Consider the following 57,671-nt stretch of genomic DNA (forward strand, 5'->3'; position numbering starts at 1 on the left):
CGCATATTTCATGACTTTATTCTTAAGTGGCCCGCTTTTCTGCGCCAATCCTAATATACCTTTGCGCATTAAACGCACCGGGGCAAGGTCAGTCTTACTTACTTTATAAAACACGTCCATTGCGCTTTGCATTAATAAATTAGCCGGTTTACGTTGCCACTGATAACGTTTCAACAAGGTTGGCATTGGCAAATCAGAACTGTGCTGTAATAAATTAACTAAACACTCAACATCTTTAAAACCCAGATTGACGCCCTGGCCCGCCAGAGGATTAATAGTATGAGCGGCATCACCCAGTAAAACGCATGAGCCTTTAAAATAAGATTGCGCATGCCGGCGGGTAAGCGGAAAAGCCCCTTTATCAACGACCTCAAAGTCAAAATCCAGAGGCGGGAATTCGTTTTTAATCACCTCTTTTAACTGCGCATTGGAGAGTGATTTTAAATGGCCAATTTTTTGCGGGTTGTGGTACCAAACTAAACTGGCATTGTTTTTGGCAAGCGGCAAAAAAGCACAGGGGCCGGTTTCACGAAACTCCTGCCAGGTAATGTTTTGCTGCGGGCAATCGGTTTTGATCGTTATCAACATACACTCCTGGCGATAATCCCAAGCAGTAATACCAATATCCAGCAGCTGACGGACAGCTGAATTAGCCCCATCACAGGCGATCAATAACTCAGCTTCAATCTGCTGCTCATTATCTAAACTGATCACCACGCTGTTATCCAAATTATCAATGTGCTTAACTTCTCTGTTTTCGTAACAGCTGACGTTCGGAAGTTTTTTTAAGGCTTCCCATAAGACCGCCTGCACCCAGTTGTTTTCTGCAATATAACCCAATGCATTTATACCAATCTCCTGACTGTCAAATTTCAGCTTTTGACTGCCCTTTTCCCAGGTTTGTAATCCCTGATAAGCACACAAACGGTTTTGCGGAAGGTGCTGCCACACCCCGGCAAGTTCAAGCAAACGTTTACTCTGTGCACTAAAAGCTGACACGCGTAAATCAAAGGGTGCGTTAGCCGCGGGTGTCATGCAGGGGCTTTTCTCCACTATATGGATAAAAACGCCCTGATTAGCGAGCAATAACGCACTTAAGGCCCCCACCATCCCCCCACCGATGACAATCATTTCTCTCTGCTGCATTCTTATTCTCTCCGTTGTATCTCTTTAAAGCGCTATCTTAATTGTACTTAAACTATCCCTAAAATCATAAAATTCGAGATATTATTAATATTAGTAATGGCAAAAAAAAGGAAAAAAACAAAGAGTAGCATGATCGACCTGATGTGCGTAAAATACGACCTCTTTTTTAGATCCATAGTCTGAGCCAATATATTATGAGCATGAAATTACACGTCAAAACTTGGGGTTGTCAAATGAATGAGTATGACTCATCAAAAATGGCCGACCTTCTAAATTCAACAAACGGTTATATCTCAGTTGAGCATGCAGAAGATGCGGACGTGGTGTTATTAAATACTTGTTCTATCCGTGAAAAGGCCCAGGAAAAGGTTTTCCACCAGCTGGGTCGCTGGAAAAAATTAAAGGTTAACAAACCCAATCTGGTGATTGGTGTCGGCGGTTGTGTTGCATCTCAGGAAGGCAAAGCGATTCGCCAGCGCGCGCCTTTTGTGGATATTGTTTTTGGTCCGCAAACCTTACACCGTTTACCCGAAATGATAAAAGAAGTACAAGAAAACAAAGGCACTGTGGTTGATGTCAGCTTCCCTGAAATTGAAAAATTTGACTCTTTACCTGAGCCGAAAGCCGATGGTGCAACCGCCTTTGTCTCTATTATGGAAGGCTGTTCAAAATATTGTTCTTTCTGCGTTGTGCCTTACACCCGTGGTGAAGAAGTCAGCCGTCCGCTCGATGATGTACTATTAGAAGTTGCGCAGTTAGCTGAGCAGGGTGTGCGTGAAATAACCCTGTTAGGTCAAAATGTAAATTCCTATCTTGGTGCAACCTATGATGGTGATACCTGCAGTTTTGCTGAACTGTTACGTTTTGTCGCATCTATTGATGGTATTGATCGCCTGCGCTACGTCACCAGTAATCCCATTGATTTTAGCGATGAAATTATCGCTGTCTATGAAGATACACCTGAACTGGTCAATTTCTTACATTTACCGGTGCAGGCAGGTTCAGATCGTATACTAGCGGCAATGAAACGTGGTCATACCGTGGCGCAGTACAAAGATCAAATCGCGCGTTTATTACAAGTTCGTCCGGAACTCACCGTCAGTTCTGATTTTATTATCGGCTTCCCGAATGAAACCGATGACGATTTTGAGCAAACCATGGATCTTATTAAATATATCAATTTTGATACCAGCTACAGCTTTATTTATAGCCAGCGTCCGGGTACGCCCGCGGCCGATATGCCCGATGATGTTACTCTTGCAACTAAAAAGCAGCGCCTGGCGATTCTACAGGACAGAATTCAGCAGCAATCACAGGGCATTGGCCGGAAAATGGTCGGTAGCGTGCAGCGTATTTTAGTTGAAGGACCTTCACGTAAAAATATTATGGAGTTATGCGGTCGTACCGAAAACAACCGTATTGTTAACTTTGAAGGTGACCATCGTACCATTGGCGGATTTGTTGATGTCGAAATAACGGAAGTTCATACTAACTCAATCCGTGGGAAATTCATCCGTGGAGAAGCAGAAATGAATCTCCGTGAATCAATTCGCCCGAGTGATATTGTTAACAAACATGAAAACAAATCAGTTGTTGATACCTATATTCCCGCCTAATTGGCTTAATCAATAAAACTAACCCTATTAATAGGTTAGTTTTATTGATATAAAGTTGATCAAGATTGATACTTTCAACAGCTCCCTAGGGGACTCTGAAAAACAGGCGGAAGCTTTAGGCTTTTCCTGCAAAAAATTATTTAACTGCTTAATTTAAGGTTTAACCAATTTGACTACAAAACTGACTACCGTCTATCTTGATTTAGTACCTGCCGACATAAAACGCTTAGCGATATTATGTGGCGCATTTGATGACAATATCAAACAGATAGAACGTCGCTTAGGGCTTGAAATAATTTATAAAAACGAAAATATTCGAATTATTGGCGAACATCGTTATGCCCAAGCCTGCACAGAACTTTTACAGGAATTATATCTGGAGACGCTGCCTGTCAAAGGTAAAATACCTTCTTTATCGGCAGATGACGTGCATCTCGCCCTGCAAAACCTTATCTCGACTCACCGTTTATTAGAAGTAAAATCCACGGAGCAGACATCCACTGAAAGTCTGACCATTAAAACCAAACGCGGCATTATTAAACCGCGCAGTGAAAATCAAACTAACTATGTGAGCAATATATTAAAGAGTGATATTAGTTTTGGCGTAGGTCCTGCCGGAACGGGTAAAACCTATTTAGCCGTCGCCTGTGCGATTGAAGCTTTAGAACGCCAGGAAGTACGACGCATTCTTTTGACCCGTCCCGCGGTTGAAGCGGGTGAAAAATTAGGTTTTTTACCCGGGGATTTATCACAAAAAGTGGATCCCTATTTGCGCCCTCTTTATGATGCACTGTTCGAAATGCTTGGTTTTGAAAAAGTAGAAAAACTCATTGAAAAAAAGGTTATTGAAATAGCCCCTCTGGCGTATATGCGCGGCCGTACTCTCAATGATGCCTTTATTATTTTGGATGAGAGCCAAAATACCACTATTGAACAGATGAAAATGTTTTTAACCCGAATCGGCTTTAACTCGACAGCGGTTATTACCGGTGATATCACCCAAATTGATTTACCACGCCATCAAAAATCGGGTTTACGCCATGCGATTGAGGTATTGGCGAATGTTGAGGAAGTCAGTTTTAATTTCTTCCTGGCTGATGACATAGTGCGCCATCCGGTTGTTGCTCGAATAGTTAAAGCCTATGAAGCCTTTGAGCACAGCGCAGAAATAAAAGACGCTAAAGTGGAAAAAAAATAATGCAATTATATGTCGATTTACAAATTGCCTGCTCTGATCCTAATGACCTCCCAATACTGTCATCCTTTGAAAAATGGATTAAAGCGGCTATCTTAGGGGGTTCGAACAGTCATCAGGAAGAAGCAGAATTAACTGTGCGCATTGTTGATCCCGATGAAATCATGCAGCTAAATCACCAATATCGAAATATGAATAAACCAACCAATGTACTCGCTTTTCCCTTTCAAAATCCCCCCGGGCTGACCTTGCCATTACTGGGTGATCTGATAATCTGTAAAGAGGTGGTGGAAAATGAGGCCAAGCTGCAAGGCAAAACGTTAACTGCGCATTGGGCTCATATGTCTATTCATAGTACGCTGCATCTGCTCGGTTATGATCATATTGATCAAGCAGAAGCCGTTGAAATGGAAAGTTTAGAAACAAAACTGTTAACCGAACTTGGTTTTACAGATCCTTACTTAAGTGAAAAAGAGTAAATAAAATTAATGCCCGACGATAAAGCACAAACATCATCAGATAAAATAGGACTATTCGATAAAATTAGTAATCTTTTCCAGGGCGAGCCACAAACTCAGCAAGAATTACTGGATGTGATTCAAGGTGCTAAATCGCGCCAGATCATTGACCAACAAACTAGGGAGATGATTAAAGGCGTTTTAGATGTCTCAAAATTACGGGTGCGTGACATTATGATCCCGCGTTCACAAATGACCACCTTAGGTCTGCATCAAAGCGTTGATCAATTTCTGCCGAAAATCATCGACTCCGCACATTCACGCTTCCCGGTGATAACTGAAGATAAAGACCATATAGTGGGTCTTCTGCTGGCCAAGGATCTGATTCGATTTGGTTTTAGCAGTGAAAAAAATGAGTTTAAAATTGAAGATATACTCCGGGAAGCCGTCGTTGTTCCTGAAAGTAAACGCTTAGGAACTTTATTAAAAGAGTTTCGCAGCCAACGTTATCACATGGCGATTGTCGTTGATGAGTATGGTGGTGTGTCAGGGCTGGTGACCATTGAAGATATTTTAGAAGTGATAGTGGGTGAAATTGAAGATGAATTTGACGATGAGGAAGAGGATGATATCCGTCAGATTGGCAAAAGAACTTATGTGGTTAATGCCATGACATCCATTGATAAATTTAATAATTTTTTTTCCACCTCATTTGATATTGAAGGACAAGATACCGTTGCCGGTTTTATTATCCATGAATTAGGCCACCTTCCCCGCCGCGGTGAAAGAATCACTATTGATGAGCATCAATTCAAAGTCACTATTAGTGAAAAACGCCGCTTAATACAACTACAGGTACTGATTCCGAAAGAATTAAGCAATATTGAGTGATCCTGTTTTGATCAAAAAACTGAATAATTTAACTAAGCATCTTTACGGACAACTTTTTGTTGCCTTTATTTTAGGTGCTCTTCAGGTTTTTGCTTTTGCCCCTTTTGAGCAATGGTGGGTGATTTACCCCACCTTTGTTGGTTTCTTTCTTTTACAGAAACAATTACAAAAAAGCACCCGACGTCATTTTTTAGTCAGCTTTATTTTTAGCATATCAAGCTTAATTGCAACCCTGTGTTGGATCTATGTCAGCATGGATCTCTATGGCGGCATGCCAAAAATTGTCAGTGCGCTTTTAATTGTATTGTTATGTGCCTATCTGGCAATTTATCCGAGCCTTGCCCTATGGGCGAGCAGCCGCTTATTAGGGGTGTCTGATACTCAGCGTTATCTTTTACTGATCCCCGTTTTCTGGCTAATTTCAGACTGGCTTCGAGGTTATGTCCTAACCGGTTTCCCCTGGGGATATTTGGGCTACAGTCATGCAGATACTCCTTTAGTCGGCTTCGCACCCGTATTAGGCGTACAAGGTATCACCCTTGCTATCATGGTTATCTGCGGCGCACTGACTTTACTTATTCAGAAACAAAAAATCGGCTTAAGCCTATCGGTAATCAGTGCTCTGTTGATAAGTGGTTTTATTTTACAACAACAGCAATACACAACAGCACAACCCGAATTAAATGTCTCACTGGTGCAGGGTAATATTGATCAGCACCAAAAATGGAAAAAAGAATATTTATCCCCCTCCCTGCAGAAGTATTTGACACTCAGTGAAACCGGACTGGACGACCAAGCCGAGCTGATAATTTGGCCGGAATCCGCTATCGCCGCATTAGATGTTAATGTGCAGGAATTTCTGCAGCCTTTATCGGCTGACTTAGCGGCAAAAAATAAAACCCTAATGACGGGAATCATTGGTTATGAATCAAAAACCGACAGTTATTACAACAGTATTATTACCCTGGGAAAACTACCTAGGCAGCAATTACCTAATCAACAACTATCTAAGCAACCATTAAGCGAGCAACCAGGTTATTCACTACAAAGTGGAAATCGCTATCAAAAGCACCACCTGCTGCCGATTGGAGAATTTGTTCCTTTCGAGCACTTATTACGTCCACTTGCCCCCTATTTCAACTTACCTATGTCAAGTTTCCAGCGAGGTGCGCAACTACAAAATAACTTACAAACTGAACAGGTTTCTATCGCCGCCGCGATCTGTTATGAAATAGCCTTTCCTGAACTGTTACGTAAAAATATCGGCGAAAAAACCGGGGTCCTTTTAACCGTCAGTAATGATGCCTGGTTTGGTAATTCGATTGGACCGGATCAGCATTTACAGATAGCAAGAATGCGCGCTATAGAGTTTGCCCGCCCGCTTTTACGCTCGACCAATAATGGCGTAACCGCCATTTTCGATGGCTCGGGCAATGAACTGGGCAGATTACCGGCTAATGTGGCCGCTGTTTTGAGTAAAAAAATTCAGCCAGCTTTTGGGCAAACCCCCTATCAATACGCCGGCTCCTACCCCCTTTATTTATACTCTTTATTGGTGCTTTTGGGATTATTTTTATCTTCCAGGTATAAAAAACAAAAAACAAAATCTTAGGCCAGCTTTTAGCAGATAAGCAATAAAGGGACCATGGCGATAGAGCAGTGTCATAATCGTTCTATCAGCCGAATATCAATTAATCCCCCTGCGCGCAGGGGCATTAACTACAAACGTCGCACCTGTAGAACATCTTTTAATTGTTTAATTTTATTTTGTATCTTGGCAATGTTATCACTGGTATGTATTTCTAAATCAAGATCAATAATGGCAGTCTGAGTTTTAACATTGGTCATACTGTTAACCCCCAATACATTTACTTTTTCATTAGATAATAACGTCGAGACATCTTTTAACAAACCACTGCGATCTAAGGCTTCCAGACGAAGTGTTAATGAATAACCTGACGAGTTAGCATCCCCCCAGGACGCTTCAACCAACCTTTCCGGATTAGCCTCCCGCAAGTCGGCCAATTGCTCACAGGCTTTACGATGCACTGAAATTCCTCGCCCTTGGGTGATATAGCCCTCAATAGGCTCTCCGGGAATTGGCTGGCAACAACGGGCAATACTGTGCAATAAATTACTTTCACCCTGAATCGTAATATTATCCCCAACGGGTTTAGCAACAAAGGAATTACTGCGTTTCGCTAAGGCTTCTAACGCCGCCTGATCCTGTTCTGCTAATGTTTGCTGGTGATGGTAATCATCCAAAAAGTTTAGCAGCTGATTAATACGTAAATCACCATTGCCAACACCGGCAAAAATATCCTCGACACAGCTCAGATTAAAACGTGCGATTGCAGGGGGGAGATCACTTAATTTCAGTTTCAGTTTAGCCAGTTCAGTTTCTAATAACTCACGTCCCGCCTGGACATTTTTTTCACGATCTTGTTTTCTAAACCAGGATGAGACCTTATTTCTGGCGCGCGGGGCATTAATATAACCTAAATTAGGATTGAGCCAATCCCGACTTGGATTAGGTTCTTTTTGAGTGAGAATTTCAACCTGATCACCGGTTTTTAAGTGATAAGTGAAAGGCACAATATGGTTAGCGACTTTAGCACCAATACAGCGGTGTCCGACCTGACTGTGTATGTAATAGGCAAAATCAAGGGGTGTCGCGCCCGCGGGCAGATCAATCACTTCCCCTTTAGGGGTAAAAACATAAACCCGATCATCAAAAACCTGACTGCGAATTTCATCAACTAAATCATCACTGTCGGCAATATCTTCCTGCCAGGCGAGTATTTTACGCAGCCAGGCTATTTTCTCTTCATATCCGCTGGAGGCCTTTCCACCGGCACTGCCCTCTTTATATTTCCAGTGAGCAGCAACCCCCAATTCGGAATCTTCATGCATTTTTTGAGTCCGTATCTGCACCTCAACCGCTTTGCCTTCCGGACCTAATACGACGGTGTGAAGAGATTGGTAGCCATTCGCTTTAGGATTGGCAATATAATCATCAAATTCACTGGGGATATGGCGCCACTTAGTGTGGATTGCACCTAAAGCCGCATAACAATCCTGCAGTTTTTCAACCACCACCCGTACCGCACGTACGTCATAAAGATCTTCAAACTGTAAATTCTTTTTCTGCATTTTGCGGTAAATACTGTAAATATGTTTGGGACGCCCGTAGGCTGTCCCTTCAACATCCATCTCCTGCAAAGATTCCTTTACGGTATTAACAAAATTTTCGATATAATGTTCACGATCAATGCGCTTTTCAGCAAGCTGTTTGGCTATTTTCTTATAAATTTCAGGCTCTAAATAACGAAAGGATAAGTCTTCCAATTCCCATTTTAGCTGCCCGATACCTAAACGATTTGCCAGCGGGGCATAAATCGAGGATATTTCACTGGCAACTAACAGCCTTTTATTTTTATCGGCCGATTTTATCTGCCGTAAATAACAAATCCGTTCAGCCAGTTTAATAACAACGGCACGGACATCCTCGACCATCGCCAGTAACATATTACGCAAGTTATCCACTTGTGCAGCATTGTTACTCTGCCCTCCCTGATTTTGCAGTGCGCGAATACCTTCCATATCCGTGGCCCCCTTAACCAGTTTGGCAACACGTTTAGGCCACCACTCATTAACTTGTTCCTGAGTGATAATTTGATGGTCAAGCAGGGGGAAGATCAGGGCGGCATTTAAGGTATCCATGTCCATGTTTAAAGTGACCAGGATTTCAACCATCTCCGTCCCTAACTCCAACAGGGTATGCTGCTCACTGTTCAGGCACAAAGCGATAATTTTTTCGTAATTTTCTAATAATTTGCTTTGATCTGAGCTACTTAACCCTAACGTAGTGACCCATTTTTTAGGGTTTTTTTGCGCGGTTTGATAAAAATGTGTATCTCTGACTGAAACCATTAAACGAAACTCCAAAAAAATTAAAAAAATCTAACCGGTAAAAAGTGCCATCGATTCCATATGAGCGGTTTGCGGGAACATGTCTAACAGACCTAATTTATCCAGCTTATAACCTTTATCAAGCAACACTTGACTATCCCGGGCCAGGGTCAGCGGATCACAGGATACATAGAGGATATGCGATGGTTTTTTTTGTGCTATAAAAGCTAAACAATCTAAGGCGCCGGCGCGTGCCGGATCCAATAAAACCTTATTAAAGCTTTGTTTGGCCCATTCCTGCTCGATAATATTTTCGCCGCTTAAGTCGGCTTGATAAAAGGAGGCATTCTGTAAATTATTTAACTGTGCATTGGCCGTTGCACGATCCACCATGTTTTGAACCCCTTCAATCCCCACAACCGATTCAACCTGGCGCGCGATCGGTAAAGTAAAATTACCTAAACCACAGAAAAGATCTAAGACGCTGTCGGTATTTTCTAAAGCGAGCCACTGCAGCGCCTGACTGACCATTTTTTTATTAATATCACTGTTTACCTGTAAAAAATCGTTAGGCGTAAAACTGAGCGAGCAATCCCACTCCGGCAAGCGGTAACTTAATTGCGCCTCACCGGCCAAACAAACAGACTGGTTAGAGGAAGCCTGTCCAAAAAAGTTCACTTTTTGTCGCGCTGAAAAAGCCGTTATTAGTTGCAGATCCGGGCTGCTTAAGCTTTTCATATGGCGTAATAAAACCACCGCACCTTGATCTGCGTAAAGCAGCTCAACATGCCCTAAATGGGCTTTGCATTGTAGGCTGTTTAATAATATTTTAAGCGGCGCAATTAAACATTCTAATTCCGGTAATAATACCGGGCAAACTTTTTGGTTGATAAGGTCATTACTTTGGGCGCGCCTAAAGCCCATTTCTACCTGTTTATTTTTTTTATTAAATTGTAAACCAAAACGCGCAGTACGGCGATATGCCCATGCCTTATCAATGATTGGTTTTTCAAGTTGTTGCGGAACTTGCTTAGCAAAACGTTGAAATAAGGATAATAGTCCATTCGATTTCATCTCGATCTGTGCCGCTTGGCTTAGATGCTGTAAATTACAGCCGCCGCATTCCTGATAATGGGGACAAGCAGCAGTCATTCTTAACTCACTGGCCTTGAGGACTTTTTGAATCCTGCCTTTGCTATAGCGTTTTTTACTTTCTACAATTTGCACCTCAAGTAATTCACCTGCAAGCGCCCCATCAATAAAAAGAGGTTTATTCTGAAAATAGGCTAAACCACGTCCCCGGTGGTCTAACTTTTCAACTTTTATGTTTTTTAAAATGTGATTTTTGATACTATTTGTGGGTGATGCTTTAAAGAACTGGGCCATAAGTAATTCACAGGTTAAGTAAGCTATGCGATCATAGACTGATATTTATCGATAAAGCTATTGTCACACAATGAAAAATAAAAGCATTCATTTATAGAAAATTGATTAATGCGCTGATTGTGTTTTGTGGCTCAATATTTGATGGCTTTGCTATTACCACTCATTTTAGAAATGTAACCTATGACAAAATACGGACTTCGAGCACAAGTAATTGCCTTTACTATTCTACCGACTATTTTAATCGGTGGCATATTAGCGAGTTACTTTTCTTTCCATCGTTATCAACAAGCGAATGATTTTTTAATCGATCGCGCCATTAACATCAGCGAGCCACTGGCGATCGCCAGCGAATACGGCATACAGGATGAAACCAGAACTATTCTAAGGCGTCTGATTGGTTCAACGCACCGTAAAAACAGCCCTATGATTAAAAGTATTGCTATTTTTGATACCAAAAACCAACTTTTTGTGACCAGTAATTACCACCGCAATTTTGATCTGTTACGACTCAAAAAGGGTCAAGAAATCCCACTCTTAACCGACGTTCAACACCATAAAGACAGCATAATAATTCGCAGCCCAATCGTTGATGAAAGTCATTTTTTAGAATACCCGTCAACCTTTGAGCAAACCCCAAGAACAATGGGTTATATCGCACTGGAAGTGAATACTGATGAAATTGTCCTACTGCTTTACCGTGATACCGCCCTGTCATTTGGGGTGGTTTTATTAGGTATTTTAGGCAGTATACTGCTGGCGTTCGGACAAGCAAAACGAATTATCGGCCCCATTTCTGCAATGGTATCAGTGGTTGAGAAGATTAGTTTAGGGCGCTTAAATTCGCGGGTAGAAGGTGATTATTCTGGCGAGATTGCCTCATTACAACTAGGTATTAATGAGATGGCTGTGGCGATGTCCAAACATCATGAAGAGATGCAGGACAGCATTGATTTGGCGACCAGTGAATTAAGGGAAACACTGGATCAGATGGAAATACAAAATATTGAGCTTGATATAACCAAAAAAAAGGCACAACAAGCGGCACTGGTTAAATCTGAGTTTTTAGCTAATATGAGTCATGAATTACGCACGCCGCTTAATGGTGTGATTGGATTTGCCAGACAACTCCTAAAAACACAACTCACCACCAATCAAATTGATTATCTGCAGACCATCGAACGCTCAGCCGGAAATCTGCTTAATATCATCAATGATATTCTTGATTTTTCTAAATTGGAGGCGGGTAAATTAACGCTGGAGCACATCCCCTTTGATTTACGAGACTGCATCGATGAAACGATCCATCTGCTTGCACCCAGCGTCCATGAGAAAAATATTGAACTCAGTCTGATCGTTGACCCCGAAGTACCCCATCAAGTATTTGGGGATGCGATGCGTTTGCAGCAAATTTTGACCAATTTAATTGGTAATGCGATTAAATTTACCGAACAAGGTAATATTAAAATACAAATTCAATGCATTGAAAATAAGACCGATATTGATGACAAAATAACACTTAAAATGATGATTTCAGATTCTGGCATTGGCATTTCAAAAAAACAGCAAGCACAGTTATTTAAAGCCTTTAGTCAGGCAGATACCAGTATTACACGTCAATATGGCGGTACTGGATTAGGTTTAGTGATCACTCAAAAACTGGTCAAAGAGATGCAGGGTCGGATCGAATTAATATCCATTCCTGAGCAAGGTTCGACTTTCGGCTTTACTATTGTCCTCGAAAAAAGTGCCAGGGCAGCATTCAGTAATATAGCGCTTAATCGTTTGGAAAAACAAAAGGTATTAGTTTTTGAGAGCAACGAATATGCCGCACGAGCCTGTACACAACTGCTCAGTGAATGGAAAACCCAATCTTTATTGGCAAAAACAGAGCAACAATGGCAGCAGTTATTAAATAAACATTACGACAGCATTGTTATCGGATACAGCCACGTTAAGAACTTACACCCCCTTTTTAAGCATATTAAACAAGCTAAATTATTTAGCGAGAATATTATCATACTGGTCAATTCTAGCGATCCGAGCATTTATGAGACATTGATGGCGACGGGAGTCTCGCACTGTTTAAGTAAGCCGATAAATCACAAAAATTTCGCTAATGCTCTTATTTCCGATAAAAAAGCGCTTAACAAAATCATCCGTCATAAGGCCTTACCGATATTTATTAGTAAGGATATCAATGTCATGGTAGTGGATGATAACTCTGCTAATTTGAAATTGATGGCCGTCATGCTGGCGGATCGCGCGAACCATGTTACAACCTGTATTAATGGCCAGCAAGCCGTTGAACAATCTAAACGTCATCACTTTGATCTTATTTTTATGGATATCCAAATGCCGGTGTTAGACGGTATTAGTGCCTGCCTGCAAATAAAAGCCGGAGAAATCAATTACAAAACCCCTGTTATTGCGGTGACAGCGCATGCATTGCCAGGCGAAAAAGACCAGTTTTTGCAGCTCGGTATGGATGATTGCCTGCCTAAACCCATTGACGAAATTGCCCTGCAGCAGATGATTAATAAATGGACTCCCGATGCTAAAATGATGGACAGCAAATCCTTACTGCCCAGATTAACACCCAGGGTTAAATTTACGCAGAAAAACCTCTCTATCGACTGGCCCCTTGCGCTGCAACAGTCCGCCGGTAAAGAGACACTTGCCAAGGAATTGCTGGGCATGTTAATTACTGAGTTTAGCCAGATAAAAATTGAGGTTAATAAAGCGCTGCACGGAGATATTGACACACTGCACTTTGCCCAAATCATTCACAAGTTTCATGGCGGCTGCAGTTATAGCGGGGTGCCTAAACTTAAAAAGATTACCTGTCTTATTGAGAATGAGTTAAAACAAGGTATCACACTCGAGTTATTAGAGCCGGAGTTACTTGAGCTGTTAGATGAGTTAGAATGTGTTGCACAACAGGCAAAAAAATATTTAGCTTAGCAAGCCCGGGACAATGATAACTTATGTCGGTTGCCACTGGTCTTTTCTCCGCGCTACGCGGAGCACCTCGGTGGTAGACCCTTTAACTTTGTTACAAAAAATCACCACGCACACTTCATCATGACAATAAATGTTCGTATTTAAGTCTGAAAGCCCTAAATAATAAACAGCAAAAAGCCCCACTTCGGAAAAACCAAAGTGGGGCTTTAAATTTCAAACCGAGATGGGAACTTACTCTTTTGTGTAAATAACTTCCATCATCTCATCATCTTCACTCCAATCGTCGTCATCTTCATCGGCATCTTCTATTGCCGTCTGATGATAATCATCCCACTGGAATTCGACCTGTTGACGCTCTTCTTCTGGCGTAAATTCAGCCGGTAACTCTTCTAAATATTCAACAACATCGCGACAAACGGTATTTGTCCCCGTTTTTGAAATGGCAGCCACTTTATAAACAGGGCCATCCCATTCAAGTGCTTCCTTAACACGCTCCATCACGAGTTCAGCTTCATCTTCTAACAGAAGATCGGTTTTGTTAAACACTAACCAACGCGGTTTAGAGGCAAGTTTAGGACTGTGTTTTCTAAGCTCCTGAATAATAACCAGTGCATTTTCTGCCGGATCACTGCCATCTGCAGGCAATAAATCGATCATATGCAATAATACACGGCAACGCTCTAAATGACGTAGGAAACGTGCACCAAGGCCCGCACCATCAGATGCTCCTTCGATTAACCCGGGAATATCTGCAATCACAAAACTGCGTCCATAGCCCATACTGACCACACCAAGATTTGGCACTAAGGTCGTAAACGGGTAATCCGCCACTTTTGGTTTTGCCGCTGAAACACTGCGGATAAAGGTTGATTTGCCGGCATTAGGCAGACCAAGCATACCAACATCGGCAAGCAACAATAACTCTAGAAGCAGGTTACGCACTTCGCCCGGCGTGCCGTCGGTCTTTTGACGAGGGGCACGGTTAGTACTACTTTTAAAACGTGCATTTCCTAAACCGTGGAAGCCGCCTTTGGCAACCATTAGCTTTTGTCCATCACGCGTTAAATCGCCAAGAACTTCTCCGGTATCAGCATCACGGCTGCGTGTTCCGACGGGTACTTTAATAATTTTATCTTGGCCTCGAGATCCGGTACAGTCTCGTGTTTGACCATTTTCGCCACGCTCAGCATCGTAAAAGCGCACAAAACGAAAATCGACCAGGGTATTTAAATTTTCATCTGCCTGCAGGTAAACGTCACCGCCATCACCGCCATCGCCGCCATTTGGGCCGCCACGCGGGATATATTTTTCTGTACGGAAGCCGATACAGCCGTTGCCACCATCTCCGGCATCAACCTTTATTTTTGCTTCGTCAACAAACTTCATTCCAACCTCCAAGACACCAACACCATCGTTGGATTGTATAAACTATAATTATACTCATTTCTATTGAACATAGATCACATTTTTATATGTAAATAGAGATAAGTACAGTCTAAAATATTATTTAAGGTAAAAAAAAAGCCCCGCATCAGCGAGGCTTTTAAAACTCTTTCGTCAAGACTGAAATTATTCAGCTACGATAGTAATGAAGCTACGCATCTTTGGACCTTTCTTTTCAAACTTAACTACACCTGTAGCTTTAGCAAAAAGAGTATGGTCTTTACCGATACCAACATTAATACCAGCGTGGAATTTAGTACCACGTTGACGAACAAGAATATTACCCGCTAGAACTGATTCGCCACCGAAACGCTTAACACCAAGGCGTTTGCTTTCCGAATCGCGACCGTTATTAGTACTACCACCAGCTTTTTTATGTGCCATTTTTAATAACTCCTAATTAAGCGTTGATTGCAGTAATTTTAACTTCAGTAAACCACTGACGATGACCCGCTGTTGTACGCGAATGCTTACGACGACGGAATTTAACGATTTTAATTTTATTGCCACGACCGTGAGCTACTACTTCAGCAGTAACTTTACTTCCTTCAACGTATGGAATACCAACTTTAACGTCTTCTGCATTTGCTACTAAAAGAACTTTATCAAATTCTACAGTCTCGCCAGCTTCAACATCTAGTTTTTCCAAACGAAGAGTTTGTTCAACAGCTACACGGTGTTGCTTGCCACCACTCTGGATAACAGCGTACATGTTTCTTACTCCGTTCAGGCATCTCGTGCTATTTCATTCGAAATGTTGCATCGAGAGCACACTTATATTAATTTCAATGGTGTCGGATTCTACGGGAAATAACTATTTTTGGCAACGATCTTCACTAAAATATTTCAATTTAATTAAGGCATAAATTAACCCGCTAAAATACAAAAGTATCGAAAAAAAACAAAACCGCCTGAGCCGATATTTAAGCTGCCATGGGATCAGTTTTTTCGAATAACAGGCAATTCCCGTAACGGAAAAAACGGCTAATTTATAAATCATTATGTGCAATAGTGCTCGAGATTATGAGAAGCAGGATAATTTTTAGTTTAAGCAGTTGAGATATATCTAATAAACGGCAATAATAGCACTCTTTTTAAGAATGGCTATTTGGACTTTTAGGACCATGGATATAAACACAATTCAGCGTATTTCTGCAACTGAAATGAATCAGGTTAATAAACTGATCACGGAACAATTAAGCTCGGATGTCGCCTTAATTAATCAATTGGGTTTTTATATTATTAATAGCGGTGGTAAACGTATCCGCCCCTTAATTACCATATTAGCAGCAAAAGCCCTGGGTATTCATGATCAAAAGGCAACCAAACTTGCCGCAATTATTGAATTTATTCATACGGCAACCTTACTGCACGATGATGTCGTCGATGACTCAGATCTGCGCCGCGGCAAAAAAACAGCAAATGCGGTATTTGGTTCAGCAGCAAGCGTATTAGTCGGCGATTTTTTATATACCCGCTCTTTTCAGATGATGACCGAGCTGCGTAATTTAAAAGTGATGGATATTTTATCTTCGGCAACCAATATTATTGCTGAGGGTGAAGTTTTACAGTTAATGAATTGTAATGATCCAGACACCACTGAAAAAAAATATATGGATATTATCTACTTCAAAACCGCCAAACTCTTTGAAGCGGCAACACAACTTGTCGCCGTATTAGGAGAGCAGTCTGCGGAAGTTGAAACGGCGTTACTCAATTACGGGAAATACCTTGGGACGGCATTCCAGTTAACCGACGATGTCATGGATTATAACTCCGATGCGACCGAGATGGGTAAAAATACCGGAGATGACCTGGCAGAAGGAAAACCGACCTTACCGCTTTTATATGCGATTCAACAGGGCAATAAAAAACAGGTGACCCTTATCAAAGAGGCCATTAAAACAGGCAATGGTATGCAGAATTTTGATGAGATAATGCAGGCACTGCATGATACAAATGCATTAGAGTACACAAAAAAACGTGCACTTGAGGAAGCAGATAAAGCCATTAAAGCCATTAGTCTCATTCCGGACAATGAATATAAACAAGCACTGATAAGCTTGGCTCACCTTGCTGCCAATAGAAAATCTTAAAAAAACCTTTAACAGCATCTTAAAAAGACCTTTAACAGCGTACGGCTAAAGGTCTTTACCTTACTCCCTGTAAAACCTTAAATTAATGATGGTTAATCAGCAATACTCGGCATTCATAGGGTTTTAATCTTACAGTTCGGGTTGGCTGAAGGGTTAATAATCCAGGATAATTTCCGATAATATATTGTCCTTTATGAAGTTCCAGATGCATTGGCAATTCATATTCAAGCGACTCCCCGTAATAGTTATTGATACAGATAAGCGTTTGCTCGTCGCTGCACCGTTGATAACAAAACAGTTGTGAATGTTCGGGCATCAGGTCGGTATAATCCCCGGTTGTTATCACCTTCACTTCTTTTCGCAGTGCGATTAAGCGCTGGTAATAATAAAAAACCGAATTTGGATCACTAAGCGCCTGCTCGACATTAATCTGCTTGTAATTTTTTGCCACATCCAGCCAGGGTACTCCTTTTGTAAAACCCGCATGCGGTTCACTGTTCCACTGAATGGGCGTGCGCGAATTATCGCGCGATTTCTGAGCAAGAATAGCCAGCACCTGCTGCTCACTTTTCCCCTGCTGATTAAGCATAATATTGTACATATTAAGACTTTCAAGATCGCGGTATTGTTCAACTGACGTATAACCCGGGTTGGTCATTGCAATCTCTTCACCCTGATAAATATAAGGTGTGCCCTGCATCATATGCAGTGAGGTTGCCAGCATTTTGGCGGATTCAATACGATACTGCTGATCATTACCTAAACGGCTAACGATCCGCGGCTGATCATGGTTACACCAAAATAGTGCAGACCACCCTTTGCCGAACATGCCCTGCTGCCAATGATTAAAAATAGTTTTCAGTTGTATAAAATCAAAAGGTGCCTGCGTCCATTTCTCACCGTTGACATAATCGACTTTTAAATGGTGAAAATTGAACACCATAGATAACTCTTTGCCATCAAGGGCTGAATATTGCTGGCACTGTTCGAGTGAAGTAGAAGACATCTCGCCGACCGTGACTGAGCCATATTGATTAAACACAGCATCACTTAATTCGCGAAGGTATTGATGCACGCGCGGTCCATCGGTGTAGAAACGGCGTCCGTCGCCCTGATAATCGTTCTGATAATCCTGCTGTTTAGAGATTAAGTTAATCACATCAAGACGAAAACCATCAACCCCTTTTGCAGCCCAAAAATCGATTATATTTTTAACTTGATCGCGAACTTTGGGATTTTCCCAGTTTAAATCAGCCTGCTCTTTGGCAAAAAGGTGCAGGTAGTATTGGTTAGTTTTTTCATCTAACTGCCAGGCATTACCGCCAAATTTTGAAACCCAATTGTTCGGCGCCTGACCCTTAACTGGATCTCTCCAGATATAATAATCCCGATATTCGCTTTCCTTATCACCCAAAGCCGATTGGAACCATTGATGCTCCGTTGAAGTATGGTTAACCACAATATCTAAAATAATGCGGATGCCTCGCTGATGAGCGCTTTCCAGCAACTGCTCAAAATCCGCCATACAACCAAAATCAGGATTAATAGTGTAATAATCAGATATATCATAACCATTATCAATCATCGGAGATGCATAAATAGGGGTAAGCCAAATGGCATCAATACCCAAATTTTCAAGATAATCCAATTTAGAGATTATCCCTTTAATATCCCCCGTCCCTTTATTACCACTGTCACAAAAACTTTTAGGATAAATCTGATAAATCGTCGCAGTACGCCACCATTCTCTTTCTATATTATTCATATCTATTAACTCTTAAACCTCTTTAATTGAGAAAACCGTTGAGTAAACTCAACGGTTAATATTTTTTTTTAGCAGTCTGTTAATGAGTGGCTAATGCAGGTTCAGGCTGATCTTCGTCAAGATCCCCTTTTTTCTCTGCACGTTTGTAAAGTATCAGTGTTAAAGCAATAGGTACCACTATTGCAGCAAGCATAGCCAGTGCATAAACACCCCAATACTGCGGCTGAATGGATAGAATACCCGGCAATCCACCGACACCAATTCCGTTTGCCATTACACCTGCAATACCACAAATACCGGCAGCAACAGCAGAGCCGATCATCGCGCATAACATTGGGAATTTATATTTCAGGTTAATCCCGTACATAGCGGGTTCAGTCACCCCTAAAAATGCCGAGATGGCAGCGGGTATAGAAATCTCACGTTCATTATGTTTTTTACTGATCCAGATAATACCCACCACAGCTGACGCTTGTGCAATATTAGATAAGGCAATCAGCGGCCAGATGGGTGTTCCGCCAATATCCTGCATTAACTGTAAATCAACCGCATTGGTGGTGTGATGAATACCGGTAATCACTAAAGGTGCGTAAAAGAAACCAAAAACCATCGAACCGAGCACCGCAAAATCACCGGTCATGGCAACCTTAGCGGCATAACCGACAGCATTACCAATTTCACGTCCGATGGGACCTATGATCGAATGCGCCAAAACAACAGCCACCAGAAGTGAAACAAAGGGCACAATAACCAGGTATAAATAGGCAGGAATAATACGTTTCAAATTTGTTTCAATCATCGCTAAAGCAAGACCGGCTAAAATAGCGGGAATAACTTGCGCCTGATAGCCAACTTTTTCCATCACAAAGAAACCAAAGTCCCAAACCTCCGGCGTACCCGAACCAATGCCGTAAGCATTCATTAATTGTGGTGAAACCAGCGTGATACCCAAGACAATACCTAGAATAGGCGTGCCGCCTAATTTTTTTACCGTAGCCCAACAGACACCAACGGGCAGGAAGTGGAAGATAGCCTCGCCAAGTAACCACAGGAAGGAGTGAACCCCTGCCCAAAACTGACTCGTTTCAACCAGGGTTTTACCTTCGAACATCGGAATATCACCGATCACATTTCGGAATCCGAGAATCAAACCACCGGTAATAATAGCCGGGAGCAACGGAACAAAAATTTCCGCCATATGCGAGATACCACGCTCCAGAAAATTCATATTCTGCCTTGCAGCTACCTTAGTCGCTTCTTTATCGGCCCCGCCGCCACCTGTTATTTTGGTTAATATTTTATAGACGTCATCAACTTCAGTGCCAATCACTATCTGAAACTGCCCCGCAGTAGTAAACGCCCCTTTTACCATGGGAATCTTTTCAATCTCTTTCACGTTTGCCAATTCAGGATCGCTTAAGGCAAAACGTAAACGTGTTAAGCAATGGCTAACACTGGCTATGTTGCCCTTCCCCCCGACAAGTTCAACTAAACGTTCAACTTGTTTCTGATCAATTTTACTCATTTCATTATCCCTTCGGTTATAAATACTTTATGGGATCGCTCCCAATTGCGAGTATAATAACGCAAACAAAAGAAAATTAAATGCAAAGCGTTCTATTACGAGAAGGTGGTCACAAAATGGGAATGCTCCCAAAAACAGTATTCCTTATTCCCGTGCACAGTAAATTCTTGTTAGCGCAGCGTGACGACAGGATTTGTTAGGCTGATATTATAGCGCCTATTAATTAGTCTAAGGAGACCGTAATAACTAAATTAATCGACACAATTAATTCAGGCAATTAATCTAGGCTAAGAGCGTAAGTTGTAATATCTGTGGCAATAAAATGTCTATTACAAAGACAGCCTTGGCTGAATAAAATCAATAAATGCCGATATACGCCGAGTGACAGAAGAAGATTTATAAAATACAGCATTAATCTGCTCGCGACCTGTATTGGTCAATTTTTGTTGCTCTAATAGCGGAATGAGTCTCCCGGCCGCAATATCTTCATTGACCATAAAGCCGGATAAGCAGGCAATGCCATTTCCAGCAAGTGTCAGTTGACGCACGGTTTCACCGTTGCTGGCGGTCAAATTCGGTTCAATATAATCAATCCCGGCTAATGGCCAGCGGTTTAATACTTTTGCCCCCGTAAAACCAATCAGATTATGGCCGAATAAGTCGCCCGGTTGTTTTGGCAGACCTCTTTTCGCCAAATACTCAGGAGACGCCAGCATATACAGCAAACTTTTTCCTAACGGGCGGGCATGTAAAGTGGAATCACTTAATTTACCAATGCGAATTGCCAGATCGGTTCTTTTCTCCAATAGATCCACAAAACCTTCATTAGAGGTAAGTTCCAGCTGAATATCAGGGAAGGCTTTTTTAAAAGGCTGAATAAGTGGTACAAGTTGATGAAATACAAAGGGGCTTGCCGCATCAATGCGCAATCTGCCCGCGGGTAATTCTCCACGGGAAATAAGCTGCTCTTCGGCCTTGTTAATATGCAGCAAACCCGCTCGAACGGACTCCACAAACTGCCGCCCTTCATCCGTAAGCCCGATCCGTCTTGTGGTGCGGTTTAAAATAGTGACACCCAGCTGTTTTTCAACCTTGCTTACGGCGCGAGACACTCTGGCCACTTGAATATCCAAGCTATCAGCCGCAGCAGAAAATCCCCCACTGTCGATAACGCTAAGCAGGATTTCTAAATCATCGGAACGAGTCAGCATTCAATTATCCTTTCAACCTCAATAATTATTTTTGCAATATTAACAAAAGTGATTTGTTAATAACACGGTTTTTCACAACTTAAGAATCAACAATAATGCGCGCAGCAAACGAAAACACAGATTGTGTTCCACTATAAAAACAGAAAAACAAGGAAAAATAATGCCCTTAGCATTACTTGCATTGACGCTCAGCGCCTTTGCCATCGGAACGACCGAATTTGTCATTGTCGGATTAATTCCCACTATGGCGCAAGATTTAAGCGTCTCACTGCCTTCAGCCGGGCTGTTAGTCAGTTTGTATGCAGTGGGTGTTGCCATTGGTGCACCTGTTTTAACCGCACTAACGGGAAGCTGGAACCGCAAGCATGTATTGCTTGGTGTGATGGCGCTTTTTGTCGCGGGTAACATACTCGCGTGGCAAGCGCCCGGATATGAAACGCTGATCACAGCCCGTATCCTGACGGGTTTAGCCCATGGGGTGTTCTTTTCAATAGGCACCACTATTGCCACGGGTTTAGTCTCCAAAGATAAGGCGGCCAGTGCGATTGCTATTATGTTTACGGGATTAACCGTCGCACTGGTAACGGGCGTTCCGCTGGGAACCTATATCGGCCAAACATTCGGCTGGCAGGCAACCTTCTTAGCAGTGGCGTTACTCGGCTTAATTGCATTTATCGGCAGCGCGCTATTAGTACCGAATAACTTAAAGCAGGCACCAGCGACCAAGATTTCAGCGCAATTTAAGGTACTCTCGAAGCCGCGTTTATTATTGGTATACGCAATTACAGCGATTGGTTACGGCGGATCCTTTATTGCATTTACCTATTTGGCCCCTATTCTGGAACAAATTTCTGGCTTTGATTCAAGCGCTATCGGGCTGATTATGCTGGTTTATGGGGTATCCGTTGCGGTAGGTAATATCTGGGGCGGGAAAATGGCTGATAAAATGGGGCCGATTAAAGCGCTAACCATTATTTTCACCGGCCTTGCCGCGGTGCTGCTGGTGTTCAGCTTTACCGCGGTTAACCCCATTGCGGCGGTAGCCACTATTCTAGTTTGGGGCGCATTTGCCTTCGGTAATGTGCCCGGTCTGCAGGTTTATGTCGTAAAGCTTGCAGAAATACACACACCTGATGCGGTTGATGTTGCCTCCGGCCTTAATATCGCTGCCTTTAATATAGGTATTGCACTGGGCGCCTGGGGAGGCGGCTTAATAGTTGCACAAGCAGGACTTATGAATACACCCTGGATTGGCGCGCTGGTGGTGCTATTTGCGCTGCTGTTAACCCGCTTTAGCGGCGCATTAGACAAGAAAGCTGAAGTTCAAGCCCTTAAGATAAAAGCGGCTTAATCAAACAGAAAGGCGATATTCAAAAAATATCGCCAATATGTTTTAGGGCACAAAAATACAGTTAAAACAGCAAATCAGTTAAACAAACGATCTCTGTTATGGGGCGCTGACCAGTCCTGCCGGTGCCCTAAAGGTACAATGCCGTAGGGATTAATCGCCACATGACTGGCATAATAATGACGTTTAATATGCGCCATATTGACCGTTTCAGCTATCTTAGGCATTTGATACAGCTCCAACATATATCCGTATAAGTGGGTAAACTCTTTGATCAAATTTAAGTTACATTTAAAGTGGGTATGATAAACCGCGTCAAAACGCACTAATGTCGGCCACAAGCGCCAATCGGCTTCGGTAAGTTCATTCCCAGTTAAATAACGTTGTGTGGCGAGCTTGTTATCAAGTTGCTGTAACGCTGAAAATAAGTCTTTGGCATTATTGTCATAGGCTTGCTGATTAGTGGCAAAACCGGTTTTATAAACACCATTATTAATATTGTGATAAACCAGCTCATTGACCTGGTCAATTTGATCTTGCAAATGCTCAGGGTAAAAATCTAACTCATTCGCGGTAATTTGGTTAAAAGCCGAATTGAACATGCGAATAATTTCCGAGGACTCATTATTTACAATCACTTTTTGTTGTTTGTCCCATAATAAAGGCACACTGATAACACCCGTATAGTCGGGCGCTTGTGCAAAATATTTTTCAGACAAATATTCACCGCCATATAAATCGTCACCGGTTGTGCCATATAATGCTTGTGATGCTTTATCATGTTTAAAAGACCAGCCGTTTTCAAACATCTCAGGATGAACCACACTGACGGTGATAATCTTTTCAAGCCCCTTAAGCTGTCTAAAAATCAAGGCACGATGAGCCCAGGGACAAGCCAGAGAGACGTACAAATGATAACGCCCCGCTTCAGCTGCAAATCCGCCACAACCCGTTATACCGGCACTGCCGTCGGGGGTGATCCAATTTCTAAATTGTGAATCTTTGCGGCGATATTCACCCTTATCGATACTGCTATTCCAAGTGGATTTTACTGATTTCATTTTAAGTACCTCTTTGGTCTTGTCTTGAGTAAATATTAAAGCGTTGTTAAACGATACTGGCAGCTTGATCAAATGTAAGCCGTGGTCCGCGTGAATGATTACCGGTGCTATCACCATAACCAAGGTTAATTAAAAAGTTAGATTTATAGCGCCCCTCGGGGAAAAATTCCGTATCGACAGCATCATTATCAAAACCACTCATTGGACCGCAATCTAAACCTAACATTCGCGCCGCAATAATGAAGTAAGCGCCTTGCATGCTGCTGTTTCTATTTGCTGTTGCCTGACTAAAAGCGGCATTGCTCGCAAACATCTCTTTGGCATTTGGCATTGCTGGGAACTGCGCCGGCAGGTTATTAAAAAACTGAGTATCTGCGGCAATAATAACAGTGACCGGGGCCGCCAATGTTTTTTCCTGATTACCCGCCATAAGCGTTGCATTTAAACGTTGCTTAGCCTTCGAGCTTTTAACAAAAACAAAATGTCCCGGCTGGCAGTTCATTGATGTTGGTCCCCATTTCATCAAATCGTATAGCTGCACAAGTATCTCATCGGTAATGGCTTCCGGAGTGAATTTATTAAAAGTACGGGCGTTGAAAAAGATTTGCTCTAGCGCGGTACTGGTTAATGATTTAGACATTATAATTTCCTGTAAAGTGAAAAATTGATCGACGATTTTTTGATGTTAGGCATTTTTTTCATTTCAATGACTTACCATTGCTATCACTTTTCATTTCAATGATGATGAAATGCGCATAAGATCCCTGCAGCGAAAAATTAATTTTTCCGGCAGCACTTAGTTCCAGAGAGTCCCGTTCACTAAGTGACGGGTAACCTTCAATACGCAGGCTGCCTTCAATACAATTAATATATACCCATGTTACTTCAAGATGCTTTATCAGGCGCAAGCTCTTCGATCAGAGCAAGACGCAACATGAGGTAATGGTTATTCCCTTTTCGATTGGTGCAACGCAGCGCTGGTTTTCGAGCTAGCGCCCCGTAGGGCAAGGAAAATTGTACCAATCTGCGTTGTTATAAAATCTCTATGTAGAATAACTAACCTTCAATTTTATGCCTAGCATCTCGGCACAATTTTCCTTGCTGACTTTGCATCTTGAAGTATCATGGGTATAAGCCTGCCTGTCCGGTTTTAATTCAAATTCGACAATAGCGCGTGAATCGCTTAGTTCAGATACATACAAATTAACATCTGAATTGATATATAAAGGAGAGCTATCTTTATTTTTTGGATTGCCGACAATATGTAATAACTTGTTTTCTCTGTCTTTTAACTCAAATTGTTGGTGATTATAACGAACGGGCCCTCCCGTTTTCGGTGGCATGATCCAAATTTGTAAAAATCGACACCAGTCATCCTGCTTATTAAGCTCCGAATGCCATATACCCGAACCCGCTGAAATAGCCTGAACATGGCCACGGCCAATAGTCTCATCGCTCTTAGTGACACTGTCCCAATGGGTTAATTTACCTTTAACGATGTAACTGACAATCTCCATATCACGGTGCGGATGACGGCCGAATCCACTGTGCGGGGTAACATCATCGTCGTTTAAAACACGCAGTGCGCCAAAGCTCATTCTTGTCGGGTCGTAGTAATTAGCAAATGAAAAATGAAAACGTGTGTTGGCCGGATGCATCGCGCTGCTCGGTAAATAGTATAATTCCGATGCACTGATTTTTTGATGGCTTGCTGTCATATTGCCCCCTCTAAGGTAAACTTGATTGTTCATTCTCTACGGGCTAAAACCGGCTTAGGCCAATTAACTGCAGCGTTGTCTTAATAAGTTATCTACAGACAATTTGCCTGCACCACTGAGCATTAAGGATGCAGATGCCGCCAACAGAGCAAGCGCAAATTCATAGCCGTTGTTACTCATAAATAATCCATTGCTGAAATGCACGCTAAAGATGGCCACCAGCATAGTAATACTAAGCATCAAAGCCGCGGGGCGTACCAATAAACCAAGCAGCAATGCGATACCGCCAAAAAACTCTGCACTGCCTGCCATTAGCGCCATTTGGTAGCCGGGTTCAATGCCAATCGATGCCATCCACTGACCCGTACCCTCCAGGCCATATCCGCCAAACCAGGCAAATAATTTTTGGCCGCCATGTGCCATAAAAGTAATGCCGATGGGTATCCTCAGCGCTAATGTTGACCAGCTCGGATTAGAGGCGGTTAATTTTTTAAGTAATGATTTAAACATTTTATTCTCCAGCTTTTATTTGTAAGGTTCATTGTTTTTGAAGGTTGAAGCTATTATATTTAATGCCACTAACGATTAATAACGGTAATAATTGAACTATCAGTTCAAAAGGATTGAAGTAATGAATTCACCGATCACGCTCGATGCATTAAAGGTACTTGATGCGATTGAACGCAAGAATAGTTTTGCCGGCGCAGCCGATGAATTGTTTCGAGTTCCTTCTGCTATCTCCTATACCGTCAGTAAGCTTGAAGAAGATTTGAATATTGCGCTCTTTGATCGCAGCAAACGTAAGGCGGAGTTAACCGCCGTGGGCAAATTCATTGTTGAACAAGGTCGCCTTATTTTACAGGCAACCGATGAACTCACCCATATGGCAAAACAGTCTGCTAGCGGCTGGGAATTGGAGCTGCGCATTGGTATCGACAGTATTTTACGCTTTCAACCTGTCTATGCGCTTATTGCACAATTTCAAGCGCTGCACCCGTGGATTAATATTAAAGTGTCTGAAGAAGTCTTTGGCGGCACCTGGGATGCCCTTGGTGCCGGGCGCTGCGACCTTATTATTGGTGCAACGGGCGCTGTGCGTGACAACCGTTTTAATACTTATGGGATAGGGGATATTGAGTTTGTTTTTGCCGTGGCGAAAAACCACCCGCTTTGTCAGGAGACACAACCTTTAAACAGTAAAATAATTAAACAACACCCTGCCGTGGTGGTCGCGGACAGTTCAAGAGATCTCGCAGCACGTTCAGCGGGTTTACTCGATGGTCAGGCACGTATTACCGTCCCCAGTGTTGATAAAAAAATAGAGGTGCAGTTACTTGGCTTAGGGGTGGGTTATTTACCTGTTCATCGCATCCAGCAAGAATTACAGATGGGTCAGCTGGTGGCATTAACCGTGGAAAAACCTGAAAATAGAAACCATGATTTGTGTATTGCATGGCGTAAAGATAATAAAGGCAATGCACTGGCGTGGTTTGTGGAAAAAATACAGGCATTAAAAAGCAATGTGTTTTTAAGTCATTAATTATAAAACCAGTCGAGTGACTACCGGGCTGGTTGTCTTTTGACTTCAGATAAATAATGCGCTGATTATTTGAATATATACCCATGTTACTTCAAGATGCAAAGTCAGCAAGCAAAATTGTGCTGAGATACTAGGCATAAAATTGAAGTATCGTTATTCTACATAGCGATTTTATAACAATGCAGATTGGCACAATTTGCATTGCCCTACCGGGTGCAAGCATTTTGAAGTAATATGGGTATCAACCTGAAAAAATCGCATTTTATTTCCCGCAGCCTTAACCTAAAACGGAAAACGGATATTATGGCCGGCATTTTTTGCCTTAGCTCTTAAATAGGATTCGTTATCGCTCTTAAGAAATGTCGAAGTACTGATCACCTGCTCAACCGTCATTCCGTAATTCCGTAACGCTTTAACTTTTAGCGGGTTATTGGTTAATAGCTGTAGTTTTTTTATATTTAGCGCCTCGAGCATTTGTCCCGCTTCAGTAAAATCTCGAAGGTCATTATCAAAACCTAACTGGTTATTAGCTTGATAGGTGTCCATACCTTCAGACTGAAGTTTATAAGCATCAATTTTGTTATATAATCCGATTCCCCGTCCTTCCTGACGCAGATAAATAATAATTCCGCCTTCTTTTTCCATCAGCTCGATGGCTTCATTCAATTGTTCACCGCAATCACAACGTGATGAATGAAAAACATCGCCCGTTAAACATTCGGAATGAATACGCACCAGCGGCGATGTTGAGCACTCATCTGCTTTTCCAAAAATAATAGCGATATGCTCTTTATCGGACATTAAGTGGTTAAACGATGCTATCTGAGCTGGAATTCGGCTATTAGCGCCTATTTTCAGCGAAATTTTGGTTCTTACTTTAGTCATAATATTTAACCTTTATGTCTTCTACTATTATTTTAGTTACGCAGGATGAGTCCAACTAAGCCGCTTGATCGGCCAGTATCAAGACGCATTGGTGAAGTTTGAAATAAGCTTTGCAGCCAGTCCTCTAAGTACTTAAAGCACTTGATCTTGGTTATAACCGGCGTTAATCAAATCGGTTATTTTTAGCCTCTGTCAGCGAGCAGCGCCGCGGTGAAATAATACCAGGCTTACAGTTGCACTTGACGCTTCCATAACATTATCCATATTTTTCTGATTTTATCATCCACCTATGGTCAGCGACCAATTGTTTTTTACGTTCGCGGCCATAGACACGTTTTTCTGCTGAGGCACTGTCAATATTTTTTCTGTCATAAAAGACTTAAACCTTCGAAGCCTCAGCCAATATTTTATTGTTCAACGCGTTAGATTATTCTGCAGCCTGAGCCGGCTGAACTTAAGTCCGGTCTTTGTTCATGATATTGCCCCCTATAGGCTGGTTATTATTCCATACCAAACCCTTTACCAATGTCTATCATTCAGGTATCACAAAGGCGTTGTTTGCAATATCAACAACCTGAATAGTGCCCTAGCAGTAATCTCAAAAAGCCCAGGCTCAGCAAAAGGATGATCAATTTATTGCATCTGACATATACAGCCCGAGTGATTTCATCTGCGAAACCCTAGGCTAATGGAAAATTAACCGACAGCTCTTTCAGATGACTTTCTCGCTGTGCCTCGCTATCGCCAGAAACGACAATCAGATCAATACCTGTGGCCGGCAATTGATCTTTAAAATCGTTGCTGAACATCGGGCAGTGACTGCCAAACAATTGTCAGTCTGCACTATTGTCAGGTGTTTTTAGCCAGAAAATAAATTACCCGATAAATCTGTTAAGCATCTAGATGTTTTTATATTTTTGGTATACATATAACACTCTGCAAAATTTCTATTAAAAAAACTGTCATGAACCGCTGAATTTTGCCGCGCAGTAATTAAGGATGAGTTGTAGACTTAAGGGAAGTAGATTAGCATTTAATTGACAGGCTCAAGACCCCTGATTATGACTAACACTTAACTATTTTCATGTGCTAGAATCTTTTATACAATACAAAAAATCTATTTTATGACATTAAATATAGCGCTTTAGAACCAATCGCTTAAAAGCCTTAGATTACGAGGATTTAACATTGTTTAGCAGAATATTGTCATCACTGTGTAAGCACTTTACATATATTCACCCCAGTCACTCGCCATCATTCAGTAAGGCAATTTTCTTTACGGGCTTAATGGCGGCAGGGCTTGTCACGGCTATTTTTCTGCAACCTTTGATTCAAAATGGAGGCTGGCAAGACTACCTGCCATTACACACAGCACTTGAAACTATTTCCATTATCGTCGCAGCATTAATATTTGCAGTTGGCTGGTCAGGCAGAAAGCGCAACTTACCCGGCAACATAATATTGCTTGCTGCTGTATTTTTGGGCGTCGGCATACTCGATTTCTCTCATATACTCTCCTATACTGGCATGCCTTATTATGTGACGCCAAGCGGCCCTGATAAAACCATAGGATTTTGGCTTGCGGCGAGAATACTCTCGACTGTCGGGTTATTTTTATTCGTCACATTACCAATCCGTTCATTGTCTTTTAGGTTTCCCCGCTATCTGATTTTATCCATCATACTGGTAGCAACGGGAATGGTACACTGGCTGATTCTAATGAATCCTGACCTTCTTTCAGGTCTATTCTTTACCCCGGAAGCGGGACTCTCCGCCCTTAAAATAAATACTGAATATATTATTATCGGTTTCACCTTGATAACGGTATTGCTGCTGCTGTATAAAATGCGCCAGCCCCAGACCTATCACGCATCATCCCTGCTTGCAGGCCTGTGTATTATAGCGATGAGTGAGTTCTTTTTCACCCTATACGCCGATTTAACGGATATTTACAATATATCGGGTCATCTCTATAAGGTTATTGCCTATATATTTATTTACCGGGCCATTTTTATTACGGTCATTGCAAGACCCTACCACAATCTAGAGCTGGCAAAGACTGAACTTAGCGAGAAAAACCGCTTACTCGACAATATAATAGAGAATATTCCGATTGCTGTTTTTATGAAAGACGCCAAAGAATTACGCTTTACACGTATCAATAAATTCACTGAAAAATTATTCGGGCACAGTCGTGAAACGCTTTTAGGGAAAAGTGATTATGATTTTTTTTCAAAAGAACAAGCCGATTTTTTCACCGCTAAAGATCGCGAGACGATAAAGCAAAGAACGCTGCTTGAAATCCCCGAGGAAACCATAGATACCCCCCTTGGAACCCGTACTCTGTACACAAAAAAAATAACCATCACCGATCAGCATAACAATCCCAAATTCCTGCTTGGCATTTCAGAAGATATTACTGAACGCAACACTGCCAAAAAGGCAATTGAAGAAAGTGAACGCTCTCTTAGGGAATCACAGCGAATTGCACGTTTGGGAAGCTACCTTTTCGATTTGCGCAATAACAAATGGTCCAGTTCTGAAATATTAGATAATTTGCTTGGTATCGATGCCGATTACCAACGTACCATGGAAGGCTGGCAGCAGTTAATCCATCCGGATGATCGCAGTCGAATGGATCATTATTTCAAAGAAGATGTCCTTAATCAGAAAAAACCCTTTGATCAAGAGTATCGAATTCAATGCCCCAACAGTCAAGCTGAGCGTTGGTTACATTGCTTAGGCGAGCTTGAGTTCAATGTTCAAGGCTCCCCTGTTTTGATGAAAGGGACTATTCAGGATATTACTGAAGGAAAACTTGCTGAAGCTCACCTCCAGTCTCTGGCAAACTTTGATCAACTTACGGGGTTGCCGAATCGTTTTATGCTCAAGAATCAAATAACCTACCTTTTTACGCTTGCAAAGCGTAAAAAAGAATCCTTAACTATGATGTTTTTAGACCTTGACCATTTTAAAAATGTCAATGATACCTTAGGACATACGATCGGTGATCAGCTGCTTATCAAAATAGCAAAGCGACTAAAATCTGCCATCCGCGAGGTCGACCTTGTATCACGGGTTGGCAGCGATGAATTTATTTTAATTTTCCCTAATACCGATGCAGAAAGAGCAATGACTATTGCTACAAAACTGATTGAAACCGTTTCAAAGCCCGCTGTTTTTGAACACCACGAACTGTTTATCACGCCCACTATAGGTATTGCCATCTATCCGAATGATGGCGAAGAGTTTGAAATCTTGATCAAAAATGCCGATACCGCCATGTCTCAGGCAAAAAAATACAGTCGTAACACTTTCCACTTTTTCACCGACGAGATGCAGGTTCATTTACAACGTAAGTTAAAAATAGTCAATGCAATGAGACATGCTCTGCAGCGTAATGAAATGCAAGTACACTACCAACCACAGGTTTCAGCAGTGAATGGTCATATTATAGGTGCCGAAGCACTACTGCGTTGGAACCATCCGGAGCTGGGAGCAATATCTCCCGGTGAATTCATTCCCATTGCTGAAAGCAGCGGGCAGATTGTAGCGATTGGAGAGTGGGTATTACGTACCGCCATTAATCAAATGAAGGTCTGGCAAGGTGAAGGACTCGCGCCAATGGTTGTCGCTGTCAATCTGTCTGCCCTGCAATTTAAACAAGTCAATCTTATCAAAATGATTATTGGTATGCTCGATGAAGCACAACTCGCACATCAATATCTGGAACTGGAACTCACCGAAGCTATTACCATGGAGGATCCACAACAGGCAGTTAACATTATGAATCAATTTAACGCACAGGGTATTCGCATGTCGATTGATGACTTTGGTACGGGTTACTCTTCCCTGAGCTACCTCAAGCAGTTTAAGGTTTATAAACTTAAAATCGACCAGTCGTTTATTTGTAACCTTGCCAAGGATTCCGATGACAGAGCGATGGTACACGCAATTATTGATATGGCTAAAAATCTCGGCATGCAGACTATTGCGGAAGGGGTTGAAACAGCCGAACAGCTGGAATTTCTCCGCCTGCACGACTGTAATGAAATACAGGGTTATTATTTTAGTAAAGCTATTCCGGCAGACGAATTTGCCCGCTTTGTCAAACAGGGCCCGCACCACTAAGACAATCAGGGTTTAAACTGACCAGATCTGGTTAGTTTAAACCCTGATTGGAATCATCTTGTGATTATTACCGCTCAAGAAAATAGACGTTTAGCTTTTAATAACGCGCCTAAAACGACGGAACTAAAGGCATCGGCAACGGTGATATTGACCTGTGGATAACGCGCTTTAATCGCTTGCTGCACCAGTGGAGATAACCCCATACCACCGGTTAAATAGATAATTTCCGGTTGCAGCTGTGCCTCATCAACTGCGCCGTCAATCATGACAAACATCTTTTCTAACCATTTTGTCATGGTCTGTGCAACCTGATCACGTTTGATTGTCACATCCAATGATTTGTCTATAAAAGCTAACGGTAAATCTGTTTGTTGCTGGTCACTTAAATCGATCTTTGCAAGCTCAATGGCATGCATCAATTGATGAGTAAGCCTTTGCTTTTGCACCTGCTGTAAACGCATCAGTGGAGCAGGATCTTCACTGTCAAAAATATATTCAGAGATCGATTTAGCACGAGCAGGGGAATAAAAATCACTCATCTCGGGAATATTATCGATCGCATAAACGCCAAAATACAACATATTTGGAATTGAACGGCCACCTGCTGTGCGCCCTCCCCGACCAAACAAAGGCGATACTATGCTGCTTGCTAAATATTTATCACTCACAATGCCGCCCTGGCGGATCCCTTTAGTGGCATAAATATCAGCATCCCGTTCAAGGTTATCCGCTTTATCTTCACTTAATAAACAAAAAGTAACATCGGAGGTACCCCCTCCTAAATCGACTACCATCGCCTTAGTCGGTTTCTTAATTTGTTGTTCAAAGTGATAAGCTGCAGCAAGGGGCTCATGAATAAAGTCAACCTGTGCAAAACCCGCTTTGGTTGCTGCGCGTAACATTAGCGCTTCAGCTTGTTGGTTTCCAAGCTCACCCATAGTGGAGTGGTAGTTGACCGGACGGGCTATAACCGCTTTATTAATAGTGGTATTTAGCTGTTTTTCAGCACACTGCTTAAGATAAGATAGAAAGCGAATGACCAATAGTTCAAAGTTATCTAATAAACGTTTTGGAATTTTAGCGCCAAGAAAATTCTTTGGGCTATTAACATATCTTCCTTCATCGGGGGTCAATAAAAAGGTTTTAAAACCTTGTTCACCAAACAAGATATCGCCAGAATTTAACATCTCATTTAAGGTCTGCTCATTGGTTTTTGCATTATTACTCACCGCCCCCGATTTATTATGGGTCAAATAGATTGCAGAGCGGATCTTAAACGGGTTCTCACTCTCTTTATCGACAACAATCAGTGTCGGTTTGTTATTAAGCCAAGCTGCTACGGCACAATTACTTGTACCAAAATCAATACCAATAAAATCAGCGGTCATTATGTTTCCTGACAAAGAAAAGGCAGGACATCCATACCTTTTAATCATTAAATTAAAGGCAAGATCATACATTGAACAGCTAAACATTAATATTGAACAGGACAAAAAAGACTTAGCAGGGGCATTTGTAGAGTCTGCTAATTTGCCATTTGCTGTACTATAATGGACATATCAACACCACAGTATCCAGTTCCTGCGCAAGCTCACGGGGTCTGACGTCGTTCAGCTGTTGATCATAGGCCCGACCTGACAGGAGAAGTTATGTTTGGATTTACGCTTATTCTAACCTGATTGCGACCCTGATGCATGGTTACCTCACCTGGCGCATTGCTTCACTCAACTACTTTAAGTCCGTTCACCTCCGTCGCAGGCTGGGGGCGCTGTTTATTGCCACCACTATCCAGCTTATACTTGAACTGCTGAGCGGTTTCGGTCTCTGGGCAAAACCCTATATTAATCAGCTTCGCAGCAGTGCCCTTCTGCTCTCGGTGCTGATTATTACCCTATCACTAGTGCAGGGCATGGGTGCGCCGGTCGTTAGCCGCTACGAAGTGACCCTGCCCACACTGTCCGCGCCGCTCGACGCTACCCGTATTGTGGTGCTATCTGATCTGCATTTCGGTAGTCAGTTAGGGGCACAGTGGTTCAATGCGCGCGTCGCTCAGGTTGCAGGACTCAAGCCGGATCTAATCGTTCTGTTGGGTGATCTTTTTGAGGGACATGGCAGAGTGGATTCTGACCTGCGATCTGTCTTTGCGCGCCTGAAAGCGCCTATGGGAGTCTACGCCGTCACCGGTAATCACGAATTCCACGGTGACAGTAGCGCAGTTCTCGCAATCAGCGAAGAGGCCGGGGTCGAGTGGCTGCGCAACCGCGGGCAGGAGGTCGCCCCCGGACTGCTGCTGGCAGGTGTGGATAATTTGTCCAGAAATCACCTCAATGAGGGTAACGAAGACTGAGTCTCATCATTACTCGAAGGGCATCATAAGGAAGCCGTGGTACTACTGTCACATTCCCCCCTGCAGGTGAAACAGGCCGAGAACGCGGGTGTCGGGCTGATGTTATCAGGCCACACCCACGGAGGCCAAATCTGGCCCTTTGGCCTGCTGGTCAAACAATACTATCCCTACCTCAACGGGCGGTATCAGATCGGCAAGATGAGCCTTATCGTCAGCCGCGGCACCGGCCTGTGGGGACCTCAGATGCGACTGTGGCAACCGGGAGAGATTATTGAGGTGACACTGCGTGCGGACTGAATCAGTGGCTATCTCAGGATTGTTGCTGCAGCCCCCCTCTCCGAGCCTTCGGTTTCGGCTTTAGGCTAAAAAAAACTGGGTTGCGCTTGAGCTAGAAAGCACAAAGGCCCCGCCAAAATTATCAAAGTTGATTCATCTCATGGCGCTTCGAGCACAGCAAAACCTTCTCGAAATTTGTTATTCTACTTGGTAAATATCTGTGTTTTTCACCCATGGTAATGCGGTTACAGATATCAACTAGGCATTGATCCTCCCTCTCGTCCCATACGACAATAAGAAAGGCTGAACAGCCAACGGATTAAAGCATCAGCATAGAATAGATATCCCCGCTCCTTATAAAAAGAACGGGGAGATGATAGATTGCTCTCACTAATGCTAGAAAAACGCGTTGCCATCCTTCTTTCTGACAACGTAGACCTAACATCATATTCCAGAGCCTGTTAACCATCTCATCAAAGCTGCGCCAGCGCCCCCACCAGCAGGGGATAGATTTTGTTTTGATCCACGCAGTTGGTGATATAGTCCTTAGTTGCGCCACCAACAGTGTCGGGCGAACTCCGAAGCGCGCAACCGTCGGTACGGGCTATGGCCTTTTCAAGTTGCTGCCGGGCCTTATCAGCTTTTGACTTTTGCAGACTATCAATCGCCTGCAACAGAAAATTTTCCATTGCAGTCTGGTTACCACTGGTTGTGACACTGTCCGGTGGCAGCATAGTCATAATATTTAACGATTCCATCGCCTGTTGCTGCACATATTGTTCCGAGGTGATAACAGCAATATTTACCTCGTCCGGCGTGGAGTCGGCATAACCATCGTTGACTACAAGCTGTGCCGTATAGGCACCGGCAAGATCCGGTATAAACTCCGGGGTCACGCCAGCATAGTTACTGAGGGTTGCGCTGCTCCCGGCAGGAACGGTCAGAGTCCACAGAAAGGTCAGTGCATCAGAGTCAGTATCAACGCTGGCCGAGCCATCCAGCACCACGGTTTCGCCTACATAACTTCCCCGATCAACGCCGGCATTTGCCATAGGTGGCGTGTTTAATGAAGAAACGGTGATCAGATCAGGAAGGCTGGACAGTGCGCCTTGATCCGTCACCACAAGACTGATCAGATAGTCGCCCGGTAAGTCCACAACAAAACTGGGGGTCACTGTATCGGCATTGGTCAGCACAACAGTGCTGCCCGGCGGTTTCGCATCAAAGGTCCAATCGTATAAAAGGTCTTCCGATGCTGTTTTATCGTCTGTAGAGCCACTACCGTCAAGGGCTACATTCTGCCCGACATGAATGGACTGATTAAGCCCTGCCTCTGCCACGGGCGCCTCATTACCAGTCACCCCGGTGTACACGTAGACCGCACCTGCATCAGCGCCATTGTCATCCTCAAGATGTGCTGCAATCAGTGCGCTATCGCCGGACAGCCCCATTGACCAACCAAAGAAATCACGGTAAACACCGTCACCTGGTTTGATTTTCGCTTCCTCACTCCAGGTCGTCCCATTACGGGCGAATATGTAAACCGCGCCAGAGTCAGTGCCGTTATCATCATCACGTACGGCGCTAAGAAGCGCGGTATCGCCAGACAGCGCGACCGAGTAACCAGACTCATCATCTGTTTCGACATCACTGCCGATGAGTTTTGCTTGCTGGCTCCAGAGTGTGCCGCTGCGCACAAATACGTAGGCCGCACCGGCTTCCAGACCCTTGTCAGCATCACCATTCGCTCCAATTAGCGCCGTATCAGCAGATAACGCAACTGATATCCCAAAGAAATGAAGGCTTTTTGGATCATCAGGCTGGAGTTTGGCCTGTTCGATCCAAGTGGTGCCGCTGCGCGTAAACACAAAGGCGCTGCCTGAACGATTGCCGTTGTCATCATCGTAAACTGTACCGATCAATACGCTATCATCGAATAGATCCACCGCCCAACCGAACCTGTCATTTGTTAAACCACCACTGTCCCTGAGCTTAGCCTGCTCGTTCCAAGTGGTTCCACTGCGGGTGTAGATGTAGACCGAACCAGAGTCAGCGCCATCATCATCATCGCGCCAGGCGCCGACCGCCACGGTATCGCCATAGATTGCTATCGACCAGCTGAAAGAATCATTCAGTGCACCATCACTGGCGGTCAGTTTGGCCTGTTCACTCCAGGAGCTGCCGCTTCGTGTAAAAACATAAGCAGCGCCAGAATCAGCGACCACACCATCCGCACCTCTCGCACCAACGACTATAGTATCGCCATCTATCGTCACTGAACTGCCAAACTCATCAGCGGTACTGGCATCACTGGCGGTCAGTTTGGCCTGTTCGCTCCAGAAGGTGCCGTTACGGGTATACACATAAGCGGCACCCGAGCCAGAAGCCGGAACAGTATATGAAACACCGGCACCAATAACAGCGGTATTCCCGGACAATGCGACCGAGTAACCAAAATAATCATACGCACCGCCATCACTGGAGAGAATCTTAGCAACCTCAACAGTCGTCAATGCTGCCCAGGACGTACTTGCAATAAGACTTAAGAATGTAATAGCGACCAACCTAAGTCCTGAAAGATATAAATGAAACATACTCATATACTCCTATTCATAGGGTGTTTTCTAAATGGGACACCACTGCCTTTTTTGCAGGGTGTTACGAAATGATAGACAGTTATAAGTATAGGAAAAGACGAAAAGCTTTACCAAAAAAAATGTTGATTTAAACCGCCTATTTTAGCCCTGTAATACTGGTCATTATTTTGCCCCGCCGCGATCCTTGCACGTTTCAATGTCAAGGTTGAAAATCCGCTTTAATCTTTGTACCCAAGTCACCGACTGGCATTTTCTGACGGTGCTTTTCTACTTTCACTGCACATTAGATGAATACTTAATGCACAAATTTCACATACTTTAACTTATGTTTAATTTACATTTATAGAGACTTCTATAAATGTAAATTCGTCATTTCCCCAAGACAAAAATTTAATTTACAAGCGAATATGTATGCTGCACAACTGTTTTTATACTTGTTATAATCTATCCTTTAATAATCAAGAAAATTTTAAATTTTTATTAGTAAGAATGCGGACTAATACGCTGTTAGTCGACACTGGGGATGATCATGAAAAAACTATTATTCTTCTTTACAGCGGGTTGCTTGGGAGCACTAGTCAACAGCATAGCTGTTTGGCAATTTGGACAGCTTGGTTTCACTTCGGCATTGGGTGTTTCAATTGCGCCCTCTTTAAGCCCTGCATGGCGGTATCTGAGAATTTCTTTTCATTCTACCCATGCTGCACTCAAGGCGACTTCTTAAGGGAACAACCTTAAGTCTATTTCCAACCGCCGTTATGCCATTTATGGTTTTCCCCTCTCAGACAGACAAAGGCATTGCAGGAATAGAGCTTGGACTAATGACACCTGTGTTTGTAATATTCTTCAATTGGGTGTGGAGTATTATTACAGCCATCACAATTAAGTCTGCCAAGTAAAAGGGCTAACAATGCGTTCCTGTTGACGTTTTGATCTTCAAAGAATGTCACTAAACGCAGTCAGTTCCTATTTTTTGTTAATGGAAGGAGATGAGTAACATGCGTACATTTATTGTAGGAATATTCATACTGGTATGGTCATTGCAGGTAAACGCAACTTTGATTGACATCACTAAAACCTTCGACGTCACGAATGACAGCGGTAATTTCGCGAATGATTTCCATGTGAACATTATATTCGATAAATCCAGTGCTTTTTCAGGGCCTCTAACCGCAATGAATACAGCTGGTTGGGGTTATACGTGGGATTTTCAGGGGACAGCCGGTAATGCCAGAGATGCTAGGTTATCGGTAGATTTCGTAGGTGGTATTAAAAATCGTATTCCCATCGATGGCACAGCAACTTTTAAGTTTACTTTTAAGGCCGATCCAACCGACATTAAGAAAATAACTTATTATTGGACGGTTCCTGAGCCTAATGTTTCCATATTGTTGGGTTTCGGTCTGTTGGGTATATGGCTCTTTTCCGGAAGAAGAAAGCAGCATTAGCCTTTACTGCCAGCTAGGGTCCAATTGTTCTTCATCTTGTACTGTCAGTATCATCGGGCAGCGCACAAGAAAGCCTTACCATCTGCGCAGTCGAGTGGAACAGGCCTCCGCAGCGTTTGATTTGTGGCTGAATGCCACAAGCCTCACACTCTCACAGCCAGCCTCTTACTGCGGCTTGGGCTAAAGAAGCATAGTGAATTCAGAGAACAGGAATAACTTACACTGGAATACATCTCCTACAGTCTTGCGGGCATCGCTGTCATCATTGGGCTCGCTTCTGTTTTTAAAACGGCCTTTATCTCCCAAGCTCATCATAAAGCCCTTCTCTGGTTCGCATTTGCACTCCTTGCTATTCTGATTCCCTATATTCGGGAAATAACTTTAAAGACCTAGAGTAGCCATAGAAAAAATCAACTCGGTTTCACAAACCTTAGATGCTGCGGCCATCAGCGTTAAAGATCTAAATAATCGTCTAAATGCCACACGGGATGAACTGATCGACGGATACCAGAAGTTGCTGTGCAGCCTGCCGAAAGACAAACGGAACTAGAGGGTGGTCAAACTCTCCAAGCTATACCTTCAAGAAATGGACATGGATGTCACAACGGACAAAAAATGGCTGATTGAAATCGGGCAACCAATCGTTGATCTGGATGATCAGTATTTGAATGCCCTGCGAAGCACTCAGCAAGCTAATGGTCTTGGTGATGACGGCATTTTCGGCTATCGAGCTATCTGTCTCCTGAACCACTACGCACGAGGGCTGATGACAACAAAGCATAACACTAGCTTCCAGCAGAAACAGTCGCTGATGAAAGGCTGGACAGTCAATGTTTTTCAGCTTAATTCAGCATTATATTCACGACTATAAATTCCAAAACCAACGCACAATCAGTACAGATAATCCTCATAAAGACAGTAAGTTGAGTGATGGTTATGTTGTACAGCAAAGGTGAATATGTAAAACATAAAACAAGGGGAATAAGGGGTTGTTAGATTAAGGGATATTACCGCTAACTTTTCCAATTTAAAATATAACCTGAAAAAAACAAAGCCCCGACATAAGTCGAGGCTTCATATAATGTTTGGCAGGGTGAAGAGATTCGAACTCCCAACATACGGATTTGGAATCCCAAAAAAACGGTTACATCTATTTTTTTAGAACACTTATCTCATTGTTTCAATTAAACTTGGTGTTTTTTGGTTGTCTTGGGCTTAGGCAGGTTTACGCCAAAAAATAAAACTATTTAATAGTCTCAACGATCAATAATAGATTTAGATTTTATACACACTTTAACGTCATTATCATATTAGAGAGGGCCCCCTCAGTAGATTACTAGCATCACGAAATAAGTGGGCTTTAAGCGTTTATGAAAATCGCACACTGATCTCGAAAATAATTCAATCGCTTTTAACAGCGTACATTACAATAGCTTAAATTTTGACAGTCTAAGACGCTTCTGAGTACAAAGGCTTAGAAATTTTTCACCCTTGATCTGTTGAGATTAATTTGTTTATTTACGATCGATTTCTCCCAATAAAGAACAAAATAAAAATTCCTTACTGGTAAAGCCTATTTGAATGTTCATGCACTTTTTGAAGGATTTAGCTAAGGCATTTTCGCCCCAAGCGACTTAAAGGCAAGACGCGACCCCATTACAATCTTTAGAAAATAAGGAGGATTTTCAGGAAAGTAGCCCCACGCATGTGCAGCCAATGTAATACCACCTTCCTACGAGAATAGGCTTTGTCATAATGCTTAAAACCATTGCTGAAACAGAAAACAATGTAATATAAAATTTCAAACTCCACCATAGCCAAGGTCTACATAAATAGTAAAAACTCGACCATCAGCTAAAATTTATTAACGTCGCAAGTAGCATAAATACGAGGACTGAAGAGTCCTCGTAAATTAGACGGTTTTATAGCTGAAATCGAGTAAGTAAATTGAACATAATGCCCGTTTTATTCCTTACTCTATCCCCATCAACAAACGGGGTAAAAACAAGGCTAAATCAGGTACAAAAGTCACTATAAAAACCATTGGCAAATGCCCTAAGCATAAGAATTTAAGGGTTGGCCCAATATATTTATGGAGTGGTAACTTTGCTACCCCTCCGGCCATATAGAGCATCGGCGCACAGGGGGGGGATACATTACCGAGTCCCAAGTTAACACCTACAATCGCGGCAAAATGAATCGGGTGAATGCCGAGTTGCTCGACGATTGGCAAGAAGATAATAGCCGCTAAAACAGCACCTGAAATATCATCGACAATCATACCAATGAGCAGTAACAATAAATTAATAACCAACAAGATAACAAACTTGTTGTCAAATACTGTCAACAACGCTTCAGCAATTTGTTTGGGTATCTGCTCGAGGATCATTGCTCTGCTCATAATAAACAAGAAAAATAATACCGCCATAATAGATCCGGTCATAATAACAGCACGAACAGTCGCTGTTCCTAATGTTTTGATGGTTAGTCCTTTATATACCATCAAACTTACCGGTATAGCATAAATTACCGCAATAGCAGCAGCTTCGGTTGGTGTCGCAATACCACTGTAAATAGCACCCAAGATAATAACTGGCATCAATAATGCGAATAACGAATTATAGCCGGACTTAGCAATACCACGTACGGCTGCTGCAAAAGGGAGCGGCGGGTCAACTTTAATTAACGTGTCGTTGCGCAAGAACCAAAAATTTAAAGCACAGTAGATAAGTGTTAATAATATACCTGGGATAATGGTCGACAGAAAAGCGGCTCCCACGGATAAGCCTCCGGTTATCGAAAATATAATCATTGGAATACTTGGCGGGATAAGCAACGCCAATACCGACGAGCAGGCAACTAATGCCGTAGCATGCCCTTCGGGATAGCCCTCCTTAACCATCCGCGGGATCATGATTTGTCCAATCGCTGCAATCGCTGCCGAGGAACTACCTGAGATTGCACCAAAAAGCGCACAGGTTAATACTGTTACCGCTCCTAAACCTCCTTTGATTCGGCCAACGAAAGAGTTAACAAAATCGAGTAAACGCGCGGAAATACCACCTTCTGCCATGATAAGCCCACCTAAAATAAACAATGGCAGGGCTAATAGCGCAAAACTACTGGCGACATTAAAGCCATGCGTTACTAGAAACGAAATATTATTACCCGTCGCATAAGTGAATAAAATAGCACCGATACCAAATGAGAATGCCACTGGTATTTCAGCTAACAGCAAGACAACTATCAGCAGCATACAAAGAAGAAAAATAGTCATAGTACTAGTCCTTGATAAATGATGGGCGGGATGAGTTCGACTGTTTTTTAGCGGCTAACATCGCGCTAAAATCCGCCACGGTTTGCAGCAGGAAGTAGCCAGCCATCATGACAAAGCCAAAGATCATGCTAGCGCTCCACAACCCTTTTGGCCACTGCAGATACAAGCTTTTTCGTCCCATCTCAATCACAAAAAGACCGTACTTAGAGGCATAATAGCCAAAAACACAGGCGGCAATGCTACAAATAACCGAGCCAATAAAGCGGATCATCTGAATTTTAAATGGGTCGCTAACAACAAGACTAACAATACCACCGTGAATGTGCTCCCGATGTTTAGTCGCATAGCCCATACCAAGAAAATAGGTCCAAATGGCCAACAAAATTGCGGCCTCTTCGGTTCCAGCAAAAGGAGACTCAAGCACGTAGCGCATAACTACTTGAGCAAATATGAGTATGGAGAGTCCTAAGCTGGTAAAGATCATTGCTGCTTGTAAACCAAAATCGAGTAGATATTCCAAGCGTTTCAGGAGGAAATTGACTTTATCTGGCAAGGCAACCTGCTCAGAAAAAGTTGAGCCTTCTAAGATATGGGTTTTCATTGATATATCACCTATAACCTGGGGGAAGTTTTAGGCGCAATCATAATGAATGCCGATTGCGCCTAGGTTAGCTTGAAAGGAGTTACTTAATATCAGCGATTTCACGCATCATTGTCATGATTTCTTTACCAACCTTCTTCTCCATAAATGGCCATTCTTTTGAGTATAAGATATCTTTAGCCTTAGTCAGGTCTTCGTCAGATAATTCGACCACATCAATACCGTAATCACGAACTTTTTCTAAAAATTCGTTATCTATCCTTTCTGCTTCTTGCCAAGCCCAGTCAAGCGTTTCATCAACCGCAATTTGCATTTTCTGTCTTTCGGCTGCTGGTAATCCTTCCCACCAATCTTTATTAACTAACCAGAATGCATGCTCAAAATAATCACGCGTTAAAATGTATGCCTGTAAAACATCACGCATCTGCCAAATTTCAACTGCAGGTCCAAATGCTCGGCCATCGACAGTACCTAACTGTAAGGCTGTATATAGCTCAGAATAGGGCATAGGAACAGCGGAGAATCCCCAGTTGTTAAAACGTTCAATCGCCAATGGCGAAGGAATGACTCGCATTTTTATCCCTTTTGCATCTTCAGGGAAAGTGGTCGGAACTTTATCGACTCCTTTGCGGATAGTGATAGAACCAAAACCGGTAGGAATAGTACCTAATGCGACTAAGCCCATATCAGCAAAAATATTATTGTAGACGTCAAGCATTGGACCGCCAGGACCGTAAACTTTACGAGCGCTTTCCCAATCATCTACGACATAACCAAGCCAGGTTAGATCGAGTCTACCGTCAAATTCAGACGCGCCGTAGGTAATGGTCATTGGAATCACTCCCATCATCGCCTGCTCAAACTGCGAGGTCCAATCGCCTAAATCACCACCTAAGTGATAATCAGGTTTATAGGATGAGTCTTCGTCAGCCAATTTTTCAATAAACTTTTCGGAAGTGTGGTGAAAAATATGATCTGCGTTAAAAGGCTGTGAAAACATAAATTGGTTATCAGCCGCAGCAACATCGAGCGCGGAAAAAGTTAATGCAGCCGTTAACGTGCTAGCAATAAGCATAAATTTCTTAGTATCGTTACTTTTTTCAAACATTATGACAATCCTTTTTAACATTATGATAATCCGTGGTTTTACATTCGAGACATCACAACATCATATATATATCAAGATAGGTGAGGTCAATTGAAGTCTGCCTCTTTTAATGTCTGAGGTAAATACTATATATATTAAGCTAAGGTAATCATATGGTTAATGCCAAAATCACAAACTCCTGAGATCACAAAAAAAGATTAAATTCATTGTAATAAAAGATTTTTTAGATAATAGAAAGCCCTGATACAATATTTAAAAGGTACAAATCCCTTCGATTTTTTTGCTTGTATTTCCCTTTTTTCGCCTGTAAATGACTCATTCACTTGCAACATATCCATAACATACCCATAACATATTTATATTCACATGCCTTGCTGTCGCGAGGTTTTTGGTTGATTTTTTTGTTTAATTCGACAGGTATCTTCATTCAATGATACCTCTCACTACCAGTGTAATTTATTATCTACAGAGCACTTATCTCTTGAGGCATTTAAAAGTTCTTCGGCATCAAGCTCTTCTGAGAAAATATAAATTTAAAGGCGCGAGTTGTTTTTTTAATGCCGATTGATTAAGGATCTTTTAATAAAAATTGAACGATCTTGGAGATAGAGCATAATCCCTAATTTTGTCAAAGGTTGGTTTTTTTTGTTTAATCAAGAAATAGAATTATTTTATAAATCCTTTGAAAATAATGATACGTATAACAATATATTAAAAGCAAGTGGTGCTGAAGGGGCATTGTTTACCACACAAAAGGCCAGTATTCGATGATGCCGCTTACCCGCAGAGCAAGTAGTTTGGTTGATTATAATAATGGGGTTAATGCGAAATAGCTCAATAAAATAATTCGGTGGCTCGCTGGATATTGCTCTACATACCAACTCTAAAGAAATGTATTCTCATGTCACTCCAAGTGCGCTCACTAATTATCGTAAGCGATTAGGAGAAATAGAATGACAACACATAAAAAATATTCAAAAAATTTAAATTAGATGCAATATCGCTCGTTGATGAGCAAAGCTACAACAAAGCTGAAGCAGCTAGAACCTTGGACTACTTGGTAAATGGATTCGACAGGCAGAAAACGATGAGAGGCTCGCCTTTAAAGTTAATGCCAAATTAACACCTGAACAATTAAAAACACGTCAACTCAAAGAAGAAAACAGACAACTTAAAATGGAGAGAGAGATGCTAAAAAAGGCAATGGTCTTCTTTGTAATAGAAACGACATAAGGTATTCGTTTATGACTGAGCATAAAAAGGCCTAGGCCGCGAGTGTCATCTGCCCTTTAATTGGTGTGAAATTCCGTAATTATTACAGTCGCTTAAAACGTTATAGAGCTATTAGCATATATTCAGCTGAGCGTTTTTTCTACCGATTCAAGTTATACACTCATTGTTTGAATCTAAGAAAATATAAAAATTTTGATTTTAATGTTTTATCCAAATCACGTACATTTAATATGTACCCCTTGCTCTTTATCACCATTTTCAACCTAGTATTCATCAACCGATCCATTTTACAATGTCTTTTCTAATTCTTCTAAATAGGCTTCAAGTATCAAGTTTTCTCTCCCACCTTTACGGGTGATTGTAGAAAAGTGAGTATCGAAGTTTCTGTGGCGTGCGTCAATCGACCGCATTTTATCTTGTGCCACCCAGCGCTCTGCAAAATGCACAGGTAAAAAACCTAAAAATCTTCCAGTTAAAATTAAAAATGCAAGACCTTCACGATCGGTTGAAGTCGCTGTTGCTTTCAATATTTTTTGCTGCAGTTTTATTGCTATTGGCTGTTGATAGTTGGGCAACACTGCATCATATTGGCCCAGTGAACTATCGCTAATAGCATCGATTTCTTTATCAAAGAGCAGATGTCGCTCACTGCAGTACAATAGCGATCTTTCTTTATACAAAGGTAAGTAGCATAGTCCGCTTAAAGCTCTCAGATCCGGTACCACACCAATATGTAATTGCCCATCGAGCACTGCCATTTCAATATCATTAGGCGGTATCATGCGAATATTAATAATAACTTCAGGGGCTCGGTGCTTGAACGCGCTTAAGGAGTTAGTAATACGCATTTGCTCACTGCTAACCAAGTTATCAGTAATACCAATATTCAACTCGCCCACTAAATCAGTATTTATGGCATTCATTTCACTGCGAAAATTTTCAATGTTACTGAGTAATTGCAAACTAGATTCGTAAACTTGCTCACCTTGCTTGGTAATAGAAAAACCAGAGCGACCACGATGACATAGCTTCATTTTTAACAAAGACTCAAGTTCAGATATCGCAACACTAATTGCCGGTCGGCTAATATTTAATTCGATTTCTGCAGCGGCAAAGCCGCCCGATTGAATAACCGTTTTATAGATACGTAATAACCGAATATGGGTATCACCTATTTGCCTGGGTAGTAATGTTTTATTTTTATTCATTGATTATTGCTCATAGCGAATGATCTACAATTCAGCTAAATATCGATCAACACATAGTTAACCATATATTTAAGTTAGGTTTGAAAATGTTGTATTTAACATATCTATTAAAACATTGATAATGAATTCAAGCAATCGCCAAACACGTGTGAAAGTAAATTCAATAAATTGTTGAGGTAACAGGATGACTAACAACAAAAACGCTAACCACGGTATTCCCCAATCACAACTTGATGCACACTGGATGCCATTCACGGGTAACCGTCAATTTAAAAAAGATCCGCGTATTATCGTATCTGCTAAAGGTAATTATTATACTGACAGTGATGGCAGAAAAATCTTTGATGGCCTTTCAGGGCTTTGGACTTGTGGTGCAGGCCATGCACGGCCAGAGATCACAGAAGCCGTCAGCAAACAAATAGCAACCTTAGATTACTCACCTGCTTTTCAGTTTGGTCACCCTAAATCTTTTGAATTAGCGTACCGCATTACAGAATTGATGCCTGAGGGCTTAAACCGAGTCTTTTTCACTGGCTCTGGATCTGAATCGGTAGAAACCGCATTAAAAATGGCGCGTGCATATTGGCGTAAAAAAGGCATGCCGAGTAAAACCCGCTTTGTTGGCCGCGCCAAGGGTTATCACGGCGTTAATTTTGGCGGTATTAGTGTCGGTGGTATTGCCCCTAACCGTGCTATTTATGGTCAAGGTATAGAAGCCGCTCATCTAGCGCATACCATGACCAACGAGAATAAATACACAAAAGGGATGCCGACACAAGGCGCAAACTTAGCCGATGAATTAGAAGCCATGGTTGCCATATATGACGCGTCAACTATTGCGGCTGTTATTGTCGAGCCGCTTGCAGGTTCAGCTGGGGTTATCCCACCACCGGTAGGTTATTTAAAACGTTTACGTGAGCTATGTACTAAACATAATATTTTGTTGATTTTTGATGAAGTTATTACCGCTTTTGGGCGTATGGGTTCAAATACCGGGGCAGAAGAGTTTGGTGTTACCCCAGATTTAATGACAGTAGCAAAACAGCTTACCAATGGCGCAATTCCAATGGGCGCAGTCATTGCCCAACAAGAAATTTACGATACCTTTATGGAAACAGGTGGTCCTGAATATATGTTAGAGCTTCCCCATGGGTATACCTATTCCGCTCACCCTGTTGCTTGCGCCGCAGCATTAGCCTCATTAGATATTTTAGAGAAAGATCAATTACCCGCGCGTGTTAAATCAATGGCCCCCCATTTCCAAGAAGTATTACATGGATTAAAAGGCTCCCCTCATATCACCGACATTCGTAATTATGGCTTAGCTGGAGCATTAAGTATTGATGCCTTTGGTACTGAACAAGGCAAAGCAGAACCGAGCAAACGGCCTTATGAAATTGCCATGAAAATGTGGGAAAAAGGTTTCTACGTTCGCTACGGCGGCGACACCATTCAACTTGGTTTGCCATTTACAACAGAGTTACCTGAGATTGATAGCTTAGTTAATGCACTTGGTGAAACTCTCGGCGAAATTAAGTAACAGCGATAGCCTTCCCGATAAAATATCGAGAATGACCAACAACTTTTATAAAAATAAGGAATTCAAAATGACAACTATTGGCCACCTAATTAATGGTGAAATGATGAATAACGATACCCGCTCACAAGCAGTGTTTAACCCCGCTACGGGAGAAGCCACAAAAAAAGTAGCACTTGCCAGCAAACAAACCGTTGAGCAAGCGATTGTAGCAGCTGAAGACGCGTTTCCTGAATGGAGTAAGACTCCTCCCCTTAAGCGTGCACGAGTCATGTTTCGTTTTAAAGAATTACTCGAGCAAAATACCGATAAAATTTGTCAGTTAATTGGGCAAGAGCACGGAAAAATATCTCATGATGCAGCGGGTGAATTACAACGCGGTATTGAAAACGTAGAATACGCATGTGGCGCCCCTGAGTTATTAAAAGGTGAGCACAGCAAAAATGTAGGACCAAACATCGATTGTTGGAGTGAGTTTCATCCGCTTGGTGTGGTTGCAGGTATCACTCCATTTAATTTCCCGGCCATGGTACCAATGTGGATGTTCCCATTAGCCATTGTTTGTGGAAATACCTTTATATTAAAACCGTCAGAGCGCGATCCAAGCTCAACTTTATTTATCGCACAACTGCTTAAAGAAGCGGGTTTACCCGATGGCGTAATGAACGTAGTTAATGGTGATAAAGAAGCCGTTGATACTTTGCTTAACGATAAACGGGTTAAAGCGGTCAGTTTTGTTGGTTCAACTCCCATTGCAGAATATATTTATACCACAGCTACTGCCAACGGTAAACGTTGCCAAGCCTTAGGGGGTGCAAAAAACCACGCGATTATCATGCCTGATGCCGACATGGACAATACGGCAAATCAATTACTTGGGGCTGCTTTTGGGTCAGCGGGTGAGCGCTGTATGGCACTTTCTGTTGCCGTTGCTGTCGGTGATGAAGCCGCTGATGCCCTCATTGAAAAAGTAACTGAAGGTATGAAAAGGCTAAGTATTGGTGAATATAGCACTGCCAGTAACGATTTTGGCCCGGTCATTAGCGCGGCACACTGCGATAAAGTCAATGGGTTCATCGAAAGTGCACAACAAGAAGGGGCGACAATTGTTGTTGATGGGCGTAACCCTGTCGTTGATGGTTTTGAAACTGGATTCTTTGTGGGTGCAACCTTAATCGACCATGTCACTCAAGACATGTTAAGTTATCAAGCTGAAATTTTTGGCCCTGTTTTACAAGTGGTGCGCGTTAAAACGATGCAAGAAGCGATGCAATTAATTAACGATCATGAATATGGTAATGGCACCTGTATCTTTACCCGTGATGGTGAAGCCGCACGATATTTTACTGATAATATTGAGGCAGGTATGGTAGGTATCAATGTACCATTACCAGTACCTGTGGCTTCCCATAGTTTTGGTGGTTGGAAGCGTTCATTATTTGGTGACTTGCATGCTTACGGCCCTGATGGTGTACGTTTTTATACTAAACGTAAATCTGTTACTCAACGCTGGCCATCAAGTGGTATACGTGAAGGGGTAAGCTTCGCTTTCCTTTAAGGATTCAAAATAGACTGACGAGATCCTCCAATTTGTATTGGGGATCTCGTTTTTATTGATGAATAATAACAACATCTACTTACTGTAAGGACACTAAATTATACGCCCGACTCTACCGATATAGGTCTTTTTTTACCATTTCAGCCAAATCTTTATCTACAAAAATAGTGCATGACCACCTTTATTAACAAAATTTCTTCATCATGTTGTTCCGCACCAAGTATTGGCATCGCACCTGTTTCGCTTACGTAGTTAAATAAATGATTCATATGCAGCATTTCTTCAATTGCGTGTTTACGCATAAATGCTGCTGCACCTTCAAAACCTTACTGTCATACCAAGCACTAATATCAAACGCGTTAGATTTATGATCAGTTATGGCATGTTCTTTAAATTAGTCAACGACCGGATTATGAATTAAGAAGCATGACAGATATATCAATCCCACATAAAAATAACGCGATCCTTAAGCTCCGCTATATGCCGATACAAACATTTACTAAAGGTCATTATAGAGCTTCAATAGCAAAAGCTCTCAATGTCAGTCGCCGTTTGATTAATAAATGGGTAACAAAATATTTATCCAATGGGTACAAAGTTTTTCAACTTAATTTGGAATTAAATTAATGACGATAAACCAGAAGTGATTTATCGACCTCACTAGACTGCTCTAGCGCTGCACAAGAAACACAGATAACACCGCACAAACAAGACTGCAACAGATCGGATCTACGCACATGATTATCTTGAACAGCAAGGGTGACTTTGTAAGGCATAAAACAGGGGGAATAAAGGGTTGTTAGATTAAGGGATATTACCGCTAACCTTTCTCATTTAAAAAAATTGTCCCAGAAACAACAAAGCCCCGACATAAGTCGAGGCTTTCTATAATATTTGGCAGGGTGAAGAGATTCGAACTCCCAATATATGGATTTGAAATCCCAAAAAAAAGGTTACATCTATTTCTTTAGAACACTTATCTCATTGTTTCAATTAAACTGGGTGTTTTTTGGTTGTCTTGGGTTTAGGCAGGTTTACGCCTAGATTACGCCAAATTTATTGGTCCAAAATTTAGATTCAGGTGTGATTGACTGCTTTTAATCTTTTCCATTTCAACAAGTTTACAATACATAGTGCCCCCGCTTTTATTAACGCTTAATCAGTCAACTCTGCGGCAACAATAATAATTTCCACTAACAACTCTGGTCGCGCAAGTTTTGCCTCACTGCATGCTCGAGCAGGAGCTGAGCCTTTCGGTACCCACGCATCCCAAACTTCATTCATTTCAGCAAAATATTTCATATCGGCAACCCAAATAATAGCCTGTAGAATGTTTTCTTTACTGCTGTTGGCTTGTGTTAGCAATTCATCTACGCGGCTAAGCATTTCAGTTGTTTGCTCCTGAATGGTAGTGCCCCCCACGCCGACCTGGCCACAAAGATAAACAACGCCGTTATGTTTAACAATCTTGCTCATTCGTTCGCCAGCATGTATACGTTCGATCATAAATACTCCATTAATTAATTATCCGTTAAATTAGGATTCTGATGAATATTGTTTTTTTATTTCAGCTCTAAACCAATTGTCGAAGAAAAATAGCCTCGATACCCAAAATTAGCCCAGTTTATTATTTTTAATCTTTATATTGCTGCATAAAAGATTTATCTGTTGGTGTTAGGCTGGCCAGTTCACCGAGCTTTAATGGTTTTATTGGATAACGAATACGAAAGTATCCTACTTCAGATACTTCTATATTAGCTTCATCTGCAATAATTTCAGCCGCTGTTTGCCCGCAATAGCGCCCCTGGCAAGGCCCCATGCCGCATCTGCTAAATGATTTGATTTGATTTATTCCATAAGCAGAATGATGAGTATATTGACGAATATCTCCAGCAGAAACTTCCTCACAACGACAAATAATAGTCTTATCAACAGGTGTTAAGGCCTGCTGAGGGGGAGAATATAATGCATCCAAAAAAGGACGAATAACAAGTTCCTGCTTAATCTGTTGCTTTAATGTGTTAGTGCTTTTTTGCCATTCGTCTTTAGTTATTTTTCCCAAAGAATACAAAGCTTCACAAGCAACCAAATGACCTTGGTACTCAGCAACTAATGCGCCACCAATGCCACTATTATCGCCAGCCACAGCAACGCCGGACAAAGAGGTATTCTGATGCTCATCTAAGCTTGGGCGCCAGCAACGTTGTAGTGGATCCCAGCTATGATCTAATTCAAGTGCACGAGTCAATTGGACATTTGGCACCACTCCAATATGGCTTAAGATTGTTTGAGCATCCAAGACCTCTTTTTTGCCAGCACAAGTGAAACTTAGCCCTTCAACTTTATCAACGCCGTAAGCACAAATATCAGTCGCACGATGATAGTGTTTCACCCCTGCTTTTTTTATTTGTAGAAGCAGGTTGATCCCTTTATAAATATATTTTCTTCCCTGAATTGCATTGGCCCAATAACGGCTCGCTTTAATGTATTGCTTAGACGCTTGTGTATCGACAATCGCAATGGGTGCGTTACCCGTTTTAATCAACTGTACAGCTAACAAATAAAGCAGCGGCCCCGTTCCAACCATAATTGCTTGCTTAGGGGCGAGTCCTGATGTTTTAAGCAGTACTTGACTTGCACCAGCCATCATTGCACCGGGTAAGGTCCAGCCAGGAAATGCAAAAGAACGCTCTAATGCCCCCGTTGCAATAATTATCCGTTTAGCCTGTAATTGTTGTGCTTTACCTCTGCAACTCCAAAATACTTGTTTGTCTTTATCTACTCGCCAGACCTTAGCCTCGGTAATATGCTGCACGCCGGTTGATTCAACTTCACTGACTAACTTCGCGCCATGTAAATAATCCGGTCCCAATATTTCGCCGTGTACATGCCCGTTTTTTTTGATAGAACGATATATCTGCCCACCTGCGCTAGGCTGCTCATCGAGTAACACCACCTTAGAGCCCATTTTTGTACAATCAATGGCAGCTGTTATACCTGCTGGCCCTGCCCCAATAATGCACACATCTACATTGAGCATAACTATTCCCTTATCTAATTAACTTCGCTGACGTTTAACTGAGATACCTGGTTCAATAACACGCATGCATGCTTGAACATTCAGCTCTCCATTAACTTCCACTCGACATTCAAAACAGCTTCCCATCATACAAAATGGACCTCGAGAAGAAGCTGAAACTGCCGTATCTCGAGTATGAATAATGCCTGAGGCCAATAAAGCGGCTGCAATGGTATCCCCTTGTCGTGCGGTAACCGGGCGTTCTTCCCAATAAAATTGTACTTCACTAGATGCTTCATGCGGCTGTGAATTTAATCTTACAAAATTAGAATCGGCTTTCATCAAATTTCTCCAAGTCTGGTGCTTCAGCTTTATTCTCCAGCCATAAAGGCATTAAATAACTGTGCACCGCTGCTAATGTAATACCACTATGGCAACTGATCATGTACGCCCCGGAATGGGTTTTTGACTTCTGATAGATAGGCAAACCATCTGGCGATATTATTCTCAGCGCCCCCCAGCTTCTGACCAACTGAATATTCGCTAAGAACGGATATGTCGCAATGGCGCGTTCTGCGATGGCAGCAGTGACAGAAATTGTATCTTGTGAGTTAAATCCAGCTGCTTCTTTAGAGTCACCGATTTGAATTCCTCCTTCATCAACTTGGCGAATAATGCCAGAAGGACGATTGATCATTGGCGGAAGTTTTTCGGTGATCAAAATTTGCCCTTTTTGTGGTGTGACAGGAGCCTTAAAACCGAGTTGTGGCCCAAGCACTGCTGAACCCAAACCAGCGGAAAGAACGACTTTATCACTGACCATTGTGCTGCCATCTTGCATTTCAATCGTAAATCGGCCGTCACTTTGCTGCTCAACCTCAACAACATTCACTTGCGAGATAATCTTTCCACCTAAGGCTGTAATCGCTTTATGGTATGATTTTAATAATTTAAGCGGATTGACATGACCATCTTCAGGGCCAAATATTGCACCGATAACATCAGGCCCTATTTGTGGCTCTTCTTGCTTAAGCTTGGCTCGATCCCATATTTCGTAGGGGTAATCTATGCCTAACTCTTGACCAAGTTGCTGGTATTTTTCAACTCGTTGTTGCAACTCTTGTTCAGAAAAAAAGAAGTCGTAACCTCCTTTCTGTACTAAATCTAGTGTTTCGCCGCTCACTTCTTCCAGTTCATTTGCGAGATCTCGCCACAAACCGATAGAGCGTTGAGTCCAAGCAGCATAATGTGGAGCACCGAAGCCTTTACAGGAAAGCCAGACTAGCCCAAAATTACCTCTGGATGCACGATGATCGCTATCACCACCATCCAAAACAGTCACATTATGACCTGACTTTAGTAGTCCATAAGCAACGGCACAGCCAACAATTCCACCACCAATAACGGCATACTCTGGTTTCATATGATTTATTCCGTGAATCTAAAAAATCGGGAGAGAATGTCTCCCGTAATACAAAGGTTAGATAAAGCAATTGCAATGCTTCTGCTTATTTATTTCCCTATTTTATCTAAAATATTTTGCCCCCACTTAGCGCCAATATCATCTAGTATTTCAGGCCAAACGTTTTCACGAACGCTGTCGGAAATTTTTGCTAATTGCTGGTCGCTAATTTCAACAATGTTGGTGCCATTATCAGCCAATTTTTGCTCATTCATGGTCTGTTGAACAGGAGCACTCAACCAGCGCTTATTTTCAAATTCAGTGGCAGCTGAGATCAATACTTTTTGCTGATCATTAGATAAATCGCTTAAACGTTCACTATTGATAATTAAATACCAAACCTCAAAGTGAGTATTTAATGGAATGTAAGTTTTTGTCACATCACGGAAAGAGGCATAATAACCTTCAGCGCCGGAGCCAATAACACCATCAACTACTCCAGTCTGAACAGCCGTAAATGCTTCAGAAAAAGGCAGTGGTGCCGCTATATAACCTAAATCTCCGGCTAATAATTGGAAGCTCTTAATCGGTGGTACACGCAGCTTTATACCCTTTTGAACATCAATCTCTCCTGCGCTTTCAGCTTCTACATTAAGAGCAACACCACCAAAATAAACAGGGTAAGCAGCAAGAACGGTAATATCTTGTTCAGCATACAGTCTCTGCATAGCCTCACGAACAGCGCCGCCGCTACCATAAATTTTCTGTGCTTCTTGCCAGTTATTTGCTAAAGATGGCAGTAAAGCTAATTGCATTTTTCTGTCCGCTGCAGAGGATGCAGGTTGCACAGCCATATCGATGGCGCCTAATGAGATCCGCTCCTGAACTATGGTGTAATCTCCCAGAGCATTAGCTGCATAAATGCGAAGTTTTAAATCGCCATCTGTTGCAGATTCAATTGCTTTACTTAAGTTTTTCACATCATTATCAATCGCAGTTCCCTGCGGACGAACGTGACTAATCTGCAATGCATCTGCAAAAACAGTTGGTACACCAAACACTGTGAGCGCAAGAAAAGCTGCTTTTACAGATTTCGTTGGCTTCCATGATGGTAAAAGTGTATTTGTTAATTTCATTAAAAAATCCTTATTTAATAACCAAAAAATGTTGGAAGAAAGAGTGATAGTTCAGGCCAGGCTGAGGTTAAAATAACTACGGGTAAATAACCCCAAACTATTAACATCATTGCAGGACCGATCACTTCAGAAAATTTCACCTTGCCTATACGAGCACCGAGGTAGAGTATGGAAGCATAGGGAGGAGTTACCCCACCCATTGCCGTATTTACTCCAATAATGGCGGCGAATTGAATTGGGCTAATGCCCATCGCAGTCATCAAGGGAAGTAATAGGGGAGCAATCAAAATAATTGCAGTAATATCATTTACAATCATACCCACTAAAAAAAGCATGATATTAAGAAAGATAAGGAGTAATACTTTATTTTCAGTAACACTAAAAACGGCTTCGACCAATTCTGCAGGAATATTTTCAACAACAAACATCTGACTCAGAATCAGGCTGAAAAGGATCATAAACATAATAGAGCCGACAGCTGTTGCAGACTCTTTGCCCGACTCTAATAGCGTTTTCCATGTCAAGCCTTTGTAAATCCAAAAACCGACCGGAATTGAATATATAACAGCAAGAGCAGCGGCCTCAGTGGGCGTCATAATGCCGCCGTAAATACCGCCCAGTATAATGATGGGCATCAATAAAGCGGGAATAGCATGAGTCGTACGCGTTTTTACTTCTTTAAGCATTCCTTTAAGCGGTAATTTTTCATCTAATATGAGCGGGAAATTACGTGCCTTAATCATATTAATCACAGCAAAGTTAAAGGTGACTAATAATCCGGGACCCAGTGTCGCTAAAAAACATGCAAGAATAGAGGTATCTGTCACCCACCCATACACAATCATGGTGACACTAGGGGGAATAAGAAGCCCTAATATTGATGAGTTCGCGATCAATGCAGTTGCATACGCTCTTGGGTAACCACGTTTTTCCATTTCAGGAATAAGCAACGGTCCTATCGCGGCAATACCAGTTAAACCACTTCCTGAGATCGCGCCAACAATGGCACAACTTACTGAAGCGACGATACCGAGACCACCACGAATATGACCAACAAAGGTATTGAGAAAACGTAATAAACTTGCCGCTATACCGCTTTGACTCATTATCGTTCCAGCCAGAACAAAAAGAGGAATTGCCAGCAAGATAGGGTTCATTAATTGTCCGGCTCCCCACATCATATTACCTTTCATGGAGATGCCTCCACCGATGCTCATAACCATTAGCGCACCACCAAAACAAAATGGTAATGGAACACCAACGGTCAATAGGATAACCAGTACAGCAACAGCCAGTAATGCTACTTCAAACATAATCTAGGGCCTTCTTCATTACACGTGGGTGGGATTTTAATTTTCGAGCTTTTACTATGATCTGCAGAATAATAAAAGTGCTAATCAGAAGCATGCCAATGAAAATTGAAACTTCATGATAAAACGTCGGTATATACAAAGTTGGACTTTCTTTCCATACTCTCCAGGCATATTTACAATAATCCCAAGCCCAATAAGTCAGCCAAAACGAAATTACTAAGCTAATTACTTCCGCAACTAAGGCTAGTATTATCAGACCTCGCTCTGTTTTTATGAATATTTCCAATACATTGGCACGTATTTGAGTATCTTCCTTAGAGGCATTGACCGCGCCTAACATATACAACCACATTGTTGGAATTACGATTGATTCTTCCAACCCCATGATAGGGACTTCAAAGACATATCGGGTGATGACTTGGACAAATTGCGAAAATGCAACAAGCATAATCAACCCTGTCAGCAAGTATTTAAACAATTTATTCATTGGAAATTCTCTCCTTGTTACTCAGGCACTGAAATTAAATAACAATGAGATTTTAATCTGATCGTTATTATACGAAGCAATAACTGCGTTTTTTTAATGGGATTAGAATATATATTGACTTATATCAAAGCAAACTTAAAATATCTCTACTTCCATAACTTTTTCTTATAGGTGAGAGGCAATGAGTTCCAATCTATCCATTAAGCAACTAGAAACTTTTCGGGCTGTTATGCGCTCGGGTTCCGTATCTGTCGCGGCACGCTCTCTTTGCCGTAGCCAGCCAGCTATTAGTTCCATGATCAGTAACCTTGAAAATAAATTAGGATTTGATCTGTTTGAACGGAATAAAGGCCGGTTAATACCGAGACCGGAAGCCTATTTTTTACTGGAGGAGACCGAAGCTGTACTTGAACGCCTGACACGCTCAACGCAATTGATGGCTGAAGTTAAAAATATATCGAGGGGTAATTTGCGAATTGCCTGCATGCCTGCTGCGGCACTTTTTTTCATGCCCCATATGATTGCTGATTTCGTAAAAGACAAACCCAATGTAAATATATCAATGATGATGAGAAGTTCCTCGATCGTGCATGACTGGGTGGCCTCTCAACAATACGATATTGGCTATTGTGAGCATCCAAAAGAAAGGAGTTCTCTTAATGTCGAACCTATAGAGCTTGAAGCGGTATGCGCTGTACATCAGGACCATCCACTGGCCAAGTTACCCCTTATTACGCCACTTGATTTGGATGGTGTTCCACTCGCATGTATATATGCTCAACATCCAATAAGTACACAACTGGAAAATATTTTCGATGCTATAGAAGCAAAATATA

The 57,671-nt window shown here is 42.1% G+C and carries 48 protein-coding genes and 2 pseudogenes (1 of these 50 running past the window's edge); 20 read left to right on the top strand and 30 right to left on the bottom strand.

The genetic code is table 11. The features are described 5' to 3' along the window. On the bottom strand, window positions 1-1,146 hold a 1,146-nt coding region (locus CXF72_RS06635; RefSeq protein ID WP_101037936.1), incomplete at its 3' end, for an FAD-dependent monooxygenase. A gap of 194 nt (window positions 1,147-1,340) precedes the next feature. Between CXF72_RS06635 and miaB the strand changes: the two genes are divergently transcribed. The 5 genes from miaB (at window position 1,341) to lnt (ending at window position 6,918) form a co-directional block, all read left to right on the top strand. Further along, complete coding sequence (miaB, locus tag CXF72_RS06640) at window positions 1,341-2,762, top strand: tRNA (N6-isopentenyl adenosine(37)-C2)-methylthiotransferase MiaB (protein ID WP_101037938.1); 1,422 nt, start codon at window positions 1,341-1,343, stop codon at window positions 2,760-2,762. A gap of 169 nt (window positions 2,763-2,931) precedes the next feature. After that, entirely contained in the window at window positions 2,932-3,960 is a 1,029-nt protein-coding gene (locus tag CXF72_RS06645; protein ID WP_101037940.1) for a PhoH family protein, read from the top strand. Then, the gene (gene ybeY / locus CXF72_RS06650) at window positions 3,960-4,436 is read left to right on the top strand and encodes an rRNA maturation RNase YbeY (RefSeq protein ID WP_101037942.1); all 477 of its coding nucleotides are present in this window, start codon (window positions 3,960-3,962) and stop codon (window positions 4,434-4,436) included. Before CXF72_RS06645 ends, ybeY begins: the two co-directional genes overlap by 1 nt. Before the next feature lie 9 nt (window positions 4,437-4,445). Further along, the gene (locus tag CXF72_RS06655) at window positions 4,446-5,306 is read left to right on the top strand and encodes an HlyC/CorC family transporter (RefSeq protein ID WP_101037944.1); all 861 of its coding nucleotides are present in this window, start codon (window positions 4,446-4,448) and stop codon (window positions 5,304-5,306) included. Then, complete coding sequence (gene lnt, locus CXF72_RS06660) at window positions 5,299-6,918, top strand: apolipoprotein N-acyltransferase (RefSeq protein WP_232784901.1); 1,620 nt, start codon at window positions 5,299-5,301, stop codon at window positions 6,916-6,918. Before CXF72_RS06655 ends, lnt begins: the two co-directional genes overlap by 8 nt. A gap of 107 nt (window positions 6,919-7,025) precedes the next feature. On the opposite strand, the gene relA is transcribed toward lnt, so the two are convergent. Beyond that, window positions 7,026-9,239: a GTP diphosphokinase gene (gene relA / locus CXF72_RS06665; RefSeq protein ID WP_101037946.1), complete on the bottom strand. Its 2,214-nt coding sequence runs from the start codon at window positions 9,237-9,239 to the stop codon at window positions 7,026-7,028. 30 nt (window positions 9,240-9,269) lie between these two features. Beyond that, window positions 9,270-10,604 (bottom strand): 23S rRNA (uracil(1939)-C(5))-methyltransferase RlmD, encoded by a 1,335-nt coding sequence (gene rlmD / locus CXF72_RS06670; protein WP_101037948.1) that lies wholly within the window; start codon window positions 10,602-10,604, stop codon window positions 9,270-9,272. A gap of 180 nt (window positions 10,605-10,784) precedes the next feature. Here rlmD and barA point away from each other — a divergent pair, with 180 nt between their 5' ends. After that, the gene (gene barA, locus CXF72_RS06675; protein WP_101037950.1) at window positions 10,785-13,565 is read left to right on the top strand and encodes a two-component sensor histidine kinase BarA; all 2,781 of its coding nucleotides are present in this window, start codon (window positions 10,785-10,787) and stop codon (window positions 13,563-13,565) included. A 231-nt stretch (window positions 13,566-13,796) separates the two neighbouring features. Here the strand turns inward: barA and cgtA are convergent, their stop codons facing one another. The 3 genes from cgtA to rplU form a co-directional block, all read right to left on the bottom strand. Next, window positions 13,797-14,951, bottom strand: a complete 1,155-nt coding sequence (gene cgtA, locus CXF72_RS06680) for an Obg family GTPase CgtA (RefSeq protein WP_101037952.1) — start codon at window positions 14,949-14,951, stop codon at window positions 13,797-13,799. A 183-nt stretch (window positions 14,952-15,134) separates the two neighbouring features. Continuing rightward, a complete protein-coding gene (gene rpmA, locus CXF72_RS06685) occupies window positions 15,135-15,392 on the bottom strand; it encodes a 50S ribosomal protein L27 (RefSeq protein WP_011768939.1) in 258 nt (85 codons plus the stop codon). Window positions 15,393-15,408: 16 nt separating this feature from the next. Further along, window positions 15,409-15,720: a 50S ribosomal protein L21 gene (rplU, locus tag CXF72_RS06690; RefSeq protein WP_101037954.1), complete on the bottom strand. Its 312-nt coding sequence runs from the start codon at window positions 15,718-15,720 to the stop codon at window positions 15,409-15,411. 412 nt (window positions 15,721-16,132) lie between these two features. On the opposite strand from rplU, the gene ispB reads away from it, so the two are divergent. Continuing rightward, window positions 16,133-17,104, top strand: a complete 972-nt coding sequence (gene ispB / locus CXF72_RS06695) for an octaprenyl diphosphate synthase (protein WP_157823203.1) — start codon at window positions 16,133-16,135, stop codon at window positions 17,102-17,104. 82 nt (window positions 17,105-17,186) lie between these two features. On the opposite strand, the gene treC is transcribed toward ispB, so the two are convergent. From treC to CXF72_RS06710, 3 genes are all read right to left on the bottom strand, one after another. Beyond that, the gene (gene treC, locus CXF72_RS06700; RefSeq protein ID WP_101037958.1) at window positions 17,187-18,869 is read right to left on the bottom strand and encodes an alpha,alpha-phosphotrehalase; all 1,683 of its coding nucleotides are present in this window, start codon (window positions 18,867-18,869) and stop codon (window positions 17,187-17,189) included. 79 nt (window positions 18,870-18,948) lie between these two features. Continuing rightward, a complete protein-coding gene (gene treB / locus CXF72_RS06705; protein WP_101037960.1) occupies window positions 18,949-20,394 on the bottom strand; it encodes a PTS trehalose transporter subunit IIBC in 1,446 nt (481 codons plus the stop codon). Window positions 20,395-20,723: 329 nt separating this feature from the next. Continuing rightward, entirely contained in the window at window positions 20,724-21,605 is an 882-nt protein-coding gene (locus CXF72_RS06710; RefSeq protein WP_101037962.1) for a LysR family transcriptional regulator, read from the bottom strand. A 160-nt stretch (window positions 21,606-21,765) separates the two neighbouring features. Here CXF72_RS06710 and CXF72_RS06715 point away from each other — a divergent pair, with 160 nt between their 5' ends. Then, on the top strand, window positions 21,766-22,956 hold the full coding sequence (locus tag CXF72_RS06715; protein WP_101037964.1) for an MFS transporter: 1,191 nt from the start codon (window positions 21,766-21,768) through the stop codon (window positions 22,954-22,956). A gap of 74 nt (window positions 22,957-23,030) precedes the next feature. On the opposite strand, the gene CXF72_RS06720 is transcribed toward CXF72_RS06715, so the two are convergent. From CXF72_RS06720 to CXF72_RS06740, 5 genes are all read right to left on the bottom strand, one after another. Further along, window positions 23,031-24,014, bottom strand: coding sequence for a glutathione S-transferase family protein (locus CXF72_RS06720; RefSeq protein WP_101037966.1), 984 nt, complete (start codon window positions 24,012-24,014; stop codon window positions 23,031-23,033). Window positions 24,015-24,060: 46 nt separating this feature from the next. Then, entirely contained in the window at window positions 24,061-24,654 is a 594-nt protein-coding gene (locus CXF72_RS06725) for a malonic semialdehyde reductase (RefSeq protein ID WP_101037968.1), read from the bottom strand. 58 nt (window positions 24,655-24,712) lie between these two features. Further along, on the bottom strand, window positions 24,713-24,922 hold the full coding sequence (locus CXF72_RS06730) for a hypothetical protein (RefSeq protein WP_198552527.1): 210 nt from the start codon (window positions 24,920-24,922) through the stop codon (window positions 24,713-24,715). A 135-nt stretch (window positions 24,923-25,057) separates the two neighbouring features. Continuing rightward, the gene (locus CXF72_RS06735; RefSeq protein WP_101037970.1) at window positions 25,058-25,732 is read right to left on the bottom strand and encodes a pirin family protein; all 675 of its coding nucleotides are present in this window, start codon (window positions 25,730-25,732) and stop codon (window positions 25,058-25,060) included. 63 nt (window positions 25,733-25,795) lie between these two features. Then, window positions 25,796-26,242, bottom strand: a complete 447-nt coding sequence (locus CXF72_RS06740) for a DoxX family protein (RefSeq protein ID WP_101037972.1) — start codon at window positions 26,240-26,242, stop codon at window positions 25,796-25,798. A 121-nt stretch (window positions 26,243-26,363) separates the two neighbouring features. Between CXF72_RS06740 and CXF72_RS06745 the strand changes: the two genes are divergently transcribed. Then, window positions 26,364-27,272 carry a LysR substrate-binding domain-containing protein gene (locus tag CXF72_RS06745; RefSeq protein WP_101037974.1) on the top strand — a complete coding sequence of 303 codons (909 nt, stop codon included), beginning with the start codon at window positions 26,364-26,366 and terminating at the stop codon, window positions 27,270-27,272. 282 nt (window positions 27,273-27,554) lie between these two features. Here CXF72_RS06745 and ribA read toward each other — a convergent pair whose 3' ends face one another. Beyond that, complete coding sequence (ribA, locus tag CXF72_RS06750; protein ID WP_101037976.1) at window positions 27,555-28,157, bottom strand: GTP cyclohydrolase II; 603 nt, start codon at window positions 28,155-28,157, stop codon at window positions 27,555-27,557. A gap of 680 nt (window positions 28,158-28,837) precedes the next feature. Further along, window positions 28,838-28,966 carry a hypothetical protein gene (locus CXF72_RS19995; protein WP_269801156.1) on the bottom strand — a complete coding sequence of 43 codons (129 nt, stop codon included), beginning with the start codon at window positions 28,964-28,966 and terminating at the stop codon, window positions 28,838-28,840. 379 nt (window positions 28,967-29,345) lie between these two features. Between CXF72_RS19995 and CXF72_RS06755 the strand changes: the two genes are divergently transcribed. Then, window positions 29,346-32,288, top strand: coding sequence for a bifunctional diguanylate cyclase/phosphodiesterase (locus tag CXF72_RS06755; protein WP_101037978.1), 2,943 nt, complete (start codon window positions 29,346-29,348; stop codon window positions 32,286-32,288). A 74-nt stretch (window positions 32,289-32,362) separates the two neighbouring features. On the opposite strand, the gene yegD is transcribed toward CXF72_RS06755, so the two are convergent. Next, entirely contained in the window at window positions 32,363-33,676 is a 1,314-nt protein-coding gene (gene yegD, locus CXF72_RS06760) for a molecular chaperone (RefSeq protein ID WP_101037980.1), read from the bottom strand. A 1-nt stretch (window position 33,677) separates the two neighbouring features. Between yegD and CXF72_RS19285 the strand changes: the two genes are divergently transcribed. After that, window positions 33,678-33,839 carry a hypothetical protein gene (locus CXF72_RS19285; protein ID WP_157823204.1) on the top strand — a complete coding sequence of 54 codons (162 nt, stop codon included), beginning with the start codon at window positions 33,678-33,680 and terminating at the stop codon, window positions 33,837-33,839. Window positions 33,840-33,978: 139 nt separating this feature from the next. Continuing rightward, window positions 33,979-34,635 carry a metallophosphoesterase gene (locus tag CXF72_RS06765; protein ID WP_101037982.1) on the top strand — a complete coding sequence of 219 codons (657 nt, stop codon included), beginning with the start codon at window positions 33,979-33,981 and terminating at the stop codon, window positions 34,633-34,635. 749 nt (window positions 34,636-35,384) lie between these two features. Here CXF72_RS06765 and CXF72_RS06775 read toward each other — a convergent pair. Next, window positions 35,385-37,505, bottom strand: coding sequence for an FG-GAP repeat protein (locus CXF72_RS06775; protein ID WP_198552528.1), 2,121 nt, complete (start codon window positions 37,503-37,505; stop codon window positions 35,385-35,387). A gap of 532 nt (window positions 37,506-38,037) precedes the next feature. On the opposite strand from CXF72_RS06775, the gene CXF72_RS19550 reads away from it, so the two are divergent. The 3 genes from CXF72_RS19550 to CXF72_RS06790 all read left to right on the top strand — a co-directional run bounded on the left by CXF72_RS19550 (window position 38,038) and on the right by CXF72_RS06790 (window position 39,827). After that, complete coding sequence (locus tag CXF72_RS19550) at window positions 38,038-38,232, top strand: hypothetical protein (RefSeq protein ID WP_198552529.1); 195 nt, start codon at window positions 38,038-38,040, stop codon at window positions 38,230-38,232. 274 nt (window positions 38,233-38,506) lie between these two features. Beyond that, window positions 38,507-38,956, top strand: a complete 450-nt coding sequence (locus CXF72_RS06785; RefSeq protein WP_157823205.1) for a PEP-CTERM sorting domain-containing protein — start codon at window positions 38,507-38,509, stop codon at window positions 38,954-38,956. Window positions 38,957-39,548: 592 nt separating this feature from the next. After that, window positions 39,549-39,827 carry a hypothetical protein gene (locus CXF72_RS06790; protein WP_157823206.1) on the top strand — a complete coding sequence of 93 codons (279 nt, stop codon included), beginning with the start codon at window positions 39,549-39,551 and terminating at the stop codon, window positions 39,825-39,827. A 1,101-nt stretch (window positions 39,828-40,928) separates the two neighbouring features. On the opposite strand, the gene CXF72_RS06795 is transcribed toward CXF72_RS06790, so the two are convergent. The 3 genes from CXF72_RS06795 to dctP (CXF72_RS06805) all read right to left on the bottom strand — a co-directional run bounded on the left by CXF72_RS06795 (window position 40,929) and on the right by dctP (CXF72_RS06805) (window position 43,942). Then, window positions 40,929-42,233 carry a TRAP transporter large permease gene (locus CXF72_RS06795; protein ID WP_101037991.1) on the bottom strand — a complete coding sequence of 435 codons (1,305 nt, stop codon included), beginning with the start codon at window positions 42,231-42,233 and terminating at the stop codon, window positions 40,929-40,931. Between the two features lie 4 nt (window positions 42,234-42,237). Then, on the bottom strand, window positions 42,238-42,834 hold the full coding sequence (locus CXF72_RS06800; RefSeq protein WP_101037993.1) for a TRAP transporter small permease: 597 nt from the start codon (window positions 42,832-42,834) through the stop codon (window positions 42,238-42,240). Between the two features lie 82 nt (window positions 42,835-42,916). Beyond that, complete coding sequence (gene dctP / locus CXF72_RS06805; protein ID WP_101037995.1) at window positions 42,917-43,942, bottom strand: TRAP transporter substrate-binding protein DctP; 1,026 nt, start codon at window positions 43,940-43,942, stop codon at window positions 42,917-42,919. A gap of 645 nt (window positions 43,943-44,587) precedes the next feature. Between dctP (CXF72_RS06805) and CXF72_RS20000 the strand changes: the two genes are divergently transcribed. Both CXF72_RS20000 and CXF72_RS06810 read left to right on the top strand, forming a co-directional pair. Beyond that, a complete protein-coding gene (locus CXF72_RS20000) occupies window positions 44,588-44,713 on the top strand; it encodes a hypothetical protein (protein ID WP_269801157.1) in 126 nt (41 codons plus the stop codon). 182 nt (window positions 44,714-44,895) lie between these two features. Next, window positions 44,896-45,276: pseudogene (locus CXF72_RS06810) on the top strand (transposase); the annotation flags it as partial. Between the two features lie 186 nt (window positions 45,277-45,462). Here the strand turns inward: CXF72_RS06810 and CXF72_RS06815 are convergent. Next, window positions 45,463-46,383, bottom strand: coding sequence for a LysR family transcriptional regulator (locus CXF72_RS06815; protein ID WP_101037997.1), 921 nt, complete (start codon window positions 46,381-46,383; stop codon window positions 45,463-45,465). A gap of 184 nt (window positions 46,384-46,567) precedes the next feature. Between CXF72_RS06815 and CXF72_RS06820 the strand changes: the two genes are divergently transcribed. Continuing rightward, window positions 46,568-47,923: an aspartate aminotransferase family protein gene (locus CXF72_RS06820; protein WP_101037999.1), complete on the top strand. Its 1,356-nt coding sequence runs from the start codon at window positions 46,568-46,570 to the stop codon at window positions 47,921-47,923. A gap of 67 nt (window positions 47,924-47,990) precedes the next feature. Beyond that, on the top strand, window positions 47,991-49,478 hold the full coding sequence (locus CXF72_RS06825; protein WP_101038001.1) for a CoA-acylating methylmalonate-semialdehyde dehydrogenase: 1,488 nt from the start codon (window positions 47,991-47,993) through the stop codon (window positions 49,476-49,478). 152 nt (window positions 49,479-49,630) lie between these two features. Here CXF72_RS06825 and CXF72_RS20210 read toward each other — a convergent pair. The 8 genes and pseudogenes from CXF72_RS20210 to CXF72_RS06865 form a co-directional block, all read right to left on the bottom strand. Next, window positions 49,631-49,792 (bottom strand): annotated as a pseudogene (locus tag CXF72_RS20210) (hypothetical protein); the annotation flags it as partial. Between the two features lie 841 nt (window positions 49,793-50,633). Then, a complete protein-coding gene (locus CXF72_RS06835) occupies window positions 50,634-50,984 on the bottom strand; it encodes a RidA family protein (protein ID WP_101038003.1) in 351 nt (116 codons plus the stop codon). A 127-nt stretch (window positions 50,985-51,111) separates the two neighbouring features. Further along, window positions 51,112-52,518: an FAD-dependent oxidoreductase gene (locus CXF72_RS06840; protein ID WP_101038005.1), complete on the bottom strand. Its 1,407-nt coding sequence runs from the start codon at window positions 52,516-52,518 to the stop codon at window positions 51,112-51,114. An 18-nt stretch (window positions 52,519-52,536) separates the two neighbouring features. Continuing rightward, window positions 52,537-52,839: a (2Fe-2S)-binding protein gene (locus CXF72_RS06845; RefSeq protein WP_101038007.1), complete on the bottom strand. Its 303-nt coding sequence runs from the start codon at window positions 52,837-52,839 to the stop codon at window positions 52,537-52,539. Then, window positions 52,823-53,920 carry an NAD(P)/FAD-dependent oxidoreductase gene (locus tag CXF72_RS06850; protein ID WP_101038009.1) on the bottom strand — a complete coding sequence of 366 codons (1,098 nt, stop codon included), beginning with the start codon at window positions 53,918-53,920 and terminating at the stop codon, window positions 52,823-52,825. Before CXF72_RS06850 ends, CXF72_RS06845 begins: the two co-directional genes overlap by 17 nt. Window positions 53,921-54,009: 89 nt before the next feature. Then, window positions 54,010-55,035 (bottom strand): TRAP transporter substrate-binding protein DctP, encoded by a 1,026-nt coding sequence (gene dctP / locus CXF72_RS06855; protein WP_101038011.1) that lies wholly within the window; start codon window positions 55,033-55,035, stop codon window positions 54,010-54,012. Between the two features lie 14 nt (window positions 55,036-55,049). Next, a complete protein-coding gene (locus tag CXF72_RS06860) occupies window positions 55,050-56,348 on the bottom strand; it encodes a TRAP transporter large permease (RefSeq protein ID WP_101038013.1) in 1,299 nt (432 codons plus the stop codon). Further along, a complete protein-coding gene (locus tag CXF72_RS06865; protein ID WP_101038015.1) occupies window positions 56,341-56,835 on the bottom strand; it encodes a TRAP transporter small permease in 495 nt (164 codons plus the stop codon). The genes CXF72_RS06860 and CXF72_RS06865 overlap by 8 nt, the downstream gene beginning before the upstream one ends. A gap of 181 nt (window positions 56,836-57,016) precedes the next feature. Between CXF72_RS06865 and CXF72_RS06870 the strand changes: the two genes are divergently transcribed. After that, window positions 57,017-57,671 carry the 5' portion of a LysR family transcriptional regulator gene (locus CXF72_RS06870; RefSeq protein ID WP_101038016.1) on the top strand. The gene runs 272 nt beyond the window's last position, so only the first 655 of its 927 coding nucleotides appear in the window; its start codon is at window positions 57,017-57,019; its stop codon lies beyond the right edge, outside the window.

It is taken from the genome of Psychromonas sp. MB-3u-54 (genome assembly GCF_002836415.1).
Lineage (GTDB): Bacteria > Pseudomonadota > Gammaproteobacteria > Enterobacterales > Psychromonadaceae > Psychromonas.

Bases quoted from the DNA above. Each gene is read 5' to 3' on its own strand.
- ybeY (WP_101037942.1), top strand. From the start codon at position 3,960: ATGCAATTATATGTCGATTTACAAATTGCCTGCTCTGATCCTAATGAC.
- ispB (WP_157823203.1), top strand. From the start codon at position 16,133: ATGGATATAAACACAATTCAGCGTATTTCTGCAACTGAAATGAATCAG.
- CXF72_RS06835 (WP_101038003.1), bottom strand. From the start codon at position 50,984: ATGATCGAACGTATACATGCTGGCGAACGAATGAGCAAGATTGTTAAA.
- CXF72_RS06745 (WP_101037974.1), top strand. From the start codon at position 26,364: ATGAATTCACCGATCACGCTCGATGCATTAAAGGTACTTGATGCGATT.
- yegD (WP_101037980.1), bottom strand. From the start codon at position 33,676: ATGACCGCTGATTTTATTGGTATTGATTTTGGTACAAGTAATTGTGCC.
- CXF72_RS06840 (WP_101038005.1), bottom strand. From the start codon at position 52,518: ATGCTCAATGTAGATGTGTGCATTATTGGGGCAGGGCCAGCAGGTATA.
- miaB (WP_101037938.1), top strand. From the start codon at position 1,341: ATGAGCATGAAATTACACGTCAAAACTTGGGGTTGTCAAATGAATGAG.
- dctP (WP_101037995.1), bottom strand. From the start codon at position 43,942: ATGTTTGAAAAAAGTAACGATACTAAGAAATTTATGCTTATTGCTAGC.
- CXF72_RS06815 (WP_101037997.1), bottom strand. From the start codon at position 46,383: ATGAATAAAAATAAAACATTACTACCCAGGCAAATAGGTGATACCCAT.
- CXF72_RS06655 (WP_101037944.1), top strand. From the start codon at position 4,446: ATGCCCGACGATAAAGCACAAACATCATCAGATAAAATAGGACTATTC.
- CXF72_RS06790 (WP_157823206.1), top strand. From the start codon at position 39,549: ATGGATGTCACAACGGACAAAAAATGGCTGATTGAAATCGGGCAACCA.
- CXF72_RS06800 (WP_101037993.1), bottom strand. From the start codon at position 42,834: ATGAAAACCCATATCTTAGAAGGCTCAACTTTTTCTGAGCAGGTTGCC.
- barA (WP_101037950.1), top strand. From the start codon at position 10,785: ATGACAAAATACGGACTTCGAGCACAAGTAATTGCCTTTACTATTCTA.
- CXF72_RS06825 (WP_101038001.1), top strand. From the start codon at position 47,991: ATGACAACTATTGGCCACCTAATTAATGGTGAAATGATGAATAACGAT.
- dctP (WP_101038011.1), bottom strand. From the start codon at position 55,035: ATGAAATTAACAAATACACTTTTACCATCATGGAAGCCAACGAAATCT.
- CXF72_RS19285 (WP_157823204.1), top strand. From the start codon at position 33,678: ATGTTTCCTGACAAAGAAAAGGCAGGACATCCATACCTTTTAATCATT.
- relA (WP_101037946.1), bottom strand. From the start codon at position 9,239: ATGGTTTCAGTCAGAGATACACATTTTTATCAAACCGCGCAAAAAAAC.
- cgtA (WP_101037952.1), bottom strand. From the start codon at position 14,951: ATGAAGTTTGTTGACGAAGCAAAAATAAAGGTTGATGCCGGAGATGGT.
- CXF72_RS06795 (WP_101037991.1), bottom strand. From the start codon at position 42,233: ATGACTATTTTTCTTCTTTGTATGCTGCTGATAGTTGTCTTGCTGTTA.
- treB (WP_101037960.1), bottom strand. From the start codon at position 20,394: ATGAGTAAAATTGATCAGAAACAAGTTGAACGTTTAGTTGAACTTGTC.
- CXF72_RS06845 (WP_101038007.1), bottom strand. From the start codon at position 52,839: ATGAAAGCCGATTCTAATTTTGTAAGATTAAATTCACAGCCGCATGAA.
- CXF72_RS19550 (WP_198552529.1), top strand. From the start codon at position 38,038: ATGAAAAAACTATTATTCTTCTTTACAGCGGGTTGCTTGGGAGCACTA.
- CXF72_RS06865 (WP_101038015.1), bottom strand. From the start codon at position 56,835: ATGAATAAATTGTTTAAATACTTGCTGACAGGGTTGATTATGCTTGTT.
- CXF72_RS06715 (WP_101037964.1), top strand. From the start codon at position 21,766: ATGCCCTTAGCATTACTTGCATTGACGCTCAGCGCCTTTGCCATCGGA.
- CXF72_RS06860 (WP_101038013.1), bottom strand. From the start codon at position 56,348: ATGTTTGAAGTAGCATTACTGGCTGTTGCTGTACTGGTTATCCTATTG.
- CXF72_RS06720 (WP_101037966.1), bottom strand. From the start codon at position 24,014: ATGAAATCAGTAAAATCCACTTGGAATAGCAGTATCGATAAGGGTGAA.
- CXF72_RS06775 (WP_198552528.1), bottom strand. From the start codon at position 37,505: ATGTTTCATTTATATCTTTCAGGACTTAGGTTGGTCGCTATTACATTC.
- CXF72_RS06820 (WP_101037999.1), top strand. From the start codon at position 46,568: ATGACTAACAACAAAAACGCTAACCACGGTATTCCCCAATCACAACTT.
- CXF72_RS06710 (WP_101037962.1), bottom strand. From the start codon at position 21,605: ATGCTGACTCGTTCCGATGATTTAGAAATCCTGCTTAGCGTTATCGAC.
- CXF72_RS19995 (WP_269801156.1), bottom strand. From the start codon at position 28,966: ATGTTCAGCAACGATTTTAAAGATCAATTGCCGGCCACAGGTATTGAT.
- CXF72_RS06735 (WP_101037970.1), bottom strand. From the start codon at position 25,732: ATGACAGCAAGCCATCAAAAAATCAGTGCATCGGAATTATACTATTTA.
- CXF72_RS06725 (WP_101037968.1), bottom strand. From the start codon at position 24,654: ATGTCTAAATCATTAACCAGTACCGCGCTAGAGCAAATCTTTTTCAAC.
- CXF72_RS06765 (WP_101037982.1), top strand. From the start codon at position 33,979: ATGCATGGTTACCTCACCTGGCGCATTGCTTCACTCAACTACTTTAAG.
- rplU (WP_101037954.1), bottom strand. From the start codon at position 15,720: ATGTACGCTGTTATCCAGAGTGGTGGCAAGCAACACCGTGTAGCTGTT.
- CXF72_RS06850 (WP_101038009.1), bottom strand. From the start codon at position 53,920: ATGAAACCAGAGTATGCCGTTATTGGTGGTGGAATTGTTGGCTGTGCC.
- CXF72_RS06740 (WP_101037972.1), bottom strand. From the start codon at position 26,242: ATGTTTAAATCATTACTTAAAAAATTAACCGCCTCTAATCCGAGCTGG.
- rpmA (WP_011768939.1), bottom strand. From the start codon at position 15,392: ATGGCACATAAAAAAGCTGGTGGTAGTACTAATAACGGTCGCGATTCG.
- CXF72_RS06785 (WP_157823205.1), top strand. From the start codon at position 38,507: ATGCGTACATTTATTGTAGGAATATTCATACTGGTATGGTCATTGCAG.
- treC (WP_101037958.1), bottom strand. From the start codon at position 18,869: ATGAATAATATAGAAAGAGAATGGTGGCGTACTGCGACGATTTATCAG.
- rlmD (WP_101037948.1), bottom strand. From the start codon at position 10,604: ATGGCCCAGTTCTTTAAAGCATCACCCACAAATAGTATCAAAAATCAC.
- ribA (WP_101037976.1), bottom strand. From the start codon at position 28,157: ATGACTAAAGTAAGAACCAAAATTTCGCTGAAAATAGGCGCTAATAGC.